The organism is Sulfurihydrogenibium sp., assembly GCF_028276765.1.
GTDB lineage: Bacteria > Aquificota > Aquificia > Aquificales > Hydrogenothermaceae > Sulfurihydrogenibium.
Window position 1 is genome coordinate 1 of sequence record NZ_JAPYVU010000010.1, and the last position, 40,774, is coordinate 40,774.

The window sequence follows — 40,774 nt, forward strand, 5'->3', positions numbered from 1 at the left end:
TCAATCCAGGAACCGCTCATATGATGATTGTCAATCCACTTAGTGGCGATTTTATAATGAAATTATTTTCAACACATCCACCAACAGAAGAAAGAATTAGAAGATTAGAAGAGCTTGCAAGAAAAATACAGCCAGGATATGGATTTTGAAAACATCTAAATAATTCCTAAGTCGGGGATTTATGCCTCGAGTTCAATTTTTAATCCAAAACATCTTAATAATTTCTTGATTTATTGCTGAGGCTGTTCCAAAAATCCACACTGTCATCCTGAGGCCGTAAGGCCGAAGGATCTCATTTTTAAATTTTATAAAAACCGATAATTTCTTACCCCAAGGTATAATCAAACTTCTAACTTTGGGTATTTTTTCTCCCTATCTATTATATGTATGTCCTCTACAGCGTATTTGTTTTCTTTTAAAAAATTGTAAATTTTTACAGCATCATCTTTTGATTTTAAACCAAAGACAAGACCACAATGTGGATAAATTTCCTTTGGAACCGGCAGCATTATAAAATTTTCAATGCCTTTGCTTTTTAAGAAATCTGCTGCTCTTAAACCTTCTGCAACAGATACGAACGTTATTAAATATTTTGGCTTATTAAATGGAATAATATCAAGAAGATGTTTTATAAAGTGTAGCTTAACACCCAAGGAGATAAACTTTATTTTATCCCAAATGCTTTCACCTTTAAAACCTTTTCCTCTTTCTATAACTGCAACGTAGTAGCCGTTTTCTTCTTTGAACTCCAAAAGCTTATTACCTGTTTCAAAAGCCCATATTTCTATATCTTTCTTAAATGATTTATCATCTGCTAAAACTTTTAATCTTTCGCCTACAGGTATTTCTTTTAACTTTCTTGATACAAATGTCAGTGGTAAAGGGCAAAATAATCCTCTTGTATCAACTATTTCTAATTCTTTATTTGCAGATGAGTTTTCCAAGTGGCTCGCCTCCTAATAAATGCCAATGTACATGAAATACTTCCTGTCCTGAATCTGGACCGGAGTTTATTATCAGTCTAAATCCTGTTTTGTCTATTTCAAACATTTTTGCAATTTCGTTTGCTTTTAAGATAATATGACCGATTAATGTTTTATGTCTTCCTTCAAAATAAAGGTTGTTTGGTATATGCTCTTTTGGAATTATAAGTATGTGAACTTTTGCCTGTGGTCTTATATCATGAAAAGCCATTATTAACTCATCTTCATAAACTATTTTAGCAGGAATTTCTTTATTGACTATTTTGCAAAAAACACAATCCATGGTTTTCCTCCTTTTGTTTTGCATATTTTTTAAGTATATCAAAAAGTTTATCTATATTCCATCCTTTTTCTGCTGATATAGTTATGGTATTTTCCATTACATCTTCTTCGATCAAATCTTTTGATGGAACGACTTTATCAATCTTGTTAAAAACTGTTATAATTGGTTTATCTTGAAGTTTTAACTGTTTTAATACGTTTTCAACGGTTGTTTTCTTTTTCATCCAATTTTTATCTGAAATATCAATCACATGAAGAATAACATCTGCATCTTCTATTTCTTTTAAGGTTGTCATGAATGCATCCATTATTTCAGATGGCATATCTTCAACAAATCCAACTGTATCTGTTATTAAAACTTTCTTTTTTATATCAGGATAGTAGATTAAAGATGTTTTTGTGTCAAGAGTTGCAAAAAGCTGGTCAGATATGAATACATCTCTTTTTGTAAGTCTTTTTAAAAGTGAAGACTTGCCTGCGTTTGTATATCCTGCAAGAGAAACTTTTAGTATGTTTGGATTATCTTCTCTTGATTTTCTTTGTTCTTCTCTTTGCTTTTCTATTTCTTTAAGTTGTTTTTTAATTTTGTTTATTCTATCTTTGATCGTTCTTGTTTTTATCTCTCCAAGCTTTTCACCGGCTCCTTTTGTCTTCATACCACCGCCAATTCTTGAAAGCTCTTTTCCTTTTCCGCCATAAACTCTTGGAAGCTGATGTTGCAAGTATGCAAGCTCTACTTGGAGTTTTGCCTGTTTTGTTCTTGCATTATTCAAGAAAATTTTAAGAATTAAATCTGTTCTATCAAGAACTTCCACATTTAATTCCTTAGATAAGTTAGATATTTGAACAGGTGATAAATTTACATTAAAAACAACAGTATCTGCTCCTATTCCTTCAACAAGCTGGGCTATCTCTTTTACCTTTCCACGACCTATAAAATAGGCAGGGTCTGGAGATTCTCTTTTTTGATACACTTTACCTACAACGGTTCCACCTGCTGCCTCTACCAAACCCTCAAGCTCTTGAATTTTATATTCAAAGTCTTCTTCTTTATCGTTTAGATTTACTGCTACTATTACTACCTTCACGCTTACTCTACAACGATTGTACTAATTGCATGTTTATAAATAAGTTGCTGTTGACCGTTAACATCAACAAGAATAGTAAATTGGTCTGCGTCAATTATTTTTCCAACAATTCTTGTTCCTCTAATTAAGTAAATTGTCACTTCTTTACCTTCTTTTCTATACTCGTTTAAAATTTCATCTTGTACTGACATGTCTTACCTCCTGGTTATATTTTCTATAAATATAGTCTAATATCTCATTAACTTCAAATTTAGATGCTTCTATTTTTTCAAAATCTGTTTTATTTCTAAAGGTTCTGATTTGTCTTTTTGCAAAATCCTTAGTATTTTCTATTATACATTTTTTAGCATCTTCAAGTGAGATTTTTTTATCTAAGTAAGGTAAAATTTCTTTGTATCCTATTGCCTGCATTGATGTTAAACTGTCTTTAAATCCCATATCTACAAGCTTTTTAACTTCTTCGACAAGACCTTTTTCAAACATTTTTTCAACTCTTATCTCTATTCTATCCATAAGCTCCTGTCTGTCTCTTTCAAGAATAAAGCCCATAAAGTTATACCTTTTTGATTTAAAATTATGTTGATTTATGAAAAAAGAAAACGGTTTTCCTGTAAGGTAATACACTTCTAATGCTCTAACAATTCTTCTTTTATCATTTACGTGTATTTTGTTTGCATACTCTGGGTCTACTTTTTGCAACTGTGTATAAAGCTCTAAATTATCTAAGCTGTTTAATTTTTCTCTTAAAGTCCAATCACTTTCTGGTGCATCTGATAAGCCATATAAAGCTCCTTGAATGTATAGCCAAGTACCGCCCACTACTATTGGTATTTTGCCTTTTTCTCTAATTTTTTGGACAGCTTTATCAAAATCTTCAATATACTCTTTCACAGAGTAGTTTTGAGAAGGTAAGATTACATCTATAACATAATGCTCAATTCCTTCTCTTTCTTCAACAGATGGCTTTGCCGTTCCAATATCCATATACTTATAAACCATCATAGAGTCTGCACTAATTACTTCTCCATCTAAAAGTTTTGCAAGCTTAATACCAAGCTCTGTTTTTCCCGTTGCTGTTGCTCCTGCTATAACTATCATCAAAGTTTTTCCCATAATTTGTTTTTTTGTTTAATAATATAAGCTAAAACAATTAAAAATGGATGATTTTTATTTTAGAACTTACGTATTAATTGAGGGTGTTCCAAAATTTTTGTAAATTTACCTTTCCTTGTCTCCTGAGGCCGAAGGATCTCTTTTTTTAATATTTTTTTGAAAAGAAAGAAAAAACAGAAGATTCTTCGCTTCGCTCAGAATGACGATGTGGATTTTTGGAACAGTCTCCATAGAACATTCTGCAGCCGTGTAAAGAATCTCCCCCCCTTTCTTACCTCTACTTCTCGCTTCTTATTTTCTTACTTTTTAAAATATAGAGCCTTCGACTTTAAGGCCTCAGGGTGACGGAGAAAGGTTGAATGGTAAGCATTAAAGGAAGGATAACCTAATTTGTCATTCTTCAGCCGACTAAGAATCTTATACTTTTGTTGAATTTCTCACCCGACGTATTTAATTTAATATCTATTTTCTATAAGAGATTTTTTATATAATTTATTAGCAGCGATTTAGATTGCTTATGTAATCAACTTATTCTAAAAGGAGCAGAAAATGGAAACGGCATTAGAAGTAAATAAAAAACAACATATTTTAGATAACTACAATAAAGCGAAAAAAGAGCTTATAGCAAAACATTATGCTGGAGAAAGTGCACTAACAATTGTTAAAGAGTTATCGGACTTAACAGACCAAACAATCAAAGAGTTTGCAAGAATTTCTTTTCCAAATCTTAATGAGATATCAATTATAGTCCTTGGTGGATATGGAAGAAGAGAGCTATGTTTTAAATCTGATATAGATATCTCAATAGTCTATGACACAGAAGATATAGAAAGTCTAAAAGTTGGCATAGAAAATTTTTACTATTGTTTGCTGGATTTAAAATGCGACATTGGATTTTCTCCAAGAAATATTAAAACTTTTTTAGATTTGTCAAAAGAAGATTTAACAGTAGCAACAGCACTACTTCAAGGTAGATTTCTATGTGGAAATGAAGATATATATAAAACATTGTCAGAAAAATTTAAAAAACTAATAAGGTCTAAAAGAAAAGCATACATAGAAGCTACGCTAAAAGCAAGGAAGGTTAGATACAGCAACACAGGAAGTAGCATTTATCTGATGGAGCCGCATGTTAAAGAAGGCGAAGGTGGTCTTAGGGATTTTCATGAAGTATTTTGGATAGCGAAAGTTTTAGATGATGTTAACGATTATAGATACTTTGTAGAAAAAAACATAATCCTTGAAGAAGAATATATAGAATTGATGAATGCTTATGATTTTCTTTTAAGAATAAGAAATCAGATGCATCTATTATGCAATAAAAAATGTGATGTTTTAACATTTGCATTACAGGAGGAAGTAGCTAAAAAGATTGGTTATGCTCCTGAAAATGCAGATTATGAAGCATTAAGAGATAGCGTTGAAAGAATGATGAAACTTTACTATTTGAACGCAAGGTCGATCAATAACATAACAAACAGAATACTAAAAAATCTTACAGAGTCAGAAAGTCCATACGAAGAATATATTCCAATTGATGATGTGTTTATAAGAACATCTTCTGAAATAGATGTTTTAAACTCTAAAAAGTTTGAAAAAGAGCCGGAGAAAAACATCCTAAAGGCTTTTAAATACTTTAAAAAATACGGCTTGAATTTTTCTTCTAATCTTGAATATTTGCTTAGAAAAAATGAAAGATTTTTAAAAGGTAAAAAACTATCTGATGACCTAAAAGAGATTGTTAGAGAAATATTTTCTTCTATAAACAACCTTCCAAAAACGCTAAAAAGAATGCAAGATTTTTATGTCCTTGATGATTTAATTCCTGAGTTTGGATTTCAAAGATGCCATTTCCAATACGACCATTATCATAAGTATACAACCGATGCCCATGCTATCAAAGCTTTAGAAGAGTTAGAAAACCTTCCTAAGATTGACAGCTTTCAAAAAATAAAAATCTTTGAGATTTACAAAGAAATCCAAAGAAAAGATTTATTAATCTGGGCGATATTTTTACATGATATCGGAAAAGGACATAAGGCAGACCATAGCGTCCTTGGTGCAGAAATGGCAAGAGATATTTTAGATAGATTTGGATATCCTTTAAAAGATATAGAAACTGTAAGCTTTTTAGTAAGACATCACTTAGATATGGCTCACATTTCACAAAGGAGAAACCTACACGAACCAAGAGTTATTGAAGATTTCGTTAAAGTTATCAAAAACAAAGAACTTTTAAACATGCTAACAGTTTTAACATGGTGTGATGCAAACGCTGTAGGCTCTGGAGCTTGGAACGACTGGAAGTTTGCATTATTGATGGAACTTTACAACAAAGCTTCTGAATATTTAGAAAGCAGCAGCATCGAAGATTTAGAAGCGCAAATTCAAAAGAGATTTGAAGATAAAAAGCGAAAACTCCTTGAACTTTTAACCTTAGAGCTTTCTAAAGAAAAAGCAGAATTTCATCTAAACAGACTTTCAGATTACTATATTTTATCTACACCACTACAAGATATAGTAAAACATATAAAGTTAGAAGATAAGCTTATAGAAGAAAATCTTACACTTACTACCACATTTGAGAAAAACATAGGAGCAGGATATTCCGATGTTGTAATAGCCGTTAAAAACATAGAAAATCCACTACTAATAATCACTGGAATTTTAACTTACTTAAACATTAACATTCTTACTGTGTACAGCTTTGAAAGAAAAGATGGAATATACCTTATAGAAACTCAAATTTCAACCTCAAGCTTAGAAGCTATTGATGAGCAAAAATTTGAAAAATTCTTAAACTTACTTTTAAAAGTAGTTAACGGAGAAGAAAAGTTTGAAAACCTAACAAGAAAAAGAGACAGAGGATTTAGAGCTTCTACCGTTCCACCACCTACATTTGTAAAAATAGACAATGAAATGTCAGAAAATTACACAATCTTTGATATTTCTGGAGAAGATAGAGTTGGGCTGCTTTTTGATATAATCAAAATATTCTCAAAGTACGATTTATACGTTCATATGGTAAAAGCTTCAACGCAGGGTTTGAGAGTTAGAGATGCTTTTTATATTAGAACAAAAAATAAAGAGAAAGTTTATGACAAGGAGCTTCTGGAAAAAGTTCAAAATGAGATATTGGAGCTGTTAAAAAATGGCTAGTTTATTTCAAAAATCCACATCATCATTTTACAGCCAGACGAAAAATTTCCTTTCTTTTACTTTTCATTTATTCATTGTTTTGTTTATCTTCGGATTTACGTTTCCAAAATAACAAAAAAATGAACTCACAAAAACTTTAAAACAGTTATACCAACTTGCTGAGTTTGTTCTAAAAATCAACGTTATTCTGAAGTTGGCAAAGAATTTCATAATTTTTCTTTTCGATTCAAAAGATCAAAAGAAGATGACGGGTAAGATAGACTTATAAAAGTTTTGAAACACTCTTACGCTTTAGAGAGGGTATACTGAAATTTCTGTAACTTCTATAATATATGCGTAAAAAATTATCCTAAAGAGAAGGTGAGCGAGCAATAACCTCACCTTTCAAATTATTTTTACATTAAGTCTCTTATAGATTTATCAATTCTGTTTTCAAGTTCTTCTACTGCTGCTTTTGCCTCCGGGTACTTTGTGCCATCTAAAAGAAGTGATGGTTTAGTTCTTACGATATAAGTATATTTATCGCCTTCAAGTTGGTAAACTGTAATTACAAATGGAGATAAAACCATTGCGTTTGGGTCGTTTGTAAAGATTTTATACAGGGTTGTCATGCTTGTAACAAGGAAGTTTTGGATATAATCAACTTTTAATTTTTTATAGTCTGGGAATAGTTTAATGTTGTTTGCAAGTGGTGCTGCTGGGTCTGTTGTTGTTACTAAGATGATTTGATTAGCTTCAAGATTTCCTTTTAGTGCAATCATAATGTCTGCAGGGTCGCCTTCAATTTTGTAAATAACCAATCCATTGCCTGAACCCTCTGTTGATGGCTGCCATGCAAAGACTGCTGAGAATGACAGAATAACAGCCAATAAAATTACTTTAAAAACTTTCATCAGCTAAACCTCCAAATATAATTTTATAATTAATTATATCAAAGTATTTAGTGTATAGGAATATAAGCATATCCTTTGTTCTGCCAATCAACCAATCCTATAAATGCGTTTGGGATTAGCTCTACGAAATTATACAGGGTCTTTGGGTCTATTTTTTTACCTTTCATTCCTTGTTCACACATTTGAAACTTTACGCCGTAGTTAGTAGTCAAATAACTTAATTTTGATTCTATTTCTTTTTGATTTTCTAAAAGTTCTTTGTCATCTTTGTATGGTGAATTTTGTAAGTCTTTTATAAAGAATTTATATGCATCTCCATGGATGATTACAACTACCTTTAAATCTTTTAACTGGTTTTTGTAATACTCGGCTGAATTTACAAGTCCGCTTAAAAGATACATTTTAAACTTTTTTAAATCTCCTGTTGTAAGGTTGATAACAGCTTTTGGGTTTTCCTCGGCTATGGAAAAACTGAAAACTAATAAAATCAAGACTAAAACTTTTTTTATCATGACTATCACCTCTATTGAAAGTCTTCTAAGTCTAAGTCGTTGAAAATTTTATAAACGTTTGCATCATTAAAAACATCATACATAACATAATTTTTGCATGGTGAGCTTTGGTTTATGTATGCTTTTATTTCATCAAGTCCTTTGCCTTCATCTTTTAGTTTTTTCACTGTGTCTCTTGTGTAAGATAGATAGTTATAGGTAAACTCTATAGCTTTTTTGTCCATGGGTTCATTGTGTCCACCAAGAATTATTTTTGGATTAAGTTTTTCTAAATCTTTCAAAACTTTAAGCCAATTTTTAACAGAAGAGCCTCTATCTCCTGCAAATGGAATTCTGTTTAGATATACTAAATCTCCAGCAAATAAAATGTTTTCATTTTTTACAAAAATAACAATATCATTGTCTGTATGTGCAGGGTTTGTTGGAATTATGCTGATTTCATACTGCCCAACTTTTAAATCTTTCTGAGATTCTATCTCTATATCTGCTGGTATTAGTCTTACGTTTTTGTAGATTCCGCCAAATCTTTGATTTGAGGCTTCAAGAGTCATTTTTGCTTCCGGAGAGTTATAAAATTTGTTTAGATTTTTGTGGGCTATTACAACTGCTCCGGCTTCTTTAAAAGTAGAAGCTCCATACCAATGGTCTGGGTGGTAGTGGGTTATAATCAGATATTTAACAGGTGCTTTTTTCTCCTTTTGTAAAAGTGTTAGAAATTCCTTTGAAAGCTCAGGAGTTGAAAGAGAGTCTATAACTATCCAGCCTTCTTTGGTTAAAATTCCATATGCATTAGACATAAAACCTTTGTTTTCTGGAGATGGCATCGCATCCACACCGCGAACCATGTACATATTTTGATAAAACTTCTTTAGCTCCATTGAGTATGAAATGGTTAATATTATTAAAATTAATAAAACTGTTAAAGTTAAAGGCAGTTTTTTCATTTTAAGGCTCCCTCTTTAGACTTTGAAGGTGCGGCAATTAACAAAACAGTCATAAAACCAAAGCTTGTTAATAAGACTTTTTTCATGCTATATACCTACTTATTGCTTAAACTTTTTTAAGTCATGAACTACTGTTGGAATTAATCTATAGCCTTCTTCTTGAAGTTTTGCAAGTTCAACAACCCCTGCCGGGACTATAGTTATAAATGGCTGTAAATCTTCCTCTTTTAACCCAAGTGCTCTGATTGTGTTTCTGCATACATAAATTTTAAGATTGTAGCTTTTTGTCATTGAATTTAGCCTGTCAACAACATTTTTGTACTTTTCATAATTTTTCTTCGAGAATATCAACGCTTCTGGCCCATGAGATACTATAGCTAATGAGTACTCTCCCATTGGGTTAAACTCATCGAATGCTTTGATGAAGTTAGAGATAAAATTGACTGCCATTTCTGAATCCTTTGGGTCTTCTAACGTCCAATCAAAAACTGCTTTTATTTTGTCCGGAAGTTTAGAGTCAAAATTTGGCTTTTCTTGTGCAAATGTAGATGTTGCTAAGAATAAAAATACCAACATTAGTGATAATAATTTTTTCATCTTATGCCTCCGAATTTCAAAAGAATCAGGAAGACAGGGAACGCTTTGTTCCACATCCCCAGCTTCCTCTGACTTTTAAACTATTAGAAAATTAACTGTAAGCCAACGCCTATGTAATCACCAGCTTTGCCATTTCCAGGATTATAAGCTGATTTTGCTGAGCCAGACTGTTTAACATAGTGTAAATTAAGCTTCATGTTGTTTTGCTTTATATACCAGTTTAAACCAACGTCGGTTGTTTTGAAATTACCATTACCGTTTAAGCTTGCTTTATCTCCTTGCCATTCTGCATAAGTAATGGTTGGTTCAAGGATTGTTTTGTTAGGAAGCGTAAAGTTATAACCACCTCTTACGTGCCATACTTTGTCTTTGTAATCCAAGCTTAATACATCAAAAGACCTTTTTAATTCGTCGTATTCAGCGTTAAATGTAAAATCTTTATAGTTTGCAAGGATATCAAAGCCTAACATTTGGTTGTTTTTGAACTGAACTTTTGGCTTATTATTTGCATCTAAATAGGTATTGTTCCATATACTTTTATCTGCAAGTGGGAATTGGTTGCTATCTTGTCCTCTTCCTTGATATGCGTAGTTAATTGCAAAAGTTATACCGTTTCTTTTTCCAAAGTAATTGACTTTATAGCCCATTCCGTATTTTTTCATCTCTGGGTCGCCATAAGATACAGCTACTCTTGCTGTGTAGAGTAAGTTATCCCCGCCTGTTCCACCGCTAAATTTATCTACGTTAAACACTCCAAAGTTATAGTTAAGTCCAAGCTTAGTTTTTTCATCATTATACAAACCACCTATATTTACGCCAGTTTCACGACCAGGACCGGTTCCTACTAAATGTAGTCTTGGATAAAAGTTTGTTAAAGCTTTTTCAAAGGATAATACTTCAAAGCCTGCTGTAATGCTTTCTCTGCCAACTTGAGGTCTAAAATAACCTACGGTAATATTTGCCCAATTTTTATGAAGTGCATAAGTAAACATAGCATCCCAAACATAGAATTGTTGGTTATTAGTGTTTCCACCAACTACGCCTATACTACCATTTTTTGCAAGTGCAGTGTGTGGATCTAATCCTACGTTGTCATAAGCAAACCATACTCTCCAAGATAAATTTTCTGTTATTGTTCCTTGAAATCCAAGTCTTGATCTTCTTAGGAAGAAATCCATTCTGTTGTCGTATTTTGTGCCGTTCTCAACTCTATCCGTAGTATAAACGCCCCAAAGCTGGTTTGCAAAGAAGATTTCAAGCTCTTTTCCTTCTCCAAAATAAAACTTTGGTGCTGCGTTTGATGGTGTTGCAATGAGTGCAGATGCTACAAGCCCAATTCCTGTAAGTAAAACTTTTCTCATGTTAAACCTCCTTTTAAAATTTTTATTAAAAAATAGATTTTTCACTTGCTTTCTTTGCCATCCTGAGGCTGTAAAGCCATGTTCGGAATAACAAAAAATCTGAGATTCTTCGCTTCGCTCAGAATGACAGCATTAGACAACTTTGTCATCCTGAGGACGCAAGTCTGAAGGATCGCCTGTTTTAAAATAAAGAGATTCTTCACTTCGTTCAGAATGACAAATAAGGCTAAAATTCTTTGCCGGCTACAGAATGGCAATACTATTACCTCTTACCTATTCACTTTTTTATTGACTGACTACGTTATCAATTATTTTTTTAAGTTCTAAATCAAGCTCTTTTAATGCTTTGATTGCATCTGCGTCTAAATTGCCCATATATTTAATGGCTGTGCTTGGTTTAAACGTTCCTACAACCATTTTTCCATCTTTTTCATACGTGTAAACTTTAAAGGGAAACTGGGATGCAAGCTGTGGATTATTCTTCATAATTACTGAACACTTAGAAAGCTTGCATACAAGGTAGATATGCATATGCTTCCAAAAGTCTTTATTTCCTTGCTCTTCTACACCTTTTGTAATGTTTAAAACATGGACGATTTTAAAGTTATGATTTTCAAGCTCTGTTCTTAATGCTAAATCAAGCTCTTCGTAAGACATTTTTGTTGTTCTCTCATAAATATCAGACATTTCTTCATCTTCAGAGTTTGTCACTACCGCACTGGCAAGAGATTCTAAAAAAGATTTTTTCTCTGTTTTTGCTTCTGTCTTTGTTTCCGTTTTTTTCTCAGATTTGCTTAAACTCACTTTCTTTTGGGGTTTGTCATCATAACCGGTCCCTAAGTAGTCTCCTGTCTCAAAAGAGACATCTTTTATGACTCCTCCACAAGAAGCAATCAAGCTACATAGTGCAGCTAAAATAATTTTTTTCATTTACGTACTCCTATAAACATTTTCCTTCAGATGTTGGGCATCCACAGTCAAAATCTAAGATTTTTACGTTTGATTTTAATGGTGGATTAACTACTTTCACTCTCTTGATGTAATCAATAGTAATGTCATAAGATGGTCTTAGTTTTTTAGCATTTTTGCCCATTTTGTATAGATTTCCACCCCAAGATGCTACTACGTAAGTTCTGTTAGGGTCAAGGTCTTTTCCGTTTACTTTTATGTCAGATATTCTTTGTCCTGTTGGTGCAGAGATTTTTATGGCATATTCAAGACCAAGAGTTCTGCTCATATCTCCACCTTGTTGGTAAAGTGGGTTTGGATTAAATACGTTATCTGCTACATCTTCTAATAGATTTTTAATCTGAGCTCCTGTTAGCTCAAATCTGTAAACATCAGGGTATGTTATCGCAGCCATACTGTAAACATCATCTACTGTAATATTATCTCCGGGTAGAAGTGTTGTTCCCCATCTGTAGCCTGGGTTGAATACTATTTCACAATCTGCTTCTTCTTTGATTGCATCCATCATTACTCTGTCAAAGGTTGAATAGAATGTATCTCTTTTGTAGAGTATTGTTTCTGTTTTTCCTATAACTTCAGAAAGCTGTTTTTCATATGGTTCATATAGTTTATTTACAAGGTCTTGGACTTCTTTATCCGGTTTTATAAAGTTTGATGCAACAGGGTATAGTTTATAGGCAAAGTTTGTAATCTTTTTATTTTTAACTTCAAGGTCTAACCTTCCAAGATATTTTCCATGGCTTCCTGCAATGACTATGATTGTATTATTTACTATCACTGGTTTTGGTGCTGGGTCGTGGGTGTGTCCGGAAAGGATAACATCAATTCCTTTTACCATTTTTGCAAGAGCTTGGTCTAATGTAAATCCATCATGAGATAATAAAACTACTACATCAGCTCCTTTGCTTCTTACTTCATCAACAAACTTTTGAAGTCTTTCTGGCTGAATTCCAAATGTCCAGCCTTCTGTAAACTCCTTAGGGTTTGCTATTGGTGTGTAAGGGAATGAGTTTCCAATGACTGCAACTTTTACACCGCCAACTTCTCTGATTGTGTATGGTTTAAAGATTAGATCGCCCCACATATCATCTGCTACGTTTTGAGATATAAACTCTGCTTTGAGATGCTTGTTTACAAGCTCTAAGACTCTGTCTTTTCCGTATGTATACTCCCAATGACCAACCATAATATCAAGCCCAAGAGCATTTTGTGCCTCAACTACCGCTAAACCTTTTGTAAATAGTCCAATAGCTGTTCCTTGCCATGTATCGCCGGAATCCATAAATAATACTTTATCATTACCTCTTTCTGCCTTTATCTGTTTAACTAAGGTTGCTATATGTGCTACACCGCCCATCTTTCCGTATTTCTTGGCAAGCTCTTCAAAGCCGATGTAAGTATCAAAGTAAGCTCTCATTGTATTTGACTTTATGCCGTAGTATTTTAAAAATGCCTTACCGCATAAAAATCCGGGAGTTCCTATTAGCTCCCTTGCTGAAATTAGTGTAGATGGCTCTCTCCAATAAAGCGGTTTAAGGTGTGCATGCATATCGCATATGTGTAATAGTGTAACGTTCCCAACAGGTTTAAACTCAAATAGTTTTTCCGGGTTTAAATCGTTTAATTTTGCAAAAACATCTTCAGCTGCTAATGACAGTCCTGCTATTGCGGCAAGATGAAACAGCTCTCTTCTTGAAATATTCATTCTTACACCTCCTTTCTCACCTTATCTAACAAGTCCTGGTGCTTCTATGGTTGCCCCATTTGCTAATGATGTTACATAAAGCTCTAATGCTACCATCTCCTTTGAGCCAAGAGGTAGAACTTTCATACCTGCTTGACTCATGCATTGTTGAAATCTTTGTTCTATTGTTACAACTTTACTTTGTGTCATTCTATAACCAGGCCAATGGGCAGCAGCGGTTGTTCCTTTTATTCCATTAAATTCATGCCCAAGAGGATTTAGTTTCTGCATTCTCAAAACCATTCCAGCAGCATATTCATGACAGGTTTGGCATGATAAATTTCTTTTTCCTCTTTTTAATTCAAACACATACTTTCCATAATCATAGTACTCTTTAACAACCGGGTTGGATGATGTATCTACGTTAATTTTTTCTCCGGATGCTATATACTTTAAGTATGTAAGTAATGCAGTGTTTTCTTCACTTTTAAGCGGGAAAGGGTTTTCAACACCTTGATTTAGTTTTTGGCACATCTGAATTCTTTGCTGTAGTGATATTACAGCGTTTAATTTTTCGTTGTATTTTGGATAAGTTCCAACAGCTTTTTTAAGTTTTTCTTCACTGTGGCAAGATGCACAGGATTTATTTGATTTTCCCATAGGTGTATTAAACAGCTTTCCACCAACTTCCTGAGCAAAAACTTCTCCCGGGTTTATTCCAGTTTTATATAATGCTAAATCTTCCTCTGATATAGCTTGTCCAGCTTCTTGTGAAATTGCTTTATTTACACTAAATGCTGAAGCTAAAACCAAGGCTCCAAAAAGCAATAGTTTACCCTTTAATTTCATAGCCAATTTTCCTCCCTTAAGGAATTTTAAAAAAGAGAGGGCTAAAATAGCCCTCAGCACAGATTATCCTACATTTATGTCGATTACTTTTTCTGTAACGTCCCCTTTGTTATCTTTCCAAATGATTTTTAAAGGTGCAGTTTTGGTAGCTTTTACATAGAAAGAGATAAAGGGATTGGCACTTACAGAGCCGGAAAGTTTCATGGTAGTAATTCTTTCATCTCCATAATACACTTCTACGTCTGTAATATGATTAGCTGCAATATACTTTCCAGATTCTTTGTCTTTTACTAAACCTGTGTCCATTGGATGCATTATAACTGTATTGACTTTGATTAAGTCATCTTTTTTGTAATCTTTTGGGTCTATTTTTACCATTGCTGTTCTTGGCATCTTTCAATCCTCCTTAATTATTGATTATCCACATCCGCCTATTGTAACTTTTACAGGCTTCTGTGCTTTAATAAAGCTACCATCTGCAAGCTGTGCTATAGCGACAACGTTCATAGATTCTGCAAGTCTTATTCTCGTTGAGATGTAAGCCTTTCCGTTAGCCGGAGTAAACTCAACGCTCATCGTACGAGCATTATGGTTTTTGTCTGCTAAGATATGAATTGCTTTAACCTGCTCTATTGGCAGTTCTACTTCTACAGTAACCGGCACAACAGCCCCGTTTTCTGCAATCTCCGGAGCAATAAGCTTTACTTTGTCTGAATCAGTGACTGTTTTTCCTCCGGTAATTTCTTTTAATGCTTCTTCATAAGGTTTTTTTGGTGGTGGTGCGTCTGCAAGCTCAACAGCAAAGACATTAGATAACAATGAGCTGCCGAACGTTAGACCAGAAACAGCCAGTGCTGCTCCTTTTAAAAGCTCTCTTCTGTTCATAAAAATACCTCCTAATTTGTTTTCATAAAAAATTCGTTCATATCCATCGTTTTATAACTTCCGGATGAGAAATACTCTAAAATTTTGATAAAATCTTTTTCTTCCCAGGCTCCAAAGATTGCTTTAATTTTCTTTCCATCCGGTTCTAAGAAATAAAACATTGGCGTTCCTACAAATCCGTATTTTTTTCTAAACTCTATGCCTTCTTTACTGCATTTTCTTAATTTTACAGGAACAAACTGCCCATTTAGCATATCTTCAACTTTTCTACTGTCAAATACGTTAAAATCCATCATGTCGCAGTAATGACAAGATGGTGAGTAAATATACACAAAAATAAGCTTATTCTCCTTTTTTGCTATTTCAAAAGCTTTATAAAGAGGGACCCAGTTTATTTCTGCATTTGAAATGCCAAACAAAGTTAATACAAAAATCAAAATAAAGCTTTTAAGCTTCATACATTACTCCTGACTTAGTACGTATGCTGTTAATTGGCAAACTTCTTCGTATGTTAGCTGTCCTGTTGTAATTTGAACTGTCATTATATGATAGTATGGAATATTTTCTAAATCCTTAGGAATCAGTATTCTTCCATCGGCGATTTTTTGATATAGCCAGTCTACGGTTTTTTCTTCTCCTCTATAACCCGGAGCTTTAAAAAGTCCGTTTTTATAACCTGTTAAATCTGGTCCTATGTTTCCACATCCTTTTGCATCCTTAGCACAATGACAAGCAACGCAGTTTCCTTTTGCAACTGTATTAAAAACTTCTTTTCCTTTTTCAGCCAATTTCTTTAAAGATTCTTTATCTTTTAAATTACATTCAGGAGGAATTGCATACAATCTTGGTTCCGGGGGGACATCTTTTAGCATTACAGACTTGCCTTCTGGATTTTCTATTCCTGCTTCTTGTAAAGTTAAGGCATACGCACCAATTGCAGTAAGTCCTACCAATCCAGCGATTGTTAAAAACTTTTTAAGCTTCATTTCAACCTGGTCAACCAAACTGTACAAAACTGTAAAAACGTGAAACGTTCAACGTTCAACGTGAAACGTGAAAAAGTGTATCAGCTTGCACAGTTTGGGTCAGGGTATTTGTATTCCGCCATTTCAGACACTTCCGACCCTGACAGGCGGTATTTTGGAAGTGTCATAGTCCCTGCCGCCAAGCATGCAGGAGCTAACCTGTTAGCCACTGCTATCCAATCCTTTGAAACGATTACACGCTTCAAGGGAGAAAGATCTCTGTAGGATCTTTCAAGACAGCAGAAGGCTAAGGCTATGGAAAGAACTTGCCAGCTTTTATGTCTGCTTGTAGGCAGACCCCTCACCTGTTCCTTCCGTTGGTTGACAGGTTGTTGGGTAGCTGACTCACTCTTTCCACTTTCTAAACGTGAAACGTGAGATGTGAAATGTGAGACGTGGTTTTGTAGTGTTTTTAGGTTTTTTCTGAATTTTGTTAATTTGCTTTTTAGTTTGTTTCTTTTGTATTCGTTGTTTTCTTCTTTTAACTTTTGTTTTAATTTTGCGATATTATCTTCAATTTTTGCTATAGTGTATGATAGAAAATCAACATCACTTAACAGCTCTTTGTAATTCTTTGGTAGTTTTTCTTTATATCCCAATCCTCTTCTCGCTATTACATAAGCTCCTGCTATGTCTTTGTCTATGTTGTGCTGTGGTGCGTATTTTAGTTTTCCAATTACTGACGTATATGCAGGATTGACTTTTACTAATTCTATTCCATTTCTTCTTGCTAAAACTTCTATTTTTTCTAATAATCTTTTATAGCTCCATTTTTGCATTCTTCTTCTTAATTTTGCTAATCCATCTCCTCTTTTGCCCTTTGGTAGTTTATTTATATTTTCTATAGATATTGCTTTTCCCTCTTCTTTTGCTATCTCTGTTATCCTGTGTGCTATTTGCCATTCTAAGTATTGTCTTTTTTCTGAATTTACTTCTAATAATTCGTTTAAATTAATGCTTTGATACTTTTCTAAATTTCCGTCTTTACTTGCAAAAGCTAATGCTAAATGAAATGGGTATGCGTTTACGTCTATGCCTATTATTCCATTGTCTTTCTTGATTTTTATAGATGGTAGTTTTTCTTCTATGGATATAAAAGCGTATACATTACCGTTTTTTACTTTTAGTCTGACTGAATATGGGAACCATTCTTTGTATTTATATGCATTTTCAAGCATGAACATAAAATCTATCCATTTGTCTTTTTCTCTTCTGACATCTCTAATTACTTTTGCGTAGATATATTGTCTGTCTCCTATGTTTATTCTCAAATAAAGCTCATTATCTATCCACTCAAATCTTAGATTTAGATTTCCTTGTCTAGATTTATCTCCTCTTGAATATAAATTTCCTTGTCTGCTTTCTTTCCATTTTGCTTTTAACTGTTTTCTTCTTTTTCCTGTTAGGTGGTTTTTCTTTAGTTGCTCAAACACTTTCCTTGAGCCAAATATAAGCTTTTTTGGATTTTGACCTCTTTTTTCGCATGATGTGATTGTTGATTGTGCTAAAAATATAGCATCATCTGAGTATCTTGTGTTTATGTTAAATAGTTTTGATAGTTGTTTTTTTAAATCTTTTCTTTTTTCGCCTTCTAATAATCTTTGGTATGCATATCTCATAGCAGATGAAAATCTACGCATTAAATTTAATACAATCTCTTTATCTTGCGTATTTTGAAATTCAAGTAGGCATTGTAGTGTTATCATCTTTATTTACTCTTTTTTTATAATTCACAATTTTACGCTTTTTGTTTTTATATTTTTGTTATACATCTTTTTACACTTTTTTACAGAAGATAGCAACTGTTGTTAACCTCCTATCCTTTTAAAAAACGTTTTATTTCTCTGCCTAAATTATCTTCTAAAACTGCAATAACACCAACATTATTTTTTCCAAAAATTTTTCCAAGCTCCTGTTTATTCTTGAAAAAATAAATTTCAAATCTATTTAACTTTAATATATACTTTTTCGTATTCTCTGAAAGGTCATTTGCCAAAATCAAAAAGTACCTTCCTTTAAGTTTATGTAAATTTTCATATCCAAACCTCAGCTTTCCAGACTTGTAAGCAAACTGTAGTAGTGATACGACTTTCTTTTCAGCTTCTAAATCCATTACGTGCTTGGTAGTTTTTGGATTCTCTCAAAATCTTCCTCGCTTAATATATCTATATGCCAGCCAGTCAATTTGTGAGCTAATTTTGCATTTATCCCGTTTTTTCCTATTGCTAAGGAAAGTTCATCTTTTGGAACAGCAATTTCTATTCTTTTTTTTCTTGGAAGAAGTCTATATTTTTTAGCTTTTGCAGGAGCTAAAGCTCTAATAATGAATTTTGCTGGGTCTTCATCCCATTCTATAACATCTATTTTTTCGCCGGATAGTTCTGAAGAAACATTTAGAATTCTGCTACCTTTTAAGCCGACTACAACACCTACAGGGTCTATATTTTCGTCCTTTGAATAAACTGCTACTTTTGCTCTTTCTCCGGGCTCTCTTGCAACTGCCTTAACCTCGATTTCACCTTCTGCAATTTCAGGAACCTCTATTTCTAATAATTTTTTAAGAAAGTTAGGATGTGTTCTACTAAGTATAACTATTGGTGGTTCGAAAACTTTTAAGACCCTTTTTAACTTTCCTTTTTCTATAATTGGATGTGTATTCTTTTTAGAAACTTTTAAAACCAAAGCCCTTATTCTATCACCTATTTTGTATTTTTCCTTTGGAATCTGCTCCTCCTTTGGTAAAATTGCCTCAATTCTTCCTAAGTCTACGATTATATCATCACCTTCAAATCTCCTAACAGTCCCGGTTATTATTTTTCCTTCATAATCTTTAAACTCTTTATATAAAATATCTCTTTCAACCTTTGAAACTTTTTTAGCTATTACCTCTTTAGCAACGCTTAAAGCAATTCTTCCAATATCTTCAAGGTTTAATGGAGCGTATACATATTTTCCATAATCTGCGTTTATGTCGTATTTTTTTGCTTCCTCTAAAGCAATTTCTTTTATTTCATCTTCTACAAACGGCGTGACTTTTTTCTTGATTAAAACTTTTAATTCGTCTTTTTCTTTATCAAAAACAACTCTTACAGCATCCTTTTCCCTTAATTTAAACTCTTTTTTTACAGCTGTTAAAATACCATCTTTTAATGCTTTTTCTATAACATCTTCAGGAATATTTTTTTCTCTTGATATGGTTTCTATTACATTCTTTAGTTTTACAGACATGTCCACCCCTATGCTTAAAAGTCTAATTTTGTTTGGATAATATTTTCTAATGGAATCTCTATGGTTTCTTCCTTTTCTTTAATTTTTACTTTCTCATCTTCCAAACCTAATAGTTTACCTTTGAACACTTTTTTGTCATTGATAGGTTCTTTCGTTTTTATTACTACATCTCTGCCTTTAAAAATATCGTATTCTTCTATATTCTTAAATTTCCTGTCTAACCCTGGTGAAGAAACTTCAAGGACATATGCTTTATCGATTAAATCTTCAACATCAAGTAAAGCTCCTATTCTTTTGCTTACCCATTCACAATCATCTATGGATGTACCTTCCGGATTGTATATGTAAATACGCAGAATTGGTCTTTTGCTTGGTACAAACTCAATGTCCACAAGCTTAAAGTCTCTTTCTTCTAAAATAGGCAAAAGTAATTCCTTTACCTTATCTTCAACTTTCATAAACTAACCTCAAAGTTATTAAAAAATAGTACAATCTAATTTATAAATTTTATCATAAATTTCAAAGAGTATTTGATTTAAGGGATTTAAATGGATAGAACTTCTTTTTCCTTAGCTTCTGTAAGCTGGTTGATTTCTTCTATGTATTTGTCTGTTAATTTTTGAAGTTTTTCAAGAGCTTTCTTGATGTCATCTTCTGAAAAGCCTTCTTTTTTGAGTTTTTCTATATTTTCTTTTTCATCTCTTCTTATGTTTCTAATTGCTATTCTTGCTTCTTCTGCAAACTTATGGATCATTTTTACAATTTCTCTCCTTCTTTCTTCTGTCATCGGCGGAAGGTGTAATCTTATGACACTACCTTCTGTCTGTGGATTTGCTCCAAGATTTGCTTCCATTAACGCTTTTTCTATTAGTTTTACAGCTGATTTATCCCATGGCTGGATTACGATTTGGGATGGTTCTGGAGTTGAGATTGTTGCAAGCTGTTTTAAAGGAAGTTCTGCTCCGTAGTAATCTATTTTTATATTTTCAACCAACCCTGTAGAAGCTCTACCTGTTCTAATTCCTAAAAGTTCTTCTTTGTATTTATTAACTGCCCCCTTCATTCTTTTTTCTGCTTCTTTAAGATATTCTTCTATCATTTCAACCCTCCTTATCTAACTATTGAGCCTACATCTTCTCCAAAAACGATTTTTCTAAGATTACCTTTTTTCTTTATGTTAAATACTCCGATAGGAAGCTTGTTTTCCATACATAAGGTTATAGCTGTATGGTCCATAACTTTAAGGTCTTTGTTTATTGCATCTAAATAAGATATTTCCTTTAAGAGTTTAGCATCAGGATGTTTCTCAGGGTCTTTGTCGTAAATACCTTCAACCTTTGTAGCTTTTAAAAGAATGTCTGCTTTTATCTCGGCAGCTCTTAGAGCTCCCGTTGTGTCTGTTGTAAAAAATGGACTGCCTGTTCCGGCAGCAAATATAACAATCCTTCCTTTTTCTAAATGTCTTATTGCCCTTCTTCTGATATACGGCTCAGCTATTTGTCTCATTTCAATAGCAGACATAACCCTTGTTGGCACATCTTTTTTCTCTAAAACATCCTGAAGTGCAAGAGCATTCATAACCGTTGCAAGCATTCCCATGTAATCAGCAGTAGCTCTATCCATTCCTATTTCAGTACCTTGAATACCTCTGAAAATATTTCCACCACCTATGACTATAGCAATCTGAACGCCGATTTCATAAACATCTTTTATCTCATCACAAAGTTCACTGACAAAATGGGGGTCAATTCCATACTCTTGATCCCCCATCAATGCTTCTCCGGAAAGCTTTAAAAGAATTCTTTTATAAACTAACGGCAATTTTTACTCTCCAAGTTCGTATCTGCAAAATCTTCTAACTTGAATGTTTTCACCAATTTTAGCTATATATTCTTTTATCAATTCTTCAACGGTTTTTTTGTCATCTTTAATGTAAGGTTGTTCGTATAAGCATACTTCTTTATAGAATTTCTCTAATTTTCCTTCTGCTATTTTTTCTGCAATGTGAGCCGGTTTTCCTTCTGCAATTGCAGCTTCTCTTGCAATTTCTCCTTCTTTTTCAACAACTTCTCTTGGAACATCTTCTCTTTTAACGTACTGTGGCTTCATAGCGGCAATTTGTAAAGCTATTTCATTAGCAAGCTCTTTGAAAAGTTCGTTTCTAGCAACGAAGTCTGTTTCACAGTTTAATTCTAAAAGAACGCCAACTCTTCCACCAGGATGTATGTATGCATGGATCAATCCTTCTTTTGTCTCTCTTCCAGCTTTTTTAGCAGCTTTTGCAACGCCTTTTTTTCTTAATATTTCAACCGCAAGCTCTAAATCACCGTTAGCCTCTTCTAAGGCTGATTTACATTCAAGCATGCCAGCGCCGGTCATTTCTCTAAGAGTCTTAACTAATTTTGCATCAATAGCCATCAAAGCTCCTCCTTAGCTTCTTCTATTTCTTCATCTATATTAGACTTAACTTCTTTTTCTATAACTTTCAGAAAGCCTTTCTTCTTTTGAATAATTTTTAGCTCCCATATATCCAGATTCTACAACATTAGCAGCTTCTGCTCTGGCTAAAAGCTCTTCTTCAATGGTTTTTGTTTCTACAGCTGTTCCGATAGATTCTCTCATCTTTTTGCCTTCTATTACAGCGTCAGCTATTTTAGAAGTAATCAATTGAACAGCTTTTATAGCATCATCATTGCCCGGAATTGGATAATCTATTTTGTCCGGGTCGCAGTTTGTATCTGCAATAGCTACAACGTGGACGCCGAGTTTGTTAGCTTCTGTAACAGCGTTATTTTCTCTTACTGTATCTACAACAAATATAATGTCCGGAACTCTGTCCATATCAACAATACCTTTTAGATACTTTTCAAGCTTTTCTTTTTGCTTCATTAAAGCTCTTGCTTCTTTTTTTGGTAAAACTTCAAATACACCTTCAGCTTCCATTTTCTGCAGCTTTCTTAATTTTGCAATGCTTTTCTTAACAGTTGCAAAGTTTGTAAACATACCGCCGAGCCATTTGTAGTTAACATAGTAAGCTCCACATCTTTTAGCTTCCTCTTCTATGATGTTTTGAGCTTGTTTTTTTGTGCCAAGGAAAAGTATTTCTGCACCGTTTGCTACTTGCTCCGTAACGAATTCAAGAGCTTGTCTGAAGAGTGGAACTGTTTTTGAAAGGTCTATGATGTGAATGCCGTTTCTCTTTGTGTAGATGTACGGCTTCATTTTTGGGTTCCATCTTCTTACCGGGTGTCCAAAATGAACACCTGCTTCCAAGAGTTCTCTCATGCTAATTTCTACTGCCATAAAAAATCCTCCTTTAAGGGTTTAGTCTTCCACTTCCACATAAAACACCCAAACGGGCAACCCTTATGATGGAAGTGTGGTTATTTAAGAAAACTATTATATCATAAAATTTAGATTTTTTGATTAATTTTAATGCAGGAGTGTTCTAAAAACCCAAATTGTCGTTTTGTAGCAAGCGAAGAAACTCCCACTTTTACCCAATTTCTCATCTAACGTATTTTTCTATGATATAAGTCATTATTTATATAAAAAATTTTTTATACAATATTGTATTATGAGAGAGAAAAAGTTAAGACAGTTTTTTCATAGCTTATCAGACGAAAGTAGATTAAAGATAGTCAGAATGCTTATGGATAATTCTGAGCTTTGTGTTTGCGATTTTATGAGATTGTTAAAGCTGTCTCAGCCTCATGTATCTTTCCATATCAGAGTTTTAAAAGAAGCTAATGTTATCACCTGTAAAAAGGTTGGTAGATGGGTTTATTGTTCACTAAACAAAGAAAACCCACTTTTAAAAGCTGTCTTAGAATTTATAAAAGATATAGAGTTAGATAAAGAAGAAATTGGATGCTGTGGTATAAATCAGGAGGAGAAATTATGAAAAAAATTCAAATAATTAGTGCTTCTAACTGTAATAACTGTGAGCTTCTTTATAATGTAGTAAGTACAATCGTAAAATCCAAAAATATTCCAGCAGAGGTTGAAAAAATTGTAGATATTAGAGAATTGGCTAAATATAAAACTATGAAAACGCCTGTCTTGGTAGTTGATGGCAAAGTAAAACATGTTGGAACGCCAATTCCTGCACCACAAACAATTGAAGAATTAATCACACAAGATTAAGATGTTTGAAATTTACGACAGCATAGCTACTTATATTACAAAAGATATTTTAAATCTAAATCCAAGTGATAAACTATACGAAGTAGCACACTTTTTTATTTATGATACTTTAAAAATCTTTACACTTTTAACGCTAATAATCTTTGCAGTATCTTTTATCAGAAGCTATTTTCCACTTGAAAAAACAAGAAAGATTTTATCTAAGCATAAAGTTATTGCAATTCCATTAGCTGCTATTCTTGGTATTTTTACGCCTTTTTGTTCTTGTTCTGCCGTTCCAATGTTTATTGGATTTGTAGAGGCAGGAATTCCACTTGGGGCTGCGTTTGCATTTTTAGTATCTTCTCCAATGGTTAATGAAGTTGCACTTGGGCTGTTGTTTGCATCCTTTGGTTTTCAAGTTGCTTTGGCTTATGTTGTGTTTGGTGTAGCGGTTGCTATAATAAGCGGGTTTTTTATTGAAAAATTAAACCCAAGACATCTTATAGAAGATTATGTTTTTGAACTATCTTTCGGAGAAGCTGAAGAAAAACAGATGACTTTTAAAGAAAGAATAGAGTTTGCAAAAAACAATGTAAAAGACATTCTAAGAAAAATATCAATTTATATAATCGTTGCAATAGGAATAGGTAGCTTTATCCATGGATATGTACCGGAGGAAGCAATAAAAAGCATTATGAATTCAGCCGGGTTTTTATCTGTGCCATTGGCTGTAATTATAGGCGTTCCTTTATATTCTAACTCTGCCGGTATTTTGCCGGTTATTCAAGCATTAATAGATAAAGGTGTGCCAATAGGTACTGCATTAGCCTTTATGATGGCTACTACAGCCTTATCATTTCCAGAATTTGTTATCTTAAAACAGATAATGAAGCCAAAACTTATTGCTATATTTGCAGGCATTGTTTCTGTATCAATCATTATAGCCGGATATTTATTTAATATCATATTTTGGAGGGTTTAAGATGAAAAAGATAGCTTTTATCTGCACAGGAAACTCCGCAAGGTCTCAAATGGCAGAAGGGTATGGAAAATATTTTGCTAAGTTGTATGGAAAAGATGTAGAAATTTACTCAGCAGGCTCTAATCCGTCAGGCTATGTTCATCCATTGGCAATAAAGGTAATGGCTGAAGATGGTATTGACATTTCACAGCAGTACTCTAAACATATTGATGAAATTCCTATCAATGAAGTTGATTATGTTATTACTCTCTGCGGAGATGCTGCAGAAACTTGTCCAGTTGTGCCGGGAGCAAAAACTGAACATTGGGGATTACCAGACCCAGCAAGAGTAATTGGACCAACTGAAGACGCTAAGCTCGAAGCATTTAGAAAAATAAGAGACCAGATCAAAGAAAAAGTTGAAAGGCTTATAAAAGAGATTGAGTGAAAGAAATGAGCAGTCTAACCGCTTATCTTTTATTTTTCATCGTATTATTTTTTATCATAAAAAAGCCGTTTAATATAGGCATTGGATGGACTGCAACGGTTGGAGCAATTTTAGCATTAGTCCTTGGTGTAGTATCAATAAAGGATGTTTACAGGGTTGTAGAGATAGTTTGGGACCCAACCTTAGCGTTCTTAGGAATCATTTTTATATCAATCATTCTTGATAAAATAGGATTTTTTGAATGGGCTGCACTGCATATGATAGAGCTTTCAAAAGGTGATGGAAGAGTTTTATTTGTATATCTTTTACTCCTTGGAGCTTTAATCTCTGCATTTTTTGCAAACGATGGAGCAGCATTAATTCTAACACCAATTGTTTATCAAAAGATAAAACATCTTGGACTAAGTCAAAAATATATGCTTCCATACATAATGGGAAGTGGATTTGTAGCAGACACAACAAGCCTACCGCTTGTAATTTCTAATCTTGTAAATATACTTACTGCAGACTTTTTTAAAATAGGATTTTTTGAGTATGCTTCTGTGATGGTTTTTGTAAACATTTTTTCTCTTTTGGCAACAATAATTTTTACCTATCTATTTTTCAGAAAAGATTTAATAAAGAAAATTGATTTAGAAGCCATAGAAGACAAACCACCAAAATACGCCATAAAAGATAAATTTCTATTTAAGCTTACATGGATTATCTCTGCATTTTTATTAATTGCTTTCTTTGTTGGAGAACATTATAAAATTCCAACTTCCTTTATAATCGGACTTGGAGCTGTAATCTTTGCCATTGCTTCATTAAAAGAAAGAGTCATTGATTTAAAGTTTATTCTAACAAAAGAGACACCATGGCATATTGTTGTTTTCTCAGTTGGAATGTATATTGTAGTCTATGGTCTAAAAAATGCAGGATTTACTAATATATTAGCTGAAATTATAGCCAAATCCGTAGAGTATGGAAATTTTGTAATTATTTTTACAACAGGATTTTTATCAGCGTTTTTATCTTCTGTGATGAACAATATGCCATCTGTAATGCTTGTAAACCTTGCCATAGAAGAAGCAAATTTACCTATACAAACAGCAAAAATATTGGCTTATTCAAATGTTATTGGGTGTGATTTAGGACCAAAAATAACACCAATAGGTTCTTTGGCTACACTTCTGTGGTTATATGTACTTAATAACAAAGGAATAAATATTTCATGGGGATACTATTTTAAAGTTGGTATAATTCTGACAATTCCAACGTTGATCTTTACTTTATTTGGACTTTGGTTAGTGATAAATTTTTAAGAGCGGAGAGGGCGGGATTCGAACCCGCGGTCGGGGTTTTACCCCCGACAACTTCTTAGCAGGAAGCCGCTTTCGACCACTCAGCCACCTCTCCAAGACATTATAATATTATAGCACAGTTTAAAACATTCTCAAGATAATTAAGAGACTGCTTGCAGAAAACCAAATAACCATTCTGCAGCCATGAAAATCTCCAGTTCTAACTTTTTAAAAAGAAGATCTTTAGAACTGAAGTTTTAGGACAGATAAAAGTAAACTTGCTCATACATTTTCACAACTTGCAGGAATTTTAGAATGTCCTCAAGTGAATGAGATAAGATATAAACCTATCTAATCTAAATCCCCATTTTAATAGATTAATAATATTTCTTTTATTAAAGATTTCTGGATTTTTAAAAGATTTAATGACAAGATGCCAACCAGCTGGAAGATTTCCAAACCTTAAACACATTTCACCTACATGAAAATAAAAAAAATCTTTATATTCTTTTGGAATTCTATCTTTATATTCTTTATACAGCTTTAATGTGGAAAGCATCATTTCAATATTGTTTTTACTTGTTCTATTTGCATGTTCTCTAATTTTGATTTTATTATTATCTAAAATCTTTATCTTTAAGTCATTTAAATAGCTTCTTAAAAAAAGTTCCCAATCTTCCCTATAACTTAAATCTTCCCTAAATTTTAAAAATTTATCTCTTTTAAACCCTGATGCCGACGGATATCCTATATTTCCTGAAAAGATAACCTTTCCTGCATCAACATCTATTTTCTTTTTAGAAACTCTTTTTATGTTTCCATTTTCATCTATAAAAGTCCTTGGAAAAGAGTACACAATATCAAAGTTTTTCAATTCTTTTATAGAATTTTCTATATAATCAGACTCCCACACGTCATCATAATCTAAGAAAAATATATATTCTCCATTAGACTCTTGAAAACCTCTATTTCTTGTATAAGACCTTTCTTTATTTGATTGGTTTCTAAAATATCTTATCTTTCCTGACTGTAATTCTTCTTTAAATTTTTCTTGAATTATTTTAGGGGTTTTATCTGTAGATGCATCATCAACAATGATTATTTCCGTATCTTTATACGTTTGTTCAAGAGCAGATAATATCGCTTGAGTTATATACTTTTCACCATTATAAACCGGAATAATAACACTAACTTTCATGTTAAAAATAATATCATATCAAAGACTGTATAAACTGAATTTGTTTTGTAATTGATTGGCTTACTATTTAATAACCCGTTAAACAGATTTTAATAAATCTTAACAAAATCTTAATATTTCCTTAACACAAAATCACTAAAATAAAAGTATAATAAATTAACTTTAGAGGTGTGCAAGATGGAAATGATTAGACATCAGCCAGTTCAAAATCTATATGCGACTTTATATTTGATTCATGAAATTGAAAGTATTGAAAGTTTGGAAGAAATAATCCATAAGCTAAATAAGATTTTCAGTGATATCAACATAGAAGATATGGAAGATTTAGAAGAAAGTATTAGTGAAATGTTTTTAAAGACTCTTCAAGACAATATCCTTATATTACAAATGGTTAAAGATTTAAATCCAGAGAAAGAGGTTGTCAAGCAATTTTTGTTAAATTTTAAAGACTTGGTGAAAGATTACAGAAATCTTATTAAACAAACATTTTCAAAAAATAAAGATGATTTCTTATTGAATAAGTATTTGCTTCAAACAGAAAAAACATTACATAGAAATAAAAGAATTCTTTTAACATACCTGTTAGAAGACCCAAAAAATCTAAAAGAAGTATTGAAAATCCAAGAAATTTTGGATAAATTTAAAGAAAATGTAGAATTTATAAAATACATTTCTATGAAGAGAAACAGTAATGAAGGTTGAATCTTATATACCCGGAAGGGTTAGATTTAAGTTTGAAAATCAGCTTGAAAAAAGAAACTTTGTGAAAAATATTGATGGTTTAAAAGGTATTAAAGATATTAAAGAAACAGCTAATTCACTAACTATTAAATTTGAAGTAGATTCACAATTTGATTATTTTTTAAAAAACTTTATCATACCTTCACTTAAAAGTATGAAAATAGATTACAGCTTAGACAAAGAAGATATATTTTTTTATATCAATCCTTTGATAAAAAACAACATTACAAAAGCATTTTGGAATATGTTAATACTTGGACCTAAAAGAGGTTTTATCACTTTTACAATATGCAGTTTAGGTGTTAGTCCATTTATTAAAAATAAATTATAGGAGGTTGTATTATGAATTTATTAGGTTTAAGAGTTCCTGCTACAATTGGTAGTTGTATTTCAACAACCAGCTTACTTTACGGTATTGGTGCAGTTGGTGCAATTGTGATTATAAATCAACTTTTAAGAAATTCCAAGCCGTTTTTGGTGAGCGCTACAAAAGAAGTTATATCTTTCCAGCAGTGGTTAAATTCTAATATAGAAGAATCAAAAGAATTTTGGGAAGATGTGATAGCTGAAGCAAAGCATGAGTACAAACTTGAAATTGAAAGAAAGTTAGAAATTCTTCAAAAGCAACAAGAAATTTTAGAAAAATTAAAATCATCTTTATAAGGAGGTAAAAGGTATGAATATACTCGGAATTGCAGGAAGAGTTTTTTGTTCTAATCCATTCTCATTTGCTCTCGGCGTTGGAATTGGAGTTTTGGGATTATATATAGTTAATAAAGTAGAAGAGCAAAGAAAAATTGAAAAAATGCAAAGAGAGATTGAAGCAGCCGTTAGAGCTTTAGAATTAAAAAAATTACCACCAGTAGAAACAAAAGAACAAGTTGAAGGATAAAAAATGGCTATCCCGTATAAAGTAAAAGAGCTAAGAATTGGAAAAATAAAGATTTACAGCGAATTATTTAAATATTTAACAGTATCAAATCAAGCTTTTATTAATTATTTTGGCAGTCTAAAAGGTGTTAATAAAGTTATTGCAAGAAAAGAGGCAGGATTGCTGACTATCTACTATGACCCTGCCTCATTTGATTTAGCTAATTTTTATTCTATTTTTGAAAACGGGGATAGAGAGTTAATACTCTCTCTTCTTTCATCAAATGGGTCTGAGAAAACCCAAGCAGAAGAGAAAGAAGATATAATCTCTCCAAAAAAATGGTTTTTCTTAAATACACTCTCTTTTATACCATTTATGGCAAGAGGGTTGTTGCCGGGCGGAGTTTTATCGGGTATAGCTTTTGGTCTTGCACTACCGGTATTTTACAAAGGCTTTAACTCTCTCAAAAAAGGCAAGATTGATGTTCATTCACTTGATTCTTCAGCAATAGCATTATCCATTATCAATGGAAATCATTTCTCGTCTTTGCTTATGACATGGCTTTTATCGCTTGGTGATGTAATTCAGGAAAAAACAGAGCAAAGAGCTCATGTAGAGATAGAAAAGCTTTTAAATTATAAAAGCGACAAAGCATTTGTAGTTGTTGATGAAAATACAGTAATTGAAAAAGATGTAAATGAGGTAAAGCCAGGTGATATAATCGTAGTTTACGATGGTCAAAAAATAACTGTTGACGGAATAGTTATTAACGGTGATGCTCTTGTAAACCAAGCATCATTAACGGGAGAATCAAACCCGGTTCATAAAAAGGTTGGAGACCCTGTATATGCAGGCACATTTGTAGAAGATGGAAAGCTTTACATAAAGGCTGAAAAGGTTGGAGATGAGACAGCATTAGCCAAGATTGTAAAAATTATAGAAGAAGCTGCAAACCAACCAATCGAAGCACAGTTAAAAGCAGAAGAAGAGGCTAATAAATTTGTCATTCCAACCTTTGGCTTGGCAGGCTTAGCATACGCTTTAACAGGAGATATAAACAGAGTTACATCTACGCTGATTATTGACTATCACACAGGAATTCATGTATCAACACCTTTATCAATTTTATCCCATCTATCCTTGGCGGCTAAAAAAGGAATATTGATTAAATCCGGAAGACATTTAGAAATTTTAAATCAAGTTGATACTGTAGTTTTTGACAAGACAGGAACTTTGACAGTAGGACATCCAGAATTAACTGAGATTGTAACCTTTGGAATTTCTGAAGAAGAAGCTCTGCAGCTTGGAGCGTCATTAGAACAGCGTATTGTCCATCCTGTAGCTCGTTCAATTGTTGCAACTGCTATTAAAAGAGGCATTGATATACTCCCAAGAAAAAATTCCGACTATCATATAGGACTTGGTGTAGAAGGTGAGGTTAATGATACCCACTTAATGCTTGGTAGTTCTAAACTTCTTGAGAAAAAACATATAAGAGTTAGCAAAAAAATTAAAGAAATCGTAGATCAATTACATGATAAAGGTGAATCGGTACTTTATTTGGTTAAAGAAGGAAAAATCGTTGCTTTATTTGGAATATCAGACCCATTAAAGCCGGAAAGTAAAGAAGTTGTAAAAATATTGCAAAGTATGGGAAGAGAAGTAATATTATGTAGTGGTGATAATGAGGATGCTGTTAAGAAGATAGCTCAGGCGGTAGGAATCAAGAAATACTACGGTCGTGCTTTTCCGGACGAAAAGGCAAAAATAATTAAGAAACTTAAAGCTGAAGGTAGAAAGGTTGCGTTTGTTGGTGATGGAGTAAATGATTCTCCGGCTTTATCCGTTGCAGATGTTGGAATATCAATCAGAAGCGGTGCTGATATTGCTATAGAAGTAGCCGACGTCGTAATTGGTGAGAGTATGTATCAGTTAATCGATGCTTTCAAAATTTCTGATGATGCATTGAATAATATTAAACAAAACTTCATGATTAATAAAGTTGTAAATACAATTGGACTAATAGGTTCTCTTACAGGTGTGTTTAATCCTGTTATGTCGACAATTATTAACAATGGAGCTTCGGTATTAATGGGAATAAATGCTATCAAGCCTATATTTAAAGAAAAATAATCTTAGGAGGTAATTATTATGGAAGAAAAAAATTTACAACAAGAACTTGAGAAAATCAAAGCTGAGTTAGAAGAGTTAAGAAAAAAAATTGGTATGTCTGAGGAAAAAGATATTACTAAGCTTCCTCTTGAAGTTGTAAAAAAAGTTACAGATACAGCATCAGAAGTGGCTAAAACTGCCATGGAAATTGCAGAAAAAGCCGTAAAAGTTGTTACATATGCGGCAACAGGTGCAGTTGAAGGTGCAAAAAAAGCAATAAAAGAAGAACAAGTTCAAGCTACAGCAGAGAAGAAAGAAGAGAACCAGCAATAAGCGAGAAGGGAGGTCCTTCGGACTAAAGTCCTCAGGATGACAGAAAATTGGTTGATAAATATCAGAAAAGAATAATCTTAATTGTAATTCTGCAGCCGGCGAAGAGCCTCCTACTTTTATTGAATTTTTCACGGGACATATAGTTAATTTTTTTAGTAAATTTTAAATGTATAGTAGCATTTTTGTTTAACAGGATTGGGTTTTATACTTGGGGGGAGTTATGACTTTTATTAAAACAAGAAGTGGAAGATATTTAAAGCTTGATAGTATAATAGGATTTGCCATTGAAGAAGAAAAGATGGAAATAGAAGGAAAACGTCAAATAGTCTTTGAGATAATCGCATATCTTCCCCAGCCTCTAAATCCTGCTATACTTGGAATTTTTTTATCCGAAGAGTCAGCAGAAGAAGAATTAGAAAGATTAGTTCAAAGATTAACAGCCGGAAAAGAAAAAATAGTTCAAATTAAAACAGAGATATGATAGACCAAGAGATAAAACATTTAGAAGAGCTTATTGAAAAAATAAACAACGAACATAAACATAAGCTGAATAACGTAAGCGAGCCTATTTTCTTAACCGTTGTTTTAAGCAATGATTCAAAAGTAGATGTTGAGATTAATAAGCATGGAGTCAAGATTTTAAAACATTTAGAGCATAAAAAATCTGATATTAACAATCATATAACAATCTCATACAAGCAGTTGATAAAGTCTTTAGAAAATAAAGCAAACATAATTAGGTATCTAATGTCTGGAAAGGTAAAAGTGAAAGGAAATTTAAAACATATATTTGACGTTTTATCTGAACTTTAAAGATGTTTTAAAAGATAGTCAGCAACTGAAAATGCTGCGATAGAGTTAGGTTTTAAAACAGGCTTTAAACCTTGAGATAAGACATATCCAATTGCATCTCTTACTACAATGTTTGATTTATGATTTTCGTTTGGATTTAAATCTAAATGTATTTCTAATTTTCTACCATCAATACAGTCAAGTAAATTTAAAGCAGTATAAACAGATAGGTCAACTTCTTTCATCAGCCTTTCTCGTAAAGAACTTATTTTTCTTTCTTTTTTTAAACTATAAAAGATTTTTGCTCCTCTGCAAGAATCTATATGAATTACAACCGCCGTCACGAAGATTGTTGAATCTCTATACTGTTTTGAATCTGAACCTATGTAAATAGAAGTTTCCTTAGATGTCTCTGAAATGAACTTTTTTATTTTTTCAAATTTTAGGTCAATCATATTAATCTTGAGATTGTCTTCGTGATTACATTTTCTATCAAAGCACCGATAACGAAAGATTCTATCAATATCTGTTTGTCTTTATCAGTGAAATGAACATCCTGCTGTCTTTTTCTTGATTTTTCTTTTTCTCTAATGATTTTTGCATATCTTTTTTTCATAGATTCTATCTCTTTTTGTAGGTTATCAAATTCGTCAATTGCCATCTAACTCCCTCCAATATTCTCGTTTATAAAAGTACGAGATTCTTCGCCGGCTGCAGAATGACAAAAAATGTTTATCAATCAATCTTTACTTGTCATCCCGAGGGCATAAGTCCAAAGGATCTCCTTTTTAAATTCTATAAAAATCACTAATTTCTCATCCAAGGTATGATAATTTTATATCAAGAATTTTAAATTTCTATTAAGAATTTGTTAAAATTTAGTTAAAAAAGTGAAAAATGTAATTTACTTGCTTAAGATTTCAAACTCTTCAAATAATCTTGCATTAAATCTATCTTTAAAACTGTCCATTGGAAGGAAAAGCTCGTAAAATCCAAAACTTCCTTTGATCAGGTTTGGCTTGTCTTTTTCTCCTTCCAAAAAGTTTCTACATGCCTTTGTTATTCTATAGTCTTTATATATAATTTCAAATCTTTCTGGCAGTTTTTCAATATTTGTGATTGCGTTTCCGAATTTATCAAACTTTATTATTTTTCCGATTATACGACCATCCAATACTTTTGGGTCAAATATATCATTAGTTTTTATATTCTCAATCTCATCACCAAATTTTTCCGGCTTAACCCCTTTGCTTAAATAAGCAGCTACAGGAGCAAATATATCTCTACCATGAAACGTGTTAGTGTCTGATTCTAAGAAAAATTCTTTATTTTTGATTTCTATTATCTTTTCTATTTTTTCTTTTTTTAAAACAAGTGTAAGCAGACCATTGTCTGGACATACGAAAAAGTAATCTTTTGTTTTCACGATTATAGACTTTCTTTCTGTTCCAACGCCGGGGTCAACCACAGACACAAAAATTGTACCCTTTGGAAAATATCTATAAGTTGCATTTAAAACTATGCTACCTTCTATTATGCTAAATGACTCTATCTCGTGGGATATATCAACAATTTTAGCTTCCGGATTTATGGACAAAATGACTCCTTTCATTGAGCCAACAAACCCATCTTTTAAGCCAAAATCTGTAAGCAGTGCTATTACGCTCATTTGTTTATTAAGCTCTTTATATAATCAATCACTTCTTCTATGGATTTATCAGTTGTATCAATGATAATGTAATCTTCCGTTGGTCTAAGTGGTGATTCTTTTCTCTCATAATCTAACTTGTCTCTCTCTAATATTTTTTGTAGTATATGATTATAGTCTACAACAAACCCCTTTTCTTTTAACTGCTGAACTCTTCTTTGTGCTCTAATTTCCGGTGATGCTGTCATGAATATTTTTAAGTCTGCATCGGGAAAGATTCTTGACCCAGCATCTCTTCCTTCTATAACAACGTTCTTTGCTATTTCTCCAAGCTCCCTTTGTTTGCTGACCATCCATTTTCTAACTTTTGGATACCTTGCAATGATTGATGCAACATTTCCAATCTCTTCTGTTCTGATAATTTCAGATACATCTTCACCATCTAAAAAGACTTGAGAGTCTTTTAATAATATCTGAGTATTTTCTAAAACATTCATTATTTCTTCTTCATTTTCAAGATTGACGTTTAATCTTAAAAGTTTTAATGCGGCAGCTCTGTACATAGCTCCCGAATCTATGTAAGTATATCCAAGTTCCTTAGCTAACAATTTTGCAATCGTGCTTTTGCCAGACCCTGCAGGTCCATCTATGGCTATAATCATTTCTTTACTCCTTTAATAATATTTAAAAGCTCTTGTGGTTGTTTTATTTTATACTTAGCAGGAAGGTTGTAATTATGATTATTCTGATACAAAATAAACTCTATATTTTTACCCTCTTCTCTGTTATAGTTATAAACCATCATCAAATCTGCGATTGTATCTCCAATGTAAAAAACAGGCTCTTTATAATCAAATTTTTTAAAGAATGTTTTTAATGGATAGGAAGATGGCTTTCTTAGATGTGGATTTGGTATATCATCTTCTGTGATGATAAAATCAAAGTATTTATAAATATCAAACAACTTAAAGGTGTAATCTAAATCCTGAAAAGGTCTTCCTGTGATTACCCCGACAACATCAGAAAGTTCTCTTACTTGTTTTAAAATTTCATGTGGAATAATGAGCTGTTCTTTATCTCTGTGGACTTTATACCTATCTTCAAAGTATTCAACCAGCTCTTGATAGGATGGTAAATTTATGTTTAACTCCTTTGCAAGTTTATAAAAGTCTTCAAGCTTTGTGCTGTAGGCTGTAAAAAGTTTTTTAAAGTCTTCTAAATTTAAACCAGATTTAGCATAGATTATTCCGGCTAAAGAGGCATCCCAATCGTTATTGATTCCAAAGGTTAGCTTAATATCTAATAAATCTTTTAGATTGTTGTCTTTCTGTGAGAAATAATCAACTGTATCTTTTATTGAGTAATGATAAGATTTTGTAACATCAATCAGCACTCCATCAACATCAAATATATTAATCAATCTCTACCTCCGTAGATTTATAGAAATCTAATTTTATCACGATTGATTGGGATATTGCAGAGCTCTCAAAAAATTTCATATACACACCAAGTTGGTATTAGACTCTGGCATAATGGTTTAGAATATTTTGCTATTACTCCTATAATAATCACAAGTTTTTTCAAATTTATCTTTTTGGAACAGGTCAACCTTTAATATTTAATGGAAGTAGCAAAATCTGCTTAAATCCCCAGAATGGATAAGACCTTAAATAACAAACACGTGGACGATTTTATAAAGTCTCAGTTTTATCAACTTCTCGCTTTGCTATTTATACAACAAAATTTAAGAGCCTTTTCTTATTTTTAATTCTTGCTCCCACTAACGACCTTGTCTGGCTTTTGTTTATAATAAAACATTATTCTATCAACTAAATTCTTTAACACTGTAGCAGATACACCACCCCCGCCTATATGTTCACCCGGAAATTTTGGCTTAGGCTCATTTGCAAATATAACAACTGTAAATTTTGGGTCAGAGACAGGAAAAAATCCTGCAAACCAAGTGTACCATTTAGAATTAGATAAAGCCTTTATTGCAGGGTCATATTTTTGAGCAGTTCCTGTTTTTCCTGCAATAGTAAAGTAATCAGATTTACCGGATTTAGCTGTTCCATCTTCTACAACCAATTGCAATATTGGTTTTAATTTTTGTATGCTTTCATCACTCAAAACTTTTCTAATCTTTTCAGGCTGATAAACTTTTACGTAGTTTCCGCTATTATCAGTCAGACCTTTAACCAGCAATGGCTTTACAAGATAACCACCATTCGCAAAAGCTGAATAAGCTAATCCAACTTGAAGAGGGGTTGCAGTCCAGTTTTGCCCGATCGATGCATAGGCTATGTTTACAGGTCTATAATCCTCCCTTAAAAATCCGGATGCCTCGCCGGGAAAAATACCTGTTTTTTTTCCAAATCCTAAATCTCTTAGCTTCTGATATATCTTTTTCGGGTCCAATCTTAAAGCTATCTTTATAGCACCTACGTTAGAAGAATGCTGTATAATCTGGACCGGCGTTAATAAACCAAATCTGTTATTGTCTTTAATTCTAATTCCGTCTACATAAATGGCACCATTTTGACAATCAATTATTTCATCTAAGTCAACCTTTTTTTCATCAATAGCTTCTGCAAGAAAAATAGGCTTTGCTACAGAACCTACCTCGTAAGCATGCTGAAAAATTATATTTTTATAAGTTTTATATCTTTCATGATTGTTAGGGTCGTAGTTAGGATATGTAGCTGCAGCCAAAATTTCTCCAGTGTGTGGGTTCATGATCAAAACAGCGGCTTCCAACGGATCTCTTTCATTGACAAGTTCCTTTAATGCTTCTTCAGCTATATATTGAATGTTCATGTCTATTGTTAATACTGCGTTATATGTTAATTTTCCTAATTCAACCTTCTCTATAGAAATTAAATTACCTTGAGCATCTTTTAAAAGTTGAATTTTTGCTTTACCGCCACCAAGATAGTCGTTAAGCTGTCTTTCTAACCCTTCCATACCAAGTCCTGTTTTTTTACTCACAAATCCTATAGTACTACCCGCTGTTTCTCCATAAGGATAAACCCTTACACTGTTATCGATAACACCTATATTCCATTCTTTTAAATCTGACCTTAATTTTAGTATCTGAGGTTTTAATGCTTTATCTACATTTGTTGAAATAACCGTGTAGTTTTTTCTTGATGTTAGTTTGTTATATATCTCTTCGTAAGGAATTTTTAAAAGTAGAGATAGCTGTTTTGCTACATTTTCTTTGTCTTTGATAAATTTAGGAATTACATAAACGGTAAGAGTTGGAACGCTTATGGCTACAAAATTTCCTTTAGCATCGTAGATACTGCCTCTTGGAAGATTAATTTCTTCTACTGTGTAGTATTGTTTTTCTATGTATGAAAGATACTCCTCTCTTTGAAAAAGTTTTAGTTGAAGTATTCTAAATCCTGCTATTAAAAATGCAAAAAAGAGTAGAAACAGGATTAATTTTGTTCTTTTTTCATCCATTAAGGTTTATCTTCAATAAACTTAACACTCTTATAATCTACAGGTTTCATTCCTTGTTGACCCTTTGCTAATTGAGATATTCTTTCTGGCGATGACAATATAGCAATATCTTTTTTCAATTTAAAATTTTCTGCTATCAGATAATTTTTTTCTTGATTAAGCTGAACGATTTCATTATCTATTTTATAATTTAGTTGACTATATCCAACAAGCATAATTAGAGAAGAGAAAAAAATTGCAAAATAAAATTTATATTTACCTAAACCAATTTTTATATCTTGAATCAGCTCTTCTCTATTTATTGTTATACTTCTTGACATTCAAATCCTCCTTCCAACTCTCAGCTTAGCACTCCTTGATGCAGGATTTTCTTTAATTTCCTCATCTGATGGAGTTATTGGCTTTTTCGTCAAAATTTCTAAAAACTTTAATTCTTTGTATTTCTTAAATATATTTTTGACAATTCTATCTTCTAAGGAGTGGAAGGAGATTGCCATTACTATTCCGTTTTTTGCCAGCAGATTAATAGCTTTCTCAAGTCCTTCTTCAATATCTTTAAGCTCATTGTTAACTTCTATTCTTATAGCTTGGAATGTTCTCGTTGCTGGATGAATTTTTCCACGTCTTAAATTCGGTGGATAGCATTTATACACTATATCTGCAAGCTCTTTTGTGGTTTCTATTTTTTTCTTTTTTCTATACTCTATTATACTTTTAGCTATTTTGCTTGCAAATTTTTCTTCACCATAGGCTTTTATGATGTTGTAAAGGTCTTGTTCTTTATAATAGTTGACCACTTCATAGGCAGTTAGTTTTTGAGTTGTATCCATACGCATATCTAAAAACTCTTCTCTCTGAAAAGAAAAGCCTCTTTCTAATTTAAGCTGGAAAGTTGAGACTCCAAAATCAAACAAGATTCCGTTAATTTCTTCAATTTGCAGAGATTGTAAAACTTTATCTAAATCTTTAAATGAAGATTTAATCAGGGTGATTCTATCTTCAAACTCTTTAAGTCTTTCTTTTGCTACTTTTAATGCGAAATCATCTTTATCTAAACCTATTAATTTTAAGTTCGGATTTTGCTTTAAAATGAGGTACGAATGTCCTCCACCCCCTACAGTCGCATCAACAAAAATTCCTCCTTCTATAAGCTTAGAAAATTCTAATACTTCTTGATGTAAGACCGAATAATGCTCAACCAATTTAAACTACAAACCTTTTAGTAGGTATTTTATAAACATTGTCCATTAAATCTAATCCTGTTTCTAAGCTGCTGACCCAATCTATAAATTTATTAACCATCTCTTTTCCTTTAAAGATAGCTCCGTGCTGTGGTGCAATGGTTTCTATATCAAGCTGTTTTACCATTTTTACCCAAAGTCTTAAAGCTTTTCCGCTTGGAATATATCTTCTATGAAACCCTTCCATATATTTAATATGTTCTTCAAAATTGCTTACAAATTCATAATCTTGCCCAAGTGATGCACCAAGGTCTCCTGAATACAAGATTTTAGATACTGGGTCGTATACTTGGAAATTTCCTGGAGAATGTAGCCAATGGCCGGGAATTATATATATATCTGTATTTCCAAGTGTAATTATAGCTCCTTCGTCGTCTAATCCTTTAATTCTATCTGCAACAAGTCTGTCTACTCCAAAATGTGGAATAAATCTAAGCCATAATTTTGAAGCTAAGGCAGTTGCCTTTGTTGTCATTAACCATCCATTTGCAGCAGCAACAATATCCGGGTCTTGATGTGAGAAAAATATCCATTGAAGATTATCAATCCCTATTAAAATTCCTATTTCTTGTAGTAAATGTTTAAAAACTTTATGACCGCCGGGGTCTAAAATCATACCTTTTCCATTATCAACAATTAAATGAACATTTGCTTGGACCATTTCTCCATGACCAAAATCTTCTAATAAGATGTTTTTATGTACTCCATTATCAAATAAAATCTCCATATTAATTACCTCCTTTTTTAACCTAATTCTTTTTCTAACTTTTTAATAGTTCTTTGAATTTCCATAAGTAGCAGTCCAAGTTTTGCATTAACTGGAGCGAGAACTCCAAGAACAGCAACATCCTTAATTCCTGTAAATACAACATATCCAGTAGAGCCTTTAATGTATAGCTGATCCAAGCTCCCTTTTTTTAATTCTGATGCAACTCTTTCACCAAGTGATAATATAGCAGCACCCATTGCCGCTACCCTATCTTCATCTGCCGTGCTTGGAAGCACAGATGCAATGGCTAATCCATCAACGCTTACTAATACAGCACCCTCTGCTCCCGAATCTCTAATAAATTCTTCAAGTAATTCTGTGTACCTGGTTGCCATGATAATTTCCTCCTATGTAATTTTCATTACTATTTAATATTTGTGTAATATGCTAATATAATTAAAACCTCGGCTGAGAAATTCAAATATAAATAAAACATCTAAAAAACTCCTTGGTGGCAGTTAAAATTGTAATAGCAAAAACTCCATCAAGTAGGTAAAAATGCAAAAACTCTAATATTTATTTTACACTATTTCAAAAAAAATCTATGATATCATAATATTTTTACACTTCCCAGATTTCTAATTTGTTCTTCTATTCAATCCTAGTATCTGTTTAGAAAATCAAAATCAGAAAGAATTTATAAAGTCCTTAGAGAATATTGAGGGTGTTCCAAAATTTTCGTAAGCTTACCTTTCCGTCATTGTATATTAAGTATACCAAAAATTTTTAAACTTTAAGAGAATAAGTTTTATAATAATTACAGACATGGGAGAAAAAAGGAAGGACAGATCAAGTTTCTGTCATTGGTCTTTTAAGACCGTTCAGGATGTTTTAGACTGTCCTTCCTACAACTTCCTAAAGCCTGAATCAGAACATTAGGCTTTCAAGCCTGTATTGATTACGATGATAGGTTATCAGGAAGTTTCTCTCATGTCAAGTATTTTATGAAAGGAGGTGCTTTTATGAACAACTATAAAATTGTCGTAGGAGTAGATGTATCTAAAAAATCATTTACTGCAACAGTATTGTATGATAACAAGAAAGAAACTTTTGAAGTTAAATCTGACCCAGTAGAGTTTGAGAAGAAAATTAAGCCTTATCTTAAAAAGTTTAAAAAGTCAGATATGCTTATCATAATGGAGCATACAGGAGTTTATCATTTAAAGCTTGCTGATTATCTGTATGAAAATGACTATCAGGTAGCAGTTG

51 protein-coding genes, 1 tRNA gene and 1 pseudogene are annotated in these 40,774 nt (G+C 32.6%); 16 read left to right on the top strand and 37 right to left on the bottom strand.

What is annotated here, in order from left to right; genetic code table 11:
* Positions 1-149 (top strand): annotated as a pseudogene (locus Q0929_RS02650) (M48 family metalloprotease); the annotation flags it as partial.
* Between the two features lie 192 nt (positions 150-341).
* Here Q0929_RS02650 and Q0929_RS02655 read toward each other — a convergent pair.
* Genes Q0929_RS02655 through miaA form a run of 5 tightly spaced genes read right to left on the bottom strand, consistent with a single transcriptional unit; the run spans position 342 to position 3,451 of the window.
* Positions 342-944, bottom strand: a complete 603-nt coding sequence (locus Q0929_RS02655; RefSeq protein WP_299238035.1) for a sulfurtransferase TusA family protein — start codon at positions 942-944, stop codon at positions 342-344.
* Positions 922-1,266, bottom strand: a complete 345-nt coding sequence (locus Q0929_RS02660) for a histidine triad nucleotide-binding protein (protein ID WP_299229329.1) — start codon at positions 1,264-1,266, stop codon at positions 922-924. Before Q0929_RS02660 ends, Q0929_RS02655 begins: the two co-directional genes overlap by 23 nt.
* Positions 1,235-2,353, bottom strand: a complete 1,119-nt coding sequence (hflX, locus tag Q0929_RS02665) for a GTPase HflX (protein ID WP_299238036.1) — start codon at positions 2,351-2,353, stop codon at positions 1,235-1,237. Before hflX ends, Q0929_RS02660 begins: the two co-directional genes overlap by 32 nt.
* Before the next feature lie 2 nt (positions 2,354-2,355).
* Entirely contained in the window at positions 2,356-2,544 is a 189-nt protein-coding gene (gene hfq, locus Q0929_RS02670) for an RNA chaperone Hfq (protein ID WP_007546292.1), read from the bottom strand.
* A complete protein-coding gene (miaA, locus tag Q0929_RS02675; RefSeq protein WP_299238037.1) occupies positions 2,528-3,451 on the bottom strand; it encodes a tRNA (adenosine(37)-N6)-dimethylallyltransferase MiaA in 924 nt (307 codons plus the stop codon). The genes hfq and miaA overlap by 17 nt, the downstream gene beginning before the upstream one ends.
* A gap of 564 nt (positions 3,452-4,015) precedes the next feature.
* Between miaA and glnD the strand changes: the two genes are divergently transcribed.
* The gene (glnD, locus tag Q0929_RS02680; protein WP_299238038.1) at positions 4,016-6,625 is read left to right on the top strand and encodes a [protein-PII] uridylyltransferase; all 2,610 of its coding nucleotides are present in this window, start codon (positions 4,016-4,018) and stop codon (positions 6,623-6,625) included.
* Between the two features lie 395 nt (positions 6,626-7,020).
* On the opposite strand, the gene Q0929_RS02685 is transcribed toward glnD, so the two are convergent.
* From Q0929_RS02685 to rpsB, 20 genes are all read right to left on the bottom strand, one after another.
* Positions 7,021-7,518 carry a hypothetical protein gene (locus Q0929_RS02685; protein WP_299238039.1) on the bottom strand — a complete coding sequence of 166 codons (498 nt, stop codon included), beginning with the start codon at positions 7,516-7,518 and terminating at the stop codon, positions 7,021-7,023.
* A 47-nt stretch (positions 7,519-7,565) separates the two neighbouring features.
* On the bottom strand, positions 7,566-8,030 hold the full coding sequence (locus tag Q0929_RS02690; protein WP_299238040.1) for a DsrE family protein: 465 nt from the start codon (positions 8,028-8,030) through the stop codon (positions 7,566-7,568).
* An 11-nt stretch (positions 8,031-8,041) separates the two neighbouring features.
* The gene (locus Q0929_RS02695; protein WP_299238041.1) at positions 8,042-8,974 is read right to left on the bottom strand and encodes an MBL fold metallo-hydrolase; all 933 of its coding nucleotides are present in this window, start codon (positions 8,972-8,974) and stop codon (positions 8,042-8,044) included.
* A 99-nt stretch (positions 8,975-9,073) separates the two neighbouring features.
* On the bottom strand, positions 9,074-9,571 hold the full coding sequence (locus tag Q0929_RS02700) for a DsrE family protein (RefSeq protein ID WP_299238042.1): 498 nt from the start codon (positions 9,569-9,571) through the stop codon (positions 9,074-9,076).
* An 83-nt stretch (positions 9,572-9,654) separates the two neighbouring features.
* Complete coding sequence (locus Q0929_RS02705; protein WP_299238043.1) at positions 9,655-10,932, bottom strand: porin; 1,278 nt, start codon at positions 10,930-10,932, stop codon at positions 9,655-9,657.
* Between the two features lie 285 nt (positions 10,933-11,217).
* Positions 11,218-11,862, bottom strand: a complete 645-nt coding sequence (locus Q0929_RS02710; RefSeq protein ID WP_299238044.1) for a DUF302 domain-containing protein — start codon at positions 11,860-11,862, stop codon at positions 11,218-11,220.
* 10 nt (positions 11,863-11,872) lie between these two features.
* A complete protein-coding gene (gene soxB, locus Q0929_RS02715; RefSeq protein WP_299238045.1) occupies positions 11,873-13,606 on the bottom strand; it encodes a thiosulfohydrolase SoxB in 1,734 nt (577 codons plus the stop codon).
* 21 nt (positions 13,607-13,627) lie between these two features.
* Positions 13,628-14,434 carry a sulfur oxidation c-type cytochrome SoxA gene (gene soxA / locus Q0929_RS02720; RefSeq protein WP_299238046.1) on the bottom strand — a complete coding sequence of 269 codons (807 nt, stop codon included), beginning with the start codon at positions 14,432-14,434 and terminating at the stop codon, positions 13,628-13,630.
* A 63-nt stretch (positions 14,435-14,497) separates the two neighbouring features.
* On the bottom strand, positions 14,498-14,827 hold the full coding sequence (soxZ, locus tag Q0929_RS02725) for a thiosulfate oxidation carrier complex protein SoxZ (RefSeq protein WP_299238047.1): 330 nt from the start codon (positions 14,825-14,827) through the stop codon (positions 14,498-14,500).
* Positions 14,828-14,851: 24 nt separating this feature from the next.
* Positions 14,852-15,319, bottom strand: coding sequence for a thiosulfate oxidation carrier protein SoxY (gene soxY, locus Q0929_RS02730; RefSeq protein ID WP_299238048.1), 468 nt, complete (start codon positions 15,317-15,319; stop codon positions 14,852-14,854).
* Positions 15,320-15,330: 11 nt separating this feature from the next.
* Positions 15,331-15,777 carry a DUF255 domain-containing protein gene (locus Q0929_RS02735; RefSeq protein WP_299238049.1) on the bottom strand — a complete coding sequence of 149 codons (447 nt, stop codon included), beginning with the start codon at positions 15,775-15,777 and terminating at the stop codon, positions 15,331-15,333.
* A 3-nt stretch (positions 15,778-15,780) separates the two neighbouring features.
* Positions 15,781-16,305 carry a sulfur oxidation c-type cytochrome SoxX gene (gene soxX, locus Q0929_RS02740; protein WP_299238050.1) on the bottom strand — a complete coding sequence of 175 codons (525 nt, stop codon included), beginning with the start codon at positions 16,303-16,305 and terminating at the stop codon, positions 15,781-15,783.
* An 80-nt stretch (positions 16,306-16,385) separates the two neighbouring features.
* On the bottom strand, positions 16,386-18,050 hold the full coding sequence (locus Q0929_RS02745) for an IS200/IS605 family accessory protein TnpB-related protein (protein WP_299238051.1): 1,665 nt from the start codon (positions 18,048-18,050) through the stop codon (positions 16,386-16,388).
* A gap of 110 nt (positions 18,051-18,160) precedes the next feature.
* Positions 18,161-18,457 carry a 50S ribosomal protein L7ae gene (locus tag Q0929_RS02750; protein ID WP_299238052.1) on the bottom strand — a complete coding sequence of 99 codons (297 nt, stop codon included), beginning with the start codon at positions 18,455-18,457 and terminating at the stop codon, positions 18,161-18,163.
* On the bottom strand, positions 18,457-19,572 hold the full coding sequence (gene nusA / locus Q0929_RS02755) for a transcription termination factor NusA (RefSeq protein ID WP_299238053.1): 1,116 nt from the start codon (positions 19,570-19,572) through the stop codon (positions 18,457-18,459). The genes Q0929_RS02750 and nusA overlap by 1 nt, the downstream gene beginning before the upstream one ends.
* A gap of 14 nt (positions 19,573-19,586) precedes the next feature.
* Positions 19,587-20,030 (bottom strand): ribosome maturation factor RimP, encoded by a 444-nt coding sequence (rimP, locus tag Q0929_RS02760; protein ID WP_299238054.1) that lies wholly within the window; start codon positions 20,028-20,030, stop codon positions 19,587-19,589.
* 86 nt (positions 20,031-20,116) lie between these two features.
* Positions 20,117-20,671, bottom strand: a complete 555-nt coding sequence (gene frr / locus Q0929_RS02765) for a ribosome recycling factor (RefSeq protein WP_299238055.1) — start codon at positions 20,669-20,671, stop codon at positions 20,117-20,119.
* A gap of 11 nt (positions 20,672-20,682) precedes the next feature.
* Positions 20,683-21,393, bottom strand: a complete 711-nt coding sequence (gene pyrH, locus Q0929_RS02770; RefSeq protein WP_299238056.1) for a UMP kinase — start codon at positions 21,391-21,393, stop codon at positions 20,683-20,685.
* A 3-nt stretch (positions 21,394-21,396) separates the two neighbouring features.
* Complete coding sequence (gene tsf, locus Q0929_RS02775) at positions 21,397-21,990, bottom strand: translation elongation factor Ts (protein WP_299238057.1); 594 nt, start codon at positions 21,988-21,990, stop codon at positions 21,397-21,399.
* 45 nt (positions 21,991-22,035) lie between these two features.
* The gene (gene rpsB, locus Q0929_RS02780; protein WP_299238058.1) at positions 22,036-22,875 is read right to left on the bottom strand and encodes a 30S ribosomal protein S2; all 840 of its coding nucleotides are present in this window, start codon (positions 22,873-22,875) and stop codon (positions 22,036-22,038) included.
* A gap of 274 nt (positions 22,876-23,149) precedes the next feature.
* Here rpsB and Q0929_RS02785 point away from each other — a divergent pair, with 274 nt between their 5' ends.
* Genes Q0929_RS02785 through Q0929_RS02805 form a run of 5 tightly spaced genes read left to right on the top strand, consistent with a single transcriptional unit; the run spans position 23,150 to position 26,413 of the window.
* Positions 23,150-23,476, top strand: coding sequence for a metalloregulator ArsR/SmtB family transcription factor (locus tag Q0929_RS02785; RefSeq protein WP_299238059.1), 327 nt, complete (start codon positions 23,150-23,152; stop codon positions 23,474-23,476).
* Positions 23,473-23,718, top strand: coding sequence for a thioredoxin family protein (locus Q0929_RS02790; protein ID WP_299238060.1), 246 nt, complete (start codon positions 23,473-23,475; stop codon positions 23,716-23,718). The genes Q0929_RS02785 and Q0929_RS02790 overlap by 4 nt, the downstream gene beginning before the upstream one ends.
* A gap of 1 nt (position 23,719) precedes the next feature.
* On the top strand, positions 23,720-24,682 hold the full coding sequence (locus Q0929_RS02795) for a permease (protein WP_299238061.1): 963 nt from the start codon (positions 23,720-23,722) through the stop codon (positions 24,680-24,682).
* A gap of 1 nt (position 24,683) precedes the next feature.
* Positions 24,684-25,109: an arsenate reductase ArsC gene (locus tag Q0929_RS02800; protein WP_299238062.1), complete on the top strand. Its 426-nt coding sequence runs from the start codon at positions 24,684-24,686 to the stop codon at positions 25,107-25,109.
* Between the two features lie 5 nt (positions 25,110-25,114).
* Positions 25,115-26,413: an arsenic transporter gene (locus tag Q0929_RS02805; protein ID WP_299238063.1), complete on the top strand. Its 1,299-nt coding sequence runs from the start codon at positions 25,115-25,117 to the stop codon at positions 26,411-26,413.
* Between the two features lie 3 nt (positions 26,414-26,416).
* On the opposite strand, the gene Q0929_RS02810 is transcribed toward Q0929_RS02805, so the two are convergent.
* Positions 26,417-26,507, bottom strand: a tRNA-Ser gene (locus tag Q0929_RS02810).
* Positions 26,508-26,702: 195 nt separating this feature from the next.
* On the bottom strand, positions 26,703-27,590 hold the full coding sequence (locus Q0929_RS02815; RefSeq protein ID WP_299238064.1) for a glycosyltransferase family 2 protein: 888 nt from the start codon (positions 27,588-27,590) through the stop codon (positions 26,703-26,705).
* A 177-nt stretch (positions 27,591-27,767) separates the two neighbouring features.
* Between Q0929_RS02815 and Q0929_RS02820 the strand changes: the two genes are divergently transcribed.
* The 8 genes from Q0929_RS02820 to Q0929_RS02855 all read left to right on the top strand — a co-directional run bounded on the left by Q0929_RS02820 (position 27,768) and on the right by Q0929_RS02855 (position 32,460).
* The gene (locus Q0929_RS02820) at positions 27,768-28,292 is read left to right on the top strand and encodes a hypothetical protein (protein ID WP_299238065.1); all 525 of its coding nucleotides are present in this window, start codon (positions 27,768-27,770) and stop codon (positions 28,290-28,292) included.
* Complete coding sequence (locus Q0929_RS02825; RefSeq protein ID WP_299238066.1) at positions 28,282-28,662, top strand: hypothetical protein; 381 nt, start codon at positions 28,282-28,284, stop codon at positions 28,660-28,662. Before Q0929_RS02820 ends, Q0929_RS02825 begins: the two co-directional genes overlap by 11 nt.
* An 11-nt stretch (positions 28,663-28,673) precedes the next feature.
* Positions 28,674-28,994, top strand: a complete 321-nt coding sequence (locus tag Q0929_RS02830) for a hypothetical protein (protein ID WP_299238067.1) — start codon at positions 28,674-28,676, stop codon at positions 28,992-28,994.
* A 13-nt stretch (positions 28,995-29,007) separates the two neighbouring features.
* Positions 29,008-29,223: a hypothetical protein gene (locus tag Q0929_RS02835; protein WP_299238068.1), complete on the top strand. Its 216-nt coding sequence runs from the start codon at positions 29,008-29,010 to the stop codon at positions 29,221-29,223.
* A gap of 3 nt (positions 29,224-29,226) precedes the next feature.
* The gene (locus tag Q0929_RS02840; RefSeq protein ID WP_299238069.1) at positions 29,227-31,335 is read left to right on the top strand and encodes a heavy metal translocating P-type ATPase; all 2,109 of its coding nucleotides are present in this window, start codon (positions 29,227-29,229) and stop codon (positions 31,333-31,335) included.
* A gap of 18 nt (positions 31,336-31,353) precedes the next feature.
* Positions 31,354-31,647 (top strand): hypothetical protein, encoded by a 294-nt coding sequence (locus Q0929_RS02845; protein WP_299238070.1) that lies wholly within the window; start codon positions 31,354-31,356, stop codon positions 31,645-31,647.
* 220 nt (positions 31,648-31,867) lie between these two features.
* Positions 31,868-32,128, top strand: coding sequence for a hypothetical protein (locus Q0929_RS02850; protein WP_299238071.1), 261 nt, complete (start codon positions 31,868-31,870; stop codon positions 32,126-32,128).
* The gene (locus tag Q0929_RS02855) at positions 32,125-32,460 is read left to right on the top strand and encodes an SCP2 sterol-binding domain-containing protein (RefSeq protein WP_299238072.1); all 336 of its coding nucleotides are present in this window, start codon (positions 32,125-32,127) and stop codon (positions 32,458-32,460) included. The genes Q0929_RS02850 and Q0929_RS02855 overlap by 4 nt, the downstream gene beginning before the upstream one ends.
* On the opposite strand, the gene Q0929_RS02860 is transcribed toward Q0929_RS02855, so the two are convergent.
* The 10 genes from Q0929_RS02860 to Q0929_RS02905 form a co-directional block, all read right to left on the bottom strand.
* Entirely contained in the window at positions 32,457-32,894 is a 438-nt protein-coding gene (locus tag Q0929_RS02860) for a ribonuclease H-like YkuK family protein (RefSeq protein WP_299228431.1), read from the bottom strand. The two genes, Q0929_RS02855 and Q0929_RS02860, sit on opposite strands and share 4 nt — an antisense overlap.
* Complete coding sequence (locus Q0929_RS02865) at positions 32,891-33,100, bottom strand: hypothetical protein (protein WP_299238073.1); 210 nt, start codon at positions 33,098-33,100, stop codon at positions 32,891-32,893. The genes Q0929_RS02860 and Q0929_RS02865 overlap by 4 nt, the downstream gene beginning before the upstream one ends.
* Before the next feature lie 243 nt (positions 33,101-33,343).
* Positions 33,344-34,108 (bottom strand): SAM-dependent chlorinase/fluorinase, encoded by a 765-nt coding sequence (locus tag Q0929_RS02870; protein WP_299238074.1) that lies wholly within the window; start codon positions 34,106-34,108, stop codon positions 33,344-33,346.
* On the bottom strand, positions 34,105-34,749 hold the full coding sequence (cmk, locus tag Q0929_RS02875; RefSeq protein WP_299238075.1) for a (d)CMP kinase: 645 nt from the start codon (positions 34,747-34,749) through the stop codon (positions 34,105-34,107). Before cmk ends, Q0929_RS02870 begins: the two co-directional genes overlap by 4 nt.
* Positions 34,746-35,507: an HAD-IA family hydrolase gene (locus Q0929_RS02880; RefSeq protein ID WP_299238076.1), complete on the bottom strand. Its 762-nt coding sequence runs from the start codon at positions 35,505-35,507 to the stop codon at positions 34,746-34,748. The genes cmk and Q0929_RS02880 overlap by 4 nt, the downstream gene beginning before the upstream one ends.
* 344 nt (positions 35,508-35,851) lie before the next feature.
* The gene (locus Q0929_RS02885) at positions 35,852-37,555 is read right to left on the bottom strand and encodes a penicillin-binding protein 2 (protein ID WP_299238077.1); all 1,704 of its coding nucleotides are present in this window, start codon (positions 37,553-37,555) and stop codon (positions 35,852-35,854) included.
* Positions 37,555-37,875 (bottom strand): septum formation initiator family protein, encoded by a 321-nt coding sequence (locus tag Q0929_RS02890; RefSeq protein ID WP_299238078.1) that lies wholly within the window; start codon positions 37,873-37,875, stop codon positions 37,555-37,557. Before Q0929_RS02890 ends, Q0929_RS02885 begins: the two co-directional genes overlap by 1 nt.
* A complete protein-coding gene (rsmH, locus tag Q0929_RS02895; RefSeq protein WP_299238079.1) occupies positions 37,876-38,757 on the bottom strand; it encodes a 16S rRNA (cytosine(1402)-N(4))-methyltransferase RsmH in 882 nt (293 codons plus the stop codon).
* A 1-nt stretch (position 38,758) separates the two neighbouring features.
* Positions 38,759-39,523, bottom strand: a complete 765-nt coding sequence (locus Q0929_RS02900) for an MBL fold metallo-hydrolase (protein ID WP_299238080.1) — start codon at positions 39,521-39,523, stop codon at positions 38,759-38,761.
* Between the two features lie 17 nt (positions 39,524-39,540).
* A complete protein-coding gene (locus Q0929_RS02905) occupies positions 39,541-39,900 on the bottom strand; it encodes a roadblock/LC7 domain-containing protein (protein ID WP_299238081.1) in 360 nt (119 codons plus the stop codon).
* A 627-nt stretch (positions 39,901-40,527) separates the two neighbouring features.
* Here Q0929_RS02905 and Q0929_RS02910 point away from each other — a divergent pair.
* Positions 40,528-40,774: transposase (locus tag Q0929_RS02910; RefSeq protein WP_299238082.1), on the top strand; the 247-nt coding region annotated here is incomplete at its 3' end.

Coding starts and splice junctions, on each gene's coding strand:
- Q0929_RS02785 (WP_299238059.1), top strand. CDS start 23,150: ATGAGAGAGAAAAAGTTAAGACAGTTTTTTCATAGCTTATCAGACGAA.
- soxA (WP_299238046.1), bottom strand. CDS start 14,434: ATGAAATTAAAGGGTAAACTATTGCTTTTTGGAGCCTTGGTTTTAGCT.
- Q0929_RS02710 (WP_299238044.1), bottom strand. CDS start 11,862: ATGAAAAAAATTATTTTAGCTGCACTATGTAGCTTGATTGCTTCTTGT.
- Q0929_RS02790 (WP_299238060.1), top strand. CDS start 23,473: ATGAAAAAAATTCAAATAATTAGTGCTTCTAACTGTAATAACTGTGAG.
- Q0929_RS02795 (WP_299238061.1), top strand. CDS start 23,720: ATGTTTGAAATTTACGACAGCATAGCTACTTATATTACAAAAGATATT.
- Q0929_RS02815 (WP_299238064.1), bottom strand. CDS start 27,590: ATGAAAGTTAGTGTTATTATTCCGGTTTATAATGGTGAAAAGTATATA.
- Q0929_RS02820 (WP_299238065.1), top strand. CDS start 27,768: ATGGAAATGATTAGACATCAGCCAGTTCAAAATCTATATGCGACTTTA.
- Q0929_RS02900 (WP_299238080.1), bottom strand. CDS start 39,523: ATGGAGATTTTATTTGATAATGGAGTACATAAAAACATCTTATTAGAA.
- Q0929_RS02855 (WP_299238072.1), top strand. CDS start 32,125: ATGATAGACCAAGAGATAAAACATTTAGAAGAGCTTATTGAAAAAATA.
- glnD (WP_299238038.1), top strand. CDS start 4,016: ATGGAAACGGCATTAGAAGTAAATAAAAAACAACATATTTTAGATAAC.
- Q0929_RS02805 (WP_299238063.1), top strand. CDS start 25,115: ATGAGCAGTCTAACCGCTTATCTTTTATTTTTCATCGTATTATTTTTT.
- Q0929_RS02860 (WP_299228431.1), bottom strand. CDS start 32,894: ATGATTGACCTAAAATTTGAAAAAATAAAAAAGTTCATTTCAGAGACA.
- Q0929_RS02885 (WP_299238077.1), bottom strand. CDS start 37,555: ATGGATGAAAAAAGAACAAAATTAATCCTGTTTCTACTCTTTTTTGCA.
- miaA (WP_299238037.1), bottom strand. CDS start 3,451: ATGATAGTTATAGCAGGAGCAACAGCAACGGGAAAAACAGAGCTTGGT.
- cmk (WP_299238075.1), bottom strand. CDS start 34,749: ATGATTATAGCCATAGATGGACCTGCAGGGTCTGGCAAAAGCACGATT.
- Q0929_RS02660 (WP_299229329.1), bottom strand. CDS start 1,266: ATGGATTGTGTTTTTTGCAAAATAGTCAATAAAGAAATTCCTGCTAAA.
- Q0929_RS02690 (WP_299238040.1), bottom strand. CDS start 8,030: ATGATAAAAAAAGTTTTAGTCTTGATTTTATTAGTTTTCAGTTTTTCC.
- Q0929_RS02800 (WP_299238062.1), top strand. CDS start 24,684: ATGAAAAAGATAGCTTTTATCTGCACAGGAAACTCCGCAAGGTCTCAA.
- soxB (WP_299238045.1), bottom strand. CDS start 13,606: ATGAATATTTCAAGAAGAGAGCTGTTTCATCTTGCCGCAATAGCAGGA.
- nusA (WP_299238053.1), bottom strand. CDS start 19,572: ATGTCTGTAAAACTAAAGAATGTAATAGAAACCATATCAAGAGAAAAA.
- tsf (WP_299238057.1), bottom strand. CDS start 21,990: ATGGCTATTGATGCAAAATTAGTTAAGACTCTTAGAGAAATGACCGGC.
- Q0929_RS02850 (WP_299238071.1), top strand. CDS start 31,868: ATGACTTTTATTAAAACAAGAAGTGGAAGATATTTAAAGCTTGATAGT.
- Q0929_RS02840 (WP_299238069.1), top strand. CDS start 29,227: ATGGCTATCCCGTATAAAGTAAAAGAGCTAAGAATTGGAAAAATAAAG.
- Q0929_RS02830 (WP_299238067.1), top strand. CDS start 28,674: ATGAATTTATTAGGTTTAAGAGTTCCTGCTACAATTGGTAGTTGTATT.
- Q0929_RS02685 (WP_299238039.1), bottom strand. CDS start 7,518: ATGAAAGTTTTTAAAGTAATTTTATTGGCTGTTATTCTGTCATTCTCA.
- Q0929_RS02890 (WP_299238078.1), bottom strand. CDS start 37,875: ATGTCAAGAAGTATAACAATAAATAGAGAAGAGCTGATTCAAGATATA.
- Q0929_RS02905 (WP_299238081.1), bottom strand. CDS start 39,900: ATGGCAACCAGGTACACAGAATTACTTGAAGAATTTATTAGAGATTCG.
- Q0929_RS02865 (WP_299238073.1), bottom strand. CDS start 33,100: ATGGCAATTGACGAATTTGATAACCTACAAAAAGAGATAGAATCTATG.
- Q0929_RS02700 (WP_299238042.1), bottom strand. CDS start 9,571: ATGAAAAAATTATTATCACTAATGTTGGTATTTTTATTCTTAGCAACA.
- frr (WP_299238055.1), bottom strand. CDS start 20,671: ATGATAGAAGAATATCTTAAAGAAGCAGAAAAAAGAATGAAGGGGGCA.
- soxZ (WP_299238047.1), bottom strand. CDS start 14,827: ATGCCAAGAACAGCAATGGTAAAAATAGACCCAAAAGATTACAAAAAA.
- Q0929_RS02695 (WP_299238041.1), bottom strand. CDS start 8,974: ATGAAAAAACTGCCTTTAACTTTAACAGTTTTATTAATTTTAATAATA.
- Q0929_RS02835 (WP_299238068.1), top strand. CDS start 29,008: ATGAATATACTCGGAATTGCAGGAAGAGTTTTTTGTTCTAATCCATTC.
- soxY (WP_299238048.1), bottom strand. CDS start 15,319: ATGAACAGAAGAGAGCTTTTAAAAGGAGCAGCACTGGCTGTTTCTGGT.
- Q0929_RS02845 (WP_299238070.1), top strand. CDS start 31,354: ATGGAAGAAAAAAATTTACAACAAGAACTTGAGAAAATCAAAGCTGAG.
- Q0929_RS02750 (WP_299238052.1), bottom strand. CDS start 18,457: ATGGATTTAGAAGCTGAAAAGAAAGTCGTATCACTACTACAGTTTGCT.
- rimP (WP_299238054.1), bottom strand. CDS start 20,030: ATGAAAGTTGAAGATAAGGTAAAGGAATTACTTTTGCCTATTTTAGAA.
- Q0929_RS02870 (WP_299238074.1), bottom strand. CDS start 34,108: ATGAGCGTAATAGCACTGCTTACAGATTTTGGCTTAAAAGATGGGTTT.
- hfq (WP_007546292.1), bottom strand. CDS start 2,544: ATGTCAGTACAAGATGAAATTTTAAACGAGTATAGAAAAGAAGGTAAA.
- soxX (WP_299238050.1), bottom strand. CDS start 16,305: ATGAAGCTTAAAAAGTTTTTAACAATCGCTGGATTGGTAGGACTTACT.
- rpsB (WP_299238058.1), bottom strand. CDS start 22,875: ATGGCAGTAGAAATTAGCATGAGAGAACTCTTGGAAGCAGGTGTTCAT.
- Q0929_RS02735 (WP_299238049.1), bottom strand. CDS start 15,777: ATGAAGCTTAAAAGCTTTATTTTGATTTTTGTATTAACTTTGTTTGGC.
- Q0929_RS02745 (WP_299238051.1), bottom strand. CDS start 18,050: ATGATAACACTACAATGCCTACTTGAATTTCAAAATACGCAAGATAAA.
- Q0929_RS02705 (WP_299238043.1), bottom strand. CDS start 10,932: ATGAGAAAAGTTTTACTTACAGGAATTGGGCTTGTAGCATCTGCACTC.
- Q0929_RS02825 (WP_299238066.1), top strand. CDS start 28,282: ATGAAGGTTGAATCTTATATACCCGGAAGGGTTAGATTTAAGTTTGAA.